We start from the raw sequence: 54310 nt of genomic DNA, 5'->3' as shown, positions 1-54310 counted from the left end.
CCAGACGCTCGCGTTCTTTTCTTAGACGGTATCCAATTCCACTCATTTGAATGCGCAACCCTGTTGACCCCATTCTAACGAATGGTAAAATCCTGACAAAATTAAACTGATTTGAACGGTTTTAAACTATGCCCGTAATCCGCACTGCTGCACAAGCCAAGGCTTGGCTCGATCAACAGGGAAAATCCGTTCAACAATTTGCTCGTGAAAACAACGTGGATGCTGCAACGACCTATCAGGTTTTAGCCGGCCGCAAGAAAGGTCGCCGTGGCGAAGCCCATAAAGTGGCGGTTTTGCTGGGCATGAAGGTCGGGACCATCTCCACGCCGGAGAACCCGCCAGCCTCTGACGTTGTTTGACAGCACTGCTGAGCGGCCAAGGTAAAGAATAGTTCTGTCCACCGTTGCAGGTTTGATCTGAGTGATCAAATCGCCTTTTCTGACAATTCGCGTCGGCACCTCCCCCGATAAAATTCTGCCTCAACCGCTGGTGACTTGCTCCCCCCTAAAAAACCGATTTGACTTGAGCAACGCAATCAATCGCAAGACGGGTAGTTTTTAAAAACTGCCTGAAGTATGCTCGGCAACATTCCACGGAGACATCATATGTCGCTTACCCTCACCCTCCAATGTGTTCGCCCTGCCGGCCTTGAGTGCCAGGTAGCGACGCATGCTGGCGAAAGGGTTTTGGCCAATGCCTGTCTGCCGGTCGATTTTTATTATGGGTATTGGTTTAGCCACAGGCGCTGATACCCCTACATCGGCGCCCTGACTCACGGGACGCCCACCAGAGAATTCTCAACCCCCGGTCGGCTCCCCGACCGGGGGTTTTGTTTTTAAGCACCTTTAACGACGCACAACAGATTTCCAGAGGACACAGCACATGACCCACTTCACCGATTACTGCAACTACGTCTACGCCTGGCGATTTACCAGCCTCCGTTCGGGACAGCCTGCCGCCTCCGTCCGGTCACTGCCTGGTGGCAATTTGTCTATTACACAACCTTGTCGAACACCCCTATAGGGCGTGAGCGGGAAAAAACCGCCGCCCAGGAAGCCAGAACATGAACGCGCCTGCCACTCTGAAAAACACCGAACTGTCGTCCAGCACCGTCACCTGTCTGGACCCTGCATCCCATCCGCAAAGACTGCCGACCACCGTCGAGCTCAAACAGCGCCTGCCGTTGAATGCCTCCCTGACCAGTCAGGTCGCAGCGCATCGACGCGCCATTCGCGCGATTCTCGATGGCAGCGACTCCCGCCTGCTGGTGGTGGTCGGCCCCTGTTCATTACACGACCCACAATCAGCACTTGAATACGCAGCGCGGCTGGCCGAGCTGGCCAGTGAAGTCAGCGACCAAATGCTGCTGGTGATGCGTGCCTACATCGAAAAGCCTCGCACCACCGTCGGCTGGAAAGGCCTGGCCTACGATCCGCATCTGGATGGCAGTGATGACATGGCGAGCGGACTGAGCCTGTCACGGCAACTGATGCGTGACATGCTCGAACTGGGCCTGCCTGTCGCGACTGAAGTACTGCAGCCAATGGCGGCCGGTTACTTCGATGACGTGTTGAGCTGGGTGGCGATCGGCGCCCGTACGACTGAATCGCAGATCCATCGAGAAATGGCCAGCGGCCTGGGCATCCCGGTCGGCTTCAAGAACGGCACCGATGGCGGCGTCGCCGTGGCTTGCGACGCCATGCGTTCGGCGGCTCACCCGCACCGGCATTTCGGCATGGACCGGCACGGACATCCGGCCATTATCGAGACGGCAGGCAACCTCGACACCCATATCGTGCTGCGCGGCGGCCACCACGGCCCCAACTACAGCGCCGAACAGGTCGCCAAGGTCAGTGCCGCGCTTGATAAACAACAGGCCAACCCGCGGATCATGGTCGATTGCAGCCATGCCAACAGCGGCAAAGACCCGGCCCGTCAGCCATTGGTGTTCAACGATGTGCTGGAGCAGCGCCTGCAGGGCAACACCGCGCTGATGGGCATGATGATCGAAAGCCATCTGTTCGACGGCTGCCAGGCTCTGGGGCCTTCATTGAAATACGGGGTATCGGTGACCGATGCATGCTTGGGCTGGTCCGGCACCGAGGCGCTGCTGCGCGGCGCGGTTGAGCGGCTGCGCTACCGCTGAGCCATCACCTCAGCGCGAACATCGGCCTTGGCCGGGACCGCGTCGCTGCGTTCCCCGGCCGAAGCCGGTCTACGCGCTATTGCCGGGCCGGTCAGCGCCGCACGGCATTAGCCAAGGGTCATGAACTTAATCAGGCAGCGCCCTTCACATTACGGTAGGCTTGGTATTTTTCAACAGGAGTACTGTTCCCATGGCAAAAGCCACTGCCCGCCACATCCTGGTTTCCAGCGAAGAGAAGTGCAACGAACTGAAAGCCCAGATCGAAGGCGGCGCTGATTTCGCGGAAATCGCCAAGGCCAATTCAAGCTGCCCGTCGAGCCGTCAGGGCGGTGACCTGGGCTCGTTCGGTCCAGGCCAGATGGTCAAGGAGTTCGACACCGTGGTATTCAGCGCCCCGATCAACGTGGTACAGGGTCCGGTCAAGACCCAGTTCGGCTACCACCTGCTGGAAGTGACCAGCCGTCAGGACTGATCCTGCGCAGTTGATTCTGGTAAACGGCCCATCCTGATGATGGGCCGTTTGCATTCTAACGAGCCGAAACTTGTAGCTTTGGCCCTTGGCGCTGTAGCGCTTTCCCTGTAGAACGACACAACAGTTTCTGGCTTGTGGTTCGCTCATGGGTTTGCTTCGTTTATCACTGTTTGCCGCATCACTGGCCCTACTGAGCACCGTGCAATCAACGTGGGCTGCGCCGCAGCATGCACTGACCGTTTATGGTGAAGCGCCGCGTTACCCAGCGGGCTTCCTGCACTTCGATTACGTTAACCCCGATGCCCCCAAAGGCGGCAGTATGCGACGCTCGGCGCAGGAAATCGGCCAGTTCGATCATTTGATCCCGTATGTCGACAAAGGCATGGGCGTCGAGCAGGTCGACAAGTTGCTGTATGCGCCGCTGGCCGTGCGCTCGCTGGATGAACCCTTCACCGTCTATGGTCTGGTAGCACGACAAATGGAACGCAGTGCCGACGGGCTATCGCTGCGCTTCTATATTGACCCTGATGCCCGCTTCGCCGACGGCACGCCGATCACTGCCAATGACGTGAAGTACACCTTCGAGTTGTTCATGAGCAAAGGCAAGCTCGATTACCGGACCCGCTTTGAGGCGGTCAAGGGGGTGCAAGTCGAGTCACCCGGCCAAGTGCGTTTCGATTTCAGCAACAACGAAAGCCGTACCCTGCCACTGGAACTGGCGTCGCTGCCGGTACTGCCCGAACATTGGTGGAAGACCCGCGACTTTGCTGGCGGCGCCGGCTTTGAAGTGCCGCCCGGCAGTGGGCCGTACAAGATCGGCAAGGTCGATGCAGGGCGCAGCATTACGTTCGAGCGCGACCCGCAGTGGTGGGGACGTGACAAGCCGGTCAGTCGCGGCCTGTACAACTTCGATTCGTTTCGCATCGAGTATTTCGGCGACACCGATGTGGCGCGTCAGGTATTGCTCGGCGGCGGTTACGATTACAACCGTGAATACTCCGCCACCGGCTACACCATTCGCTATAACGGCCAGGCCTTGAGTGAGGGTCGCCTGCAAAAGGCGCATCTGGCCAGCGACGCGATCCAGAACTCCCAGGGGTTTGTTTTCAACCTGGATCGACCGATGTTCCAGGACCGGCGAGTGCGTCAGGCACTGGCCATGCTGTGGGATTTCGAATGGACCAATCGGCAGATGATGCGCAACATGTACATCCGCCAGAGCAGCTACTTTTCCAACTCGCCCCTGGCGGCCACTCAACTGCCCTCGCCTCGCGAGCTGGAAATTCTTGAGCCGTTGCGCGGCCAGGTGCCTGATGAAGTATTCACTCAGGTATTCCAGCCACCGCGCACCGATGGCAGCGGCCTGATCCGCGACAAACAACTGCAGGCCCTGAGTTTGCTCAAGCAGGCGGGCTGGGAGCCGAAGGGCGACCAACTGGTCAATGCCCAGGGCGAGCCGCTGAGTTTCACGTTTCTCAACGCCCAATCAGGGATGGAGCGCCTGCTGCTGCCTTACAAGCGTACCCTGGCGCAGATCGGCATCCGCTTCGAGATCCGCCGCATCGACGCCGCGCAGTACCTGAACCGAGTCATGGCCCGCGACTATGACATGATTGTGATCGGCTATACCGTGAGCAACTCGCCGGGAATGGAGCTGTACAACAGCTTTGGCTCCAAGGTGGCCCGCGATGCTGGCTCCAGCAACTACATGGTGCTGCAGAACCCGGCGGTAGACAGCCTGATCGATGGCCTGGTCAAGGCCACCACCCAGGCTGACATGAGCGCTTATGCCCGCAGCCTGGACCGGGTATTGCAGTGGGGCTACTACTGGATTCCCAACTACTATCCGCCCGGCAGCTCTACAGTGTGGTGGAACCGCTTCGGCATTCCCAAAATCCAGGCGCGTAACAGCGAAGCCATTGAAACCTGGTGGGAAGTCAGCCCTACGGCGCTGACCGACGAGGAATTCGCCGCACGACGTGGTGCTTCGGCGCTGGTCAAGGAGATGCAGTAAATGCCGGGCTATATCCTGCGTCGCCTGCTGCTGATCATCCCGACCCTGCTGTGCATCCTGCTGGTCAATTTTTTCATTGTCCAAGCCGCACCGGGCGGGCCGGTGGAGCAAACCATCGCACGCCTGCAAGGGGTTGGCGGCGGCAGTGTGGGCAGCACCTCGGTCGAATCGGTGCACAGCGGCCAATCCCGCGCCTCCCGGGGGCTGGACCCGAAGCTGATCGAGGAAATCGAGCGCCAGTATGGCTTTGACAAACCGCTGCATGAGCGGCTGTGGCTGATGCTGGGTCACTATGCCCGGCTGGATTTCGGCAACAGCTTCTTTCGCGGAGCCTCAGTCACTGAACTGATCATGCAGAAGTTGCCGGTGTCATTGTCGCTAGGACTGTGGGCGACCCTGCTGACCTATCTAGTGTCGATCCCGCTGGGGATTCGCAAGGCGGTCAGGCACGGCAGCCACTTCGATGTCTGGAGCAGCACGCTGATCATCATCGGCTACGCCCTACCGGCCTTTCTGGTCGCCATGCTGTTGGTGGTGCTGTTCTGCGGCGGCACCGCGCTGCACTGGTTTCCGGTGCGCGGGCTGGTCTCGGAGAACTTCGCCGAGCTATCGCTGACCGGCAAGATCGCCGACTACTTCTGGCACCTGGCGCTGCCGGTCACGTCGCTGGTGATCGGCGGTTTTGCCGCCCTGACCCTGTTGACCAAGAACGCCTTTCTCAACGAAGTCACCCGCCAGTATGTGACCACCGCCAGAGCCAAAGGCATGAGCGAACGGCGCGTGCTGTATGGCCATGTATTTCGCAATGCCATGTTGCTGGTGGTGGCCGGCATCCCGCAGGCGCTGATCACGGTGTTTTTTTCCGGCGCGCTGCTGATCGAAGTCATTTTCTCGCTTGATGGCCTGGGCCGCATGAGCTACGAGGCGGCGGTGGCGCGCGATTATCCGGTGGTGTTCGGCACGCTGTTCATCTTCACCCTGTTTGGCCTGCTGATCAAACTGGCCGGTGATATCTGCTACACCTTGGTCGATCCGCGCATCGACTTCAGTGCGAGGACTGTCTGATGCAGCGCCTGTCCCCTGTGGCCCGACGCCGGCTGGCGCGGTTTCGCGCCAACCGTCGCGGCTGGTGGTCGCTGTGGCTGTTCTGCGGGCTGTTCATGCTGACCCTGGGCGGCGAACTGATTGCCAACGACAAGCCGCTGGTGCTCAGCTATAAAGGCTCGCTGTATTTCCCGGTATTCAAGCGTTATACCGAGCAGGCATTTGGCGGCGAGTTGCCGTTTCAGCCTGATTACCGCAGCCAGTACGTGCAACAACAAATCGCCAAGGGCGACGGCTGGATGCTGTTCCCGCCCATCCCGTTCGGCGCCGACACACCCAATTATGACCTGAGCGTTCCGGCCCCAAGCCCACCGTCAGCGCAGAACTGGCTGGGCACCGATGATCAGTCGCGCGACGTATTGGCCAGGGTGATCTTTGGTGCCCGGATTTCGATCCTGTTCGCCTTGGCGCTGACCCTGATCAGCGCGGTGATTGGCATCGCTGCCGGCGCGCTGCAAGGCTATTACGGGGGCTGGACCGACCTGATAGGCCAGCGTCTGCAGGAGGTCTGGTCAGGCTTGCCGGTGCTTTACCTGCTGATCATTCTGTCCGGTTTCGTCGAGCCGGGCTTCTGGTGGCTGCTGGGAATCATGGCGCTGTTTTCCTGGCTGGCGCTGGTGGATGTGGTGCGGGCCGAGTTCTTGCGTGGGCGCAAGCTGGAATATGTGAAGGCCGCCCGCGCCCTGGGGCTCAGCGACCGGCGAGTGATCGTGCGGCATATCCTGCCCAACGCCATGAGCGCCACCCTGAGTTACCTGCCGTTCATTCTTACCGGCGCCATCACCACCCTCACGGCCCTGGACTTTCTCGGTTTCGGCATGCCGGCCGGCAGTGCATCGCTGGGCGAACTGATTGCCCAGAGCAAAACCAACCTGCAAGCACCCTGGCTGGGGCTGACCGCTTTCTTTGCTCTGGCGCTAATCCTCAGCTTGCTGGTGTTCATTGGCGAAGCGCTACGCGATGCCTTCGACCCGAGGTCTTGATATGCCGGATAATCTGATCGAAATCCGCGACCTGAACATCGCCTTTAACGGCCAGCCAGCGGTGTATAACCTCAGTCTGGATATACGCCCCGGCGAGTGTCTGGCGCTGGTTGGAGAGTCCGGTTCGGGCAAGTCGGTCACTGCCCATTCAATCCTGCAATTGCTGCCGCAAGCCGACACCCAGTGCAGCGGCAGCATTCGCTACCGTGGTCAGCAGTTGCTGGGCGCTGACGCAAAAACCCTGCGCCAGTTGCGCGGCAACCGCATCGCAATGATCTTCCAGGAGCCGATGACATCTCTCAACCCGTTGCACACCGTAGCCAAACAGATTGGCGAAACCCTGCTGCTGCACCGCGGCATCAGCGGACGCGAGGCGCAGCAGAGGATCGTTGAGCTACTGGAACTGGTCGGCATCCGCGAGCCGCAGAAACGCCTCAAGGCCTATCCGCATGAGCTGTCCGGCGGGCAGCGTCAGCGGGTGATGATTGCCATGGCGCTGGCCTGTGAACCGGAGCTGCTGATTGCCGATGAGCCCACCACCGCGCTGGACGTCACTGTCCAGCGCAAGATCCTGCTGCTGCTCAAAGACCTGCAGCAACGCCTGAACATGTCGCTGCTGCTGATCAGCCATGACCTGAACCTGGTCCACAGCGTGGCCCAGCGGGTGTGCGTGATGCAGGCCGGGCAAATTGTCGAACACAATGAATGCCAGAGCCTGTTCAAACAGCCGCAGCACCCTTATAGCCGCCTGTTGCTGGACGCCGAGCCGGCAGGTTTACCCGTCACCCGCCCCGCTCGCGAACCATTGCTGGAGGTCGAAAACCTGCGCGTGTGGTTCTCGCTGGCCGGCGGCTGGTTCGGCCGTCATAAGGAATACCTCAAGGCCGTGGACGACATCAGCCTGAGCGTCGAACGCGGCAAGACCCTGGGCATCGTGGGCGAATCCGGCTCAGGCAAGTCCACCCTCGGCCAGGCTATTTTGCGCCTGCTCGACTCCAGCGGCACGATCCGCTTTCGCGGCCAGGCCCTGGATGGCATGAGCCATAAACAGATGCGGCCGTGGCGCAAGCAAATGCAGGTGGTGTTTCAAGACCCTTACGGCAGCCTCAGCCCGCGCCTGTCAGTGGCGCAGATCATTGCTGAAGGCCTTCAAGCCCACACCCAACTCGACCCTGAGCAGTGCGACCAGCAGGTGATCCGGGCCTTGCAGGAAGTGGGGATCGACCCGGCCAGCCGGCATCGTTACCCTCATGAGTTTTCCGGTGGCCAGCGCCAACGCATCGCCATCGCCCGCGCGTTGGTGCTCAAGCCAGCGTTCATTCTGCTCGACGAGCCGACTTCGGCACTGGATCGCACAGTCCAGAAGCAGGTGGTGAGCCTGTTGCGTGACCTGCAAGAAAAACATGACCTCACCTATCTGTTCATCAGCCACGACCTGAGCGTGGTCCGCGCGCTGGCCCACGACGTGCTGGTGCTCAAAGATGGGCGCGTGGTGGAGTACGGCAGCAGTGAAACGCTGTTCAATGCCCCACAACACCCCTATACCCGCGAGCTACTGGCGGCCGCGCACACCGGATAAGCGGGTCTGGCGATTAACGGGCGGCATGAACCATGAGTAGCTGTCGCAGCCAGCCGTGAGCCTGATCGCCATCCCGGCGTCGATGCCAGATCAACGAGAAGTCAAAGGGCTCGATGCACAGCGGCGGCTCGAAGATGCATAACCGTGGGTCGCGGGCGACGGCGTCCAGGCTGCGCCGGGCCACGGTCAGAATCAGATCGGTGCCGGCAATCAAATCGCTTGCCACGCCCCAATGCGGCAGTTGCACAGCAATCTGCCGCTGATGACCGGCGCGAGCCAGTGCCTGATCGACCTCGTTATCGGCTGTTGATCGCATCGCCAGCATCACGTGAGGTCGAGCCAGCCAGTCAGGCAGGCTCAACGCACTGCATGCCGGCACTGTCGAAGCGTCGGCCAGGCAGGCAAAATGCTCGCGAAACAGTGTGTGGCGATGTACCTCAGAGGGTGCGTGATCAGCGAAGACGCCAAGCGCCATGTCGACCTGGCCCTCCATCACATCAGCCAGCATTGCCTCACGACTGGACTGACTGATCCGTAGCTCGACGCCGGGGGCAGCAGCGCGCAACTCCGGCACCAGCCCAGGCAACACCACCCGCGCACCGTAATCCGACATCGCCAGGCGAAACACCCGCTGGGTACTGGACGGATCGAACTGCGGCGTATCAAGCAACGTGCCGAGCTGGCCCAATGCCTCGGTCAGCGGCTGAAACAGCTCCGCAGCACGGGAGGTCAGTTCCAGCTTGCCACCGCGCCGGACCAGCAACGGGTCATCGAACAACTGGCGCAAGTGAGCCAGAGCATGACTGACCGCAGGCTGGCTCTTGTGCAAGCGTACGGCGGCGCGAGAAATATGCTTCTCGATCAACAGCGCGTGCAGGGTCACCAGCAGGTTCAGATCAATACGTCGCAGATTATTCACCACAAGAATGAACCCTATCCTGAATTCGAATTTCCATTCATCTTACTAATTAATCAAGATTCTGCTCCGACACAAGCTGGATTAACCAGGAGACGAGCATGAATGGTTCGCTGTCATTGACCGCAGCACTGCTGGCCACCACTGCGTTGGCCGCAGGTGCGCTAGTACCCTTTCAGGCTGGCAGCAATGCCGCACTAGGCCGCGCACTGGGCCATCCACTGTGGGCGACGGTCGGGTCTTTATTGATCAGCCTGTTGGTCATCGTGCCAGCGCTGCTCGCCGCGCGACCACCCTTGCCCGCCTTGAGCCAGGCCGCGGCGCTACCACTTTGGGCATGGTTGGGCGGTGTGGCCGGGGTCGTCTACATCACCTGCGCCCTGCTGCTGACACCTCGCCTGGGGGCAACCGGCTTCATTGCCTGCGTGATCGCCGGGCAGATGCTCAGCTCGCTGCTGATCGACCATTTCGGCCTGATGGGCTTAGCCGTCAAGGAGGCGAACGTCGGGCGCCTGGCCGGTATCGTTGTGATGTTTGTCGGTGTGCTGCTGGTGCAGTGGTTCACGGTGTCGGCCCCGCCCGCTGGTTGAAACAGGGCCTTGCTCGCTCAGGACTGAGTCGTGCCGGGTTCGTCGTCATCCTCCACCAGGCCCCACTGAGTCATGCTCGGGCTGGCGACCCCCACCGGCGCCGCTGGTGCTGCGGTCGGCGCGGCAGTCACGCCGCCCTCACCATGCAACTTGAGACGCAAGCGCACATTGTTCTTCGAGTCAGCATGCTTGATGGCTTCTTCTTCGCTGATCGCACCCTCCACCACCAGATTGAACAATGCCGAATCGAAGGTCTGCATGCCCAGGTTGCCGGACTTCTCCATGATGCTTTTCAGCTCGGTCAACTCGTTACGCTGAATCAAGTCGCGGATGGTCGGTGAGCCCATCATCACCTCGACCGCCGCGCGCCGCTTGCCGTCCGGGGTGCGCACCAGACGCTGGGAAACGAACGCTTTGAGGTTATTGCCCAAGTCATGCAGCAGTTGCGCACGGCGCTCTTCAGGGAAAAAGTTGATGATCCGGTCCAGCGCCTGGTTGGCGTTGTTGGCGTGCAAGGTCGAAATGGCCAGATGCCCGGTGTCAGCGAACGCCAGCGCATGCTCCATGGTTTCCCGGTCGCGGATCTCGCCGATCAGGATCACATCCGGTGCCTGGCGCAGGGTGTTCTTCAGCGCGTTATGAAAACTGCGGGTATCGACCCCGACCTCACGCTGGTTGATGATCGACTTCTTGTGCCGGTGAATGAATTCCACCGGGTCTTCGATGGTGATGATATGCCCGCTGGCATTGCGGTTGCGATAATCGATCAGTGCCGCCAAAGACGTCGATTTACCTGAACCGGTGGCACCGACAAATAGCACCAGCCCATGCTTTTCCATCACCACATCAAGCAGCACTGGCGGCAGGTGCAGGTCTTCGAATTTCGGGATATCCAGCTTGATATTGCGCGCCACGATCGACACTTCGTTGCGCTGCTTGAAGATATTGATCCGAAACCGCCCGACCCCGGCCAGGGACACGGCCAGGTTCATTTCCAACTCACGCTCGAAGGCGGTTTTCTGCTCGTCATCCATGATCGCATCAGCGACCTTGGCCACTTCACCGGGCTTGAGCGTTTCAGTACCCAATGGCCGCAACACACCGTTGAACTTGGCGCAGGGTGGCGCGCCAGTAGACAGATAAAGGTCCGAACCGTCCTGAGTGGCCAGCGTCTTGAGTAATGCCTGAAAATCCATAATCGACACCGCAGGGGTAAAAAAGTAAGGCCGCTACACTGCTGAGCGTAGTAGACAGGCATAATGACAGCCTTTTGCGACAGGTAGCAGCGCCTCATGAAAGCCCAAGCCCGCCACATCCTGGTCAAGACCGCCGAAGAAGCCGAGCGCTTGAAACTGCAGTTGGCCAAGGGCGAAGCCTTCGATGTATTGGCCCGCAAACACTCGATCTGCCCCTCTGGCAAACGCGGCGGCGATTTGGGCGAAGTGCGACCCGGCCAGATGGTCGGCGCCATTGACCAGATCATCTTCAAGAAGCCACTGCGCACCGTACACGGGCCGGTGAAAAGCAAGTTCGGCTATCACTTGGTGCAGGTGTTCTACCGCGACTGACTCAAGATTCAGAGGCAGGTGGCGATTGCCGCAGCCCGCAACGCAATCTGGTCGCCGCCCTTGTGTGCGTAAAAACGCACCTCACTGCCACCGCCCTTGCGCAGGACATCGGCAAAGTAACGGGTTTGGGTGGTAAATACCGTAAAGTTGCCGTCACCCTGGCGGTCCAGAAACACATCCGCCGAATCGCCGAACAGCTTGACGTCTTGCCAGGCGGCCTGGATGCACTGGGCCACCTCGGCGCTGGTTTTCTCGCTGGCCAGCGTTTTCAACGGCCCCTCGGAGCGCGCCGAATTCGACGGCGCGGCGCATCCGGCCAGCAGCACGGTCGCCATTATCAGAGTCGCGTATTTCATGACGAGCCCTTATCCCTGAAAAACGCCGAGTCTAACACTGCCAGCCGGTTTCAATCCTCGGCCAATTGCTCTTCAAACTCTTTCACGTATTTACCCGCCAACGCTTCTTTCTGTTTGTCGTCCAACAGTTTGCCGGCCATCTGGAAGAATTTCTGTTCCTCCTCCTTAAGATGGTGATGCACTTTATGGCTGAGCTTTTTCGCCGAGACCAGCCAGCTCGGGCTGGACATGTCGGTGGCGTCCAACTCTTCCATCAGTTCATCCATTTCGTGATGTTCGGCAATCGCATGACGGCTCAGGTCTACGCCATTGTCATGCTGCATCAGCGGCACGTAGAAATGCCGCTCCTCTGCGGTTTCATGCGCCTGCAGTTCATCCTTGAGCAGCCGATAAGCTTCGGCCCGTTCCTCACTGGCACCTTGGGTCTGAATCATGGCATCGGCATAACGGCGTTGACGATCGTGGCTTTCGCGCAGCGCTTCGAAGATATTCAAGGGCAATACTCCTGACCAATGGAAAAGGTAGTCAGTGGCTAGACCGCTGCGGCGTGCGCTCAGTTCAAAGCGAAGCTGCAAGCGGTCACTTCGATCGCTGCATGACGACGAGCGTTTTCGTAGCGCTCGCTCTTGAGTTATAAAGCGAAGTTCTTGAGGACGCCCTCACCCACGACGGGACAGCATTTCGGGACGGCCCGATTCTTTGAACAGGAGAACCGGGCATGGCCTGGATATACCTCGTATTGGCGGGCATTCTGGAAATTGTCTGGGCCTTTACGATGAAACAGTCAGAAGGTTTCAGCAAACTCACCCCTACCCTCATCACCGCAGCGGCCATGATCGCCAGTATCGTGTTGCTATCGATCTCGATGCGCAGCCTGCCGCTGGGCACCGCGTACACCATCTGGACCGGCATCGGCGCGGTAGGCGCGTTCGTGGTTGGCATCACCGTGCTGGGCGAGCCGATGACCTTCCTGCGCATACTGGCGGCGGTACTGATTGTCAGCGGTCTGGTGCTGATGAAATTGTCGTCCAGCTGAATGAACGCAGGCAGGAACAAGGGATGTGATTGAACGGCCAGCGATTTTCTTGCAACTCGGGGCAAAAAAACCGGTCGTGACCGCTGGGCAACTGGCTGCTGATAAAAACTGAATAAGGCGTTTTTGTCTGCGGTCACACTCCTTGTGCAATGAAGCATCTGACAAGGAGACAGCAATGACTATCGAAGCAGATACCCTCGTGCAACTGACCCTGGCTCTGCAGCAGCAAGGTCTGAAACGAATCGCGGATATCACCTTTATTCGCGCGCCTTATCGACATCATCAGCGTTGGATCTGCAGCGTCGAATGAGGACTTGACGGGCAGCGGATCTAAAACCGGTTGCCCGTCTTTATTTCTCAATCAACCCTTATTACGGTTTTTCGCATTGCCCTGGCGTGCCTTGAAACGCGGATTGGACTTGCAGATCACATAGATTCGCCCGCGGCGTTTGACGATCTGGCAGTCGCGGTGACGGGCTTTGGCTTCCTTGAGCGATGACAACACTTTCATAAGATATACCCTCGGCTTTAAATGCAACAACATAACATCACAAACGGGAATCATTATCAACCAAAGGACGACACGATCTCCTGCTTTTACGTCACCGCGCTTTACTTTGCCTGTCCGTTATTCCAAGCTGTGAGCCTTTATTTACGGGGCCTGGCAGCAAAAATCCGACGCCAGAAACGTGTCACGCACAGACGCGACTTCGTGATCTCGCACCACACTTAGCCAGGAATGGACACAAACGGATTTGACGACTTTTGCAGTCGTGAAGATTGGATCGCACCCACAACCAAGGCGCCGAGCAATGCTGGAATCTCTGGATACCATCAAGAGTGATCTTGAACAGACCGCAACGCATCTGGAGAGTCTTTCCATTGCCATGAGCGGGCACCTGATCTTCCTTAATCAGCGTGGCGGACACGTCGACGGGCTGGATGTGCAAGGGCACATCGCAGCCATTGAATCATCTGCCCAGGCACTGCGCAGTGCGGCGTTGCGGATTGATGAAAGCCAGCGGGCCGAGCCCTCTGCGGTTTATCCGCATCCCGAGGTATTGGCTTGATTGGTTAGCGCGGTCGCTCGATGGGCGAGGATCTACTCATCGTCCTCGAACTCGTCGGCGAACGGGTCGTGATCGTATTCATCGTCACCCTCTTGCTCCTCCTCAAATGAATCCGTGGCGAACTCGTGATCGAGCAGGTGATCGTGTTCAGGCTCGTGTTTGTAATCGTCATTGGCGGGCATGGCGGGCTTGCTCAGTTGGTACTCGGGCGGTTTGTATAGCCTTGTGGGGGTGGTGGGTCAACGTTGTTGCGTTAAGTGATCGATAACGAGTTGCCAACTGGGCGATCGAATCTGGCTCTTGATCATCGCCAGCCAAAACCGGCAGAGAATTGAAGTCAGTTCGAGGCACGTTGTTCAATAGTCTTAACAGCCAAACGACGATCTGACTGAGCACAACTTGGCCGAAAACCAGATTCGAGTCTGGGCTATTGGACGCATGAACTGGCCACTCGCCGGCTCGCTACGCAGTAAAAGTAAGCTGCGGCGATCATTCGCTTGATCCCGTTCGCGCGGCTGAATGATCATGCCCCATACGCGTTTCTAAAGGATATTCTCACCCACCTGCCAATGCAGCAGGTTAGTGAGATTAGTTGTAGCTAACGTCGGGCTGATATTTTGACCTCTGCAGCTTTAGTGCCAAAATCCGATATCATTATCGACAGTTCAAAGTACTCAATCAGCGTCCCTTGCTCGCCACGATGCTCAACACTCAATACATAAACATGCTCTTCGTAAGCCAAACCCAGCTTGGATTTCAGCTTATCACCCGCCAATAGAAGATGCCGACTTCCTACTTTCTGCCCACGACATAACACCGCAATATCTTCTGCCGTACCACCATAATTCTCCAGTTCCAACTCAACAGTTATGGTACTTTCACTTCTACTGGAAACGAAACCAAAAAACTTAAACCTTGGTCTTTTTTCGTTATTCCTTCGTTCTCTTTCATACAAGAAACCGTCCAGTTCTGCCTGAAGCTGGTGACCTGCAATTTCGACCATCGCCTGCTGCTGCTCAACTGAGTGTCGAAGCTCTTCGGCTTGCAGCTCAAGTGCTGTTCTACTCTGGCGAAGCTCCTCGCCTTGCTGAAAGTAACCGATTACCAGCCATAGAAACGCAAGGGGCGCAAATGCCCCAGCAAGAAAATCACCCACGGCATTAATTTCCGTTTGGTAATTCCAAAGGCTTGGCAGTCGATTTCATGTCATAAGCAAAATTGCGAATACGTAAAAAAAAGTAATAAGAAACCCAATTCTTTGAAGCTTTTTACTCATTTTTACTACCCTAAATGAAGGCGGTGCCGATGATAGGACGCACCTTCACTCATTTCTACTTCTGCTGCAGCATAAAAAGCTCAATAACTCCCACATGCGAATCGGTAACTCGGTGCCGACCGGCCATTACAGGCCCTTCCACCTGGACTGACGTTGATGCAGGAAAAACCTCTATCCAAGCTGCCAGCACCAAAAATTTAGCTTGGCGCTGAGCGAGACCTGTCCGGCCAGGCTTCGAACAGAATTGGCGGGGCACTGTCCGCCTGGCTACCTCGGCAACCGGGACGCTGGCTGGAAAGTTCTAGCTGGTAAGACATCTCCGTCGCAGAAGCGGCTTGAGGCACAGCTAAATGCAATAAGCTGAAACAGGATTCCGATACAAGTTACAAATGGAAAATGGTTTACAATGTCTCCAGTTGGATACATTCGCGCCGTGACTTATGAAATTCGACAAACCAGATCGTTTGCCCACTGGCATGCATCTTTGCGTGACTTGGGTGCAAGAATCGCTGTTGCACGACGCATTGAAAGAGCCGCAGCAGGCAATCTGGTGATGTGAAAAGCACAGGCGAAGGTATTTCGCAGCTACGTGTACATGTTCACAACACGCAACCAGACACTCATCGTGCTACTGATCGGAGGTAGCAAATCAACCCAGTCTGCCGACATAAAGCAGGCGAAAGCTTTGGCAAAGGAGGTCCTGCCATGACCGATACCCTGTTGCCGTTCGATATGGCGGCACTGCTCGACAGTGATGAGGCAATCACCGAGTACCTGACCCAGGTGTTGGCCGATGGCGACACCGACGAACTCATCAGAGCCGTTTCCCATGTGGCCAAAGCCCGAGGCATGGCGCAAATTGCCAAAGATTCCGGGCTTGGCAGGGCCAGTCTTTACAAGGCCCTCGCTCCTGGAGCCAAACCACGCTTTGACACCATCATGAAAGTGATGCGCGCCCTCGGCATCGAACTTCATGTCAGACCCATGACACATCCTTGAATCAGGTTGCGCACAGCTTCGATTTTGCGACCGGCCCCAAGCAAAACAATGGGTAGCGCTGTGCAAAATGTCATCGAGAGGTGGTTACCCTGAGCGCTCTTACGTGTTCTCGCCCAGCAAGGGCGGGATGTGGATTCAGGAACCAAGTGTTACAATCCGCCACCTAAAACCTGTGCTCCAAGCTCTTGGCATCCGCGAACGTCGCCAATACGACACGCGCCATACCTACGCAACCATGTGCCTGATGTCTGGGATGAATCCTGCATTCATTGCCAGCCAATTGGGCCATAGCGTCGACATGCTGCTTTCCACTTACGCAAAATGGATCAGCTCAACCTCTGACTGGAGGGAGCTGGATAAGCTGGCGGTTCGAGTGTGATTGGCCCAAATTTGGCCCAAGACCGGCAGTGACACAGAAATACTCGCTTGAAACCCTTACAGGACCAGCACTTGATCTCTACAGCAAACATCACCATGCGGTAGAGATCGCTTTCCTTTGCTCACCGCAGACGACCAAAAGCCCCGTTATTGCTGGCCCAAGAACGGCTCAAGTCACCATGAGAAATCAGCAAAAATCATGCTTTGGTATCAGGATTGGTATCAAACCCCGCCCCCGGCGTTCTGCCAAACCAAACCCCTGTAACAGCTCAATTGCATTTCACCGTCCAAAGCTGATCAATCCTGGTTGTGTAGCTCTGACTCATCAGATCCCGTCGCATGGCCCAATCGGGAGCCGCCGGCACGGCAGCTGATCGAACGGTTCCCCTTCCCCACCTACCGTTGATCTCATCCATAACCGACATGATCCGGTCAGTGCTCTGCGACTGCCTGGGCGCAAACAGATCGCCTGTGAACTCCCCAGGCTGGCGCAGATCCAGCAACAGAACCTCAGCCTTGCTGTACCTGAAACCCGACCGGAAGATTCGATTGACCGCTTCGGTACCGGCGCGGGTCAGCAACAACGTGTCGTTGGTCGGGTACGGCAACTCGACCAAGGCACCCTGGGCATACTTCGCCTCTTCGGGATTGAACATGCCTGTGCGGATGCTGACCCGCATACGCTTGCACACAGAGCCTTGGCCACGGAGTTTTTCAGCGGCGCGCTGCACATAACTCGCTACCGCCTCCTTGATCGGCTCAATCTCCGTCAGGCGCTTTCCGAACATCCGGCTGCTGCAGATCTCCTGCTTCGGCGGCTCTTCCTCGCTCAACTCAAGGCACGGCGTGCCCGCCAGCTCTCGCGCTGTTTTCTCGATCACCACGCTGAATCTGGCCCGGAGTGTGGCCGGGTCAGCCTTGGCAAAATCCATGGCAGTAATGATGCCCATCCCTTCGAAATGAGCGGCCATGCGCTTGCCCACGCCCCAAACCTCACCGACCTTGGTATTGCGCAGCGTCCAGTTACGTTCATGCAGTCCACAAAGGTTGACCACGCCACCCGTGTGCTCGATCAAACGCTTGGCGGTGTGGTTGGCAAGCTTGGCCAGCGTCTTGGTGGGGCCGATCCCCACCCCGACCGGAATGCGGGTGCCCTGCAAAATACGGCTACGCAACTCACGACCAAACTGCACCAGGTTGGGTACGCCCGTCAGATCAGCAAATGCCTCGTCGATGCTGTAGACCTCCAAGGCAGGCACGCACGATTCGATGATGGTCATCACCCGTTCGCTCATGTCCCCGTACAGCGCATAGTTGCTGCTGAACGCCGCGATACCGTGACGGCGGAGTTTGTCCTTGATCTGGAAGTACGGCTCGCCCATCTTCACAAAGGGTTTGGCATCGTAGCTGCGGGCGATCACACAGCCGTCGTTGTTCGACAGCACCACCACCGGGGTTTTGGCCAGGTCAGGCCGAAACGCACGCTCACAGCTGGCATAAAAGCAATTACAGTCGATCAGCGCGAAGACAGGGTCAGGCTTTGTCATGATCGCGGATGCTGTACTTCACAACGCCATGAATACGCAGGTCGTCACCTTCCATGATGTAGCGCGCCGGATACCTTGAGTTCTCTGCCTGGAGCATGAGCACACCATCACGCCTGTGCAGCCGCTTGCAAACGTCGTCACAGTTCAGCGAGGCGACCACGATATCGCCGTGCGTCGCTTCAAGGCCGCAATTAACGATCAGCAGGTCGCCCGAATAGATCCCGGCGCCCTGCATGCTGTCACCATTTACTTGGGCCAGGTACACGTGAGGTGCGCGGATATTGAACAAGTCATCGAGACTGATGTGCTTCTCGATATGGTCAGCAGCAGGAGACGGAAAGCCGGCCGGAACGCGTGATGAATACAGCGGCAGCGGTACGCTGCCCAATTCGATGCGCCCGAGAAATCTGATGCTCATGAGACGGCCTTCTTGACATGTTATGTGGATGGAACAGATAAACTGTATGGATATACAGTTAACTATCTGCATCACCCATGGTCAATGTGCCATGTGGGAAAATTCGACAGGAGGACATCATGTGTGGCCGCTACTCGATCTATGAAGACATGGACACCTACCTGCGCCAGCTTGAGCTGGACCTGGTGATCATCAATGGCTACGACCACGAGCCGATCAACCGCTACAACGTGGCGCCCACCACACGGGTTGAGCTGATCAGGCCAGCCGAAGGCGGGTTACGGGTAGACAAGGTGCGCTGGGGCTGGAGCCCGCATTGGGCCAAGGGCAAGCGCCCAGATCCGATCAATGCCCGCGTCGAGACGGTCGCGACAGGCAAGTTCTTCAAGCAGCTCTGGCCATCCGGCCGCGCCGTGGCTCCGGCCAATGGGTGGTTTGAATGGGTTAAGGACGAGAACAATCCGAAGAAGAAGCAGCCTTACTACATCAGGCTCAAGAGTAGAGAGCCGATGTTTTTCGCGGCGCTGGCACAGGTGCATACCGGCATCGAGCCGCATGAGGGGGATGGATTTGTGATTGTCACCGATGCCAGTGATGCTGGGATGGTCGACATTCATGACAGGCGGCCGGTGGTTCTGTCGCCGGGGGACGCGCGCAAGTGGCTGGAGCTGGGCTTGCCAGCCAAGCGGGTCTTGGAGCTTACCACGCATAACCGGCCGGTTGATGATTTCGAATGGTACTGTGTGGGACGCGAAGTCGGCAACGTGAAGAATCAAGGTCCAGGGATTATTGAGCCAATTCAAAGACGGTGATAACGCAACGCGGTACGCGAAGTGCAGGCGCATCACGCGCGTTAAAACTCCATGTTCACCCTGGCCGAAGCATCACTTGTGATTCAATTAGTATAAGAAGCCGGCCTTGAGAATCCCCCTACCGCCCCTCTCTCTTAGTCTACTCGCCCATTATGCCCCACGTATCAATTGGGGCTTTCGTCCTACTCTTCGAACAATCAAATCTACGCGCCACTTTTATTGGACTTACTTTCAATCACGGCCACTAAGCTCGTTCTAATTTTACTAGCCAGCCTCGTGTAGTTTTCACCTCGCCTCGAAGCACCAAATTCCATTAGTTGCCTACCACCAAACTTAATCTCTCGACGCTTTGAAGAAAGTTTTCTGCCCAGCAAAGCGAACAGAGATTTTCCTCGAAGAACCCTTGAATAGTTAGCTCTGATTTCGGCCAAAAAATTATCTGGATAAGACTCTCCACTGCGGAGAGCAGTTTCAGCACCAAAATAACTAACATCATCCAAGATTTTTCCAGGATGAGTACGGAAAGTCGAATGATCTCCTCGCATCGCCCGATCCACCGCTAGGGCGTACCAATGCGTAAACTGCTCAAGCTCTGCCAGAAAACTTTGCTTTTCCTCTAAGTTCAGCAAACTTTCCAAATCACCATCCACATATAGGTCATTCTCAACCGAATAACCAATTGTTGTGATTACACCCTCATTCTTTGGATCTAACCCATAGTGTTCATGAACCCAAAGATCCTTATCTACCACGAATACCACCGGTGCAGATATCGGGGACTCGGATATCTTACGATACAACTCCAATACCGCACCCTTATTGCCGGCGGACAACATATCTACGCCGAAATCTTGAAGATCCTCCTCTACCCGGCGATAGAATATTATGTCATCCTTACCTTCAACCAAAACCGTCGGTAATGCTGAGCGTTTAAGAAGCTGATAAAGCTCATCCGTGGTCAGTAATACTTTATCCGACATATCACTCTCCTTTATCTGCCCCAATCAAAACTTCTTTGTCAGGATACTTTCCATAGATAAAAGGAGAGTGTGTAGCGAACACAAACTGATTCCCAGAGTTTTGAGAATGCAAAATAGGATAGATTTGACGCTGCCAGTCAACATGAAGGCTTAATTCAGGCTCATCAATAAAGATCACACTATCTTTATGAAAAGCATTGTAGCAGATAAAACTCAGCAATTGCTTTTCGCCAGCTGAGAGTGCATCGCTTGCAACTGCCGCTGCGGCATCACCAAAACTCAACCTTTTTTCAAACATGATCCCTGAATGCTGAAAAAGTTTCTCAACCAAAGCTTTGATAGCGTCGAGCGGTTTCATCGTATCCGACCTAAACCCTTCGATTTTTTCGATTTCAGCGCGAGTCTCCGATAGCAGCGCATCTGCATCAGATCGGTCACTCTGAGTTCTCTCATACTGCCTAATCTTATCAATTACATGTCGAGAAACCTCCGCCTGAAAAGAGTTAACATCTTCAGAAAATGATGCATATCGTTTCAACAACAGGCTGGTCACATCATGCGTGGAGATCGCAGTAATAAAAAGATGCTGTTTCTGGCTAAGTTTACGAGACAATGAAGAAAGGCTGTCATCTATTTCCGCATCAACCCTATTGCCAGACCTAGTCCTGCTCGCAGCGCCTGCCGCCATTGAGAATCCACCTTCAATCCTTCGAAAAGTAGGAAAGAATATTGAACCGCCCATATCCCGAAGAATTGAATTAGCTTGATCCTCAGCATATGCTAAAAACGGTTCATCCCCTGCTCCCTCCTCATCCTCAAACGTATATTCACGTCCCCCTACGTCCAAAGTAACTCTACAGTGAGCAGGCCCGGTCCTGTAAACTGTACACTCGTAAATATCAGTGACCACCTTACAAGACTTAAAATTTATCTCCTTGAGTGCGAGCAATATATTCCCACTGATTATAAACCACATAAGCTTCATGATAGTGGTTTTACCAGAACCATTCCGGCCCGTGATAATATTTAAATCAGAATTAAACTCATATATCAACGTTTCGTTCTTACCAAACAGCCCGACAACCTGCACAGATTCTACTTTCAATTCTATTCCCTCAGAAGAAAACCTAGCATTTAAAAAACACATTACAGAAGTTTTCCGACCTTATACCAGTAACAATATTTTTTGTCACTAGCTCTGGTTGTACGAGCATCTCAAATAAAGCGCGCATGAGCCTCCGACTGAAATGGACGACTGTACCACGTGGAATTTTTATGGAGATGCCAGAGGGGCAGACGGAGAAGTGAGCCAAATTAATGGCGTTCAGTAATCTCGCGCTTTGCAAATCGCGCGGCGCGAACCCGCACGATTTCGCCAAATCTTTATCCGTCCCGTGTTTATTCTGCGGCTCAGAGACAAAAGCCCACCCATGGCGACTGGCTCTCAGGTCATGATCACCAGTTCGCCGCTCACGCCAATTTGGCCGTTACGCTGCTTGCCCGTCGTGTAACGGATATCCAACGTCTCAAAGTGAAACCCCTCAAAAACCCGCCGAACATCCGGATGATCATTGATACTCACCATAACCCGCCCCTTACACCGCCGCATGAAATCCGCCATCGCCTCATACTGCTCAAACCCAAACCCTATCCCATACCCTGCGGTCTTCCAGTACGGAGGGTCCATGTAGTGAAACGTATGCGGCCGGTCATACCGTTCAGCACACTCCAGCCACGGCAGGTTTTCTAAATAGGTCCCTGACAGCCGCTGCCAGGCGGCCGACAGGTTTTCTTCGATCCTCAGCAGGTTGACGGCCGGCGCCGTGGTCGCGGTTCCGAAGGTCTGGCCACTGACCTTGCCGCCAAACGCATGCTGCTGCAGGTAGAAAAACCGCGCAGCGCGCTGGATATCGGTCAGTGTCTCGGGGCGGGTCATTTTCTGCCACTCGAAGATCTGGCGAGACGACAGTGCCCACTTGAATTGCCGGATAAATTCCTCAAGGTGGTTCTGCACCACTCGATAGAGGTTCACCAACTCCCCGTTCAGGTCGTTGAGAACCTCGACCTTTGCGGGCTCAGGACGTTTGAAAAAAAGTGCAGCACCGCCCGCGAAGACTTCGACGTAGCAGTCGTGCTTTGGGAAAAGGGGCAGCAGGTGTTTGGCCAGGCGGCGTTTGCCGCCCATCCATGGAACGATGGGATTGGTCATGTGCAAGCCTTTACTGTATGAATAGACAGATGCTAGGCTCGCTTCGCTTTGTGCACGGAGCAGGAGCCTCGGCTGGACTTGCAGGAATGGTCTGCGGGTGTGGTGGCCAGCATGGATGTTGACGCACCCAGGCTGGTCGCTCCTTTTTTGTAGCTACGTGTCAGGGCTACAAACGTCCCTGACGTACTGCTGCAGCGCCTTCAAGGCTGCTTGATCGGCAATAATTCCGGCTCTGATATCAAAAACAGCTCGTCCAGCAACTGGAGCGAGTTCGACGGTGCCTGCATGGCCCACGCTGGTGGTGCCGCTGGTATTGGGCATGTGCCCGGTACTGGCAGAACACGTCCCGGCGATGCGCAACCGACGAGTACCGTCAGCCACAGCGCGGCGCAGAGCTTCATTTTCAGCATTGGCCTGTTCCTTTTCCTGAGTGTGTTTGAGGTCGAGGTCGGTCAGCGCCTGTTGCATGCGCTGTTGCGCCTGCAATGCCTTGCGGGCTTGGGCGGCGCTGGCATTAGCGATGGTGGTCAGGTCGGCCTGAAAGACAGTGGCCTGGCTGGCAAGCTGTGCTCGGTAGGTATTGGCCTGCCACACCCAGGCGACGGCAAAGCCGCTGCCCAGGCCGATCAGTAACGCCGCAACCCTGGGCCGGCCAGCGATAGAGGCGCCGATCATGCCAGCGCCCGCCGGATACCTTCGTCGAACACCTCATCCGGATACCGATAGTTCGCGCATTCGTGGGCGATGATCGAGCCGACCATGATGCGCAGCACACGCGGTTGGCGGACGTCGATGATGTCGTTATCTCTGACACCCAGTTTGCCGGCCACGGCCCTGATGTACGCCTCAGTGTCGTTCTCGTTGCCGGGCGCCCAGCGACTGATGGTTTCGCGCACTGTGTCGATGTTTGGCCCGCCGATGCCGGGCAGGCCGTCTTTGCCGCGATAGTTGAGCAGCAGTTTGCCCAGGGCACGAATGCCATTTTCGGCGCTGTCGAAGCGGGCGAAGCGCGGGTGGAGCACGCCCAGCTCCAGGCCAAGCTGGCCGATCCAAGGGTTACGCGGGGTGTAGTCGATGTTGCCCGGGTTGCAGTTACGGACGCCGCGAGGGACTGTCATGTTCATTTTTTGCGCTCAATAAAAAGCCCGCTCGGGGCGGGCTTCAGGTTCTTCGGGTGGGGTTGGCCAGTCAGGGTCTGGCAGCGTCAGGTCGAGTCGGTTGACCTCAACGACGTAACGTTTCCAGCGCAGCAGCTGGGCCGCTTCGTGGTCGGTTTCCATCTCCAGATCGACCGCGTACTGCAGTGGCGTAATGGACGTATGCGCCTCGCTCATCAGGCGTCTGCGGGTCATATCGTTACGAAACAGGATCTCTTCCGGGGTGATGATGGGTGGCGGGATGACGGGCTCGATGTCGGTCAATGCTCCATCGCAGTACCACAGCAACGTGCTTTGCCGCAGCCAGTCGCTTTCCGATATCACGGCTACATCCATGCCCCAGCCGGGAGCGCCGTAGTTCATTTTGTCCGTGTCTTGCCACTCAAGCACACGGAAGGTTTGCGAGGAATACAGCACACGCTTTGCCATGAGTTACCACCTGATCAGTAAGAATCCGGGCGCGCCATTGCCGCCCCTGCCACCTGGACTGATGTTGATGTAGGCAGAGCCTCCACCTCCACCGCCCGCACCAAATCCTGAAGCCGAGAGCCCCTCAAGCCCATTGGACATTTGGCCTTGGGGAATGCCGCTGCGTTGTCCAAGGCCGCCACCGCCAAATGGCCCGGACGCGCCTGCGCCGCTGAGACCGGTGTGGCTGGCTCTATCAATCGCTGGGGTTCCGTCGGTGCCGCTGCCGCCGTGAGGAAAGCCAACGCCTCCTTTGCCACCAGAATAGGCACCGTTCGGAGCGGTCATGCCACGGGTTCCGCCCTTGCCTCCTGCCAGTGTGAGAATCGATCCGACCAGGGTATCGCCGCCATCCGTACCGTCTCCCGGCTCGGTGCCGCCCGGAATGCCGCGTTCACCACCCAGGCCACCGGTCCCTATCCGAATACTCAGCACCTGCCCTGGTACGACGTTAAGCGGCAAGCCAATCTCGGCTTTGCCCGCGCCGCCACCGCCGCCGGATGGCGCGGCCGCGCCCTGGATATGATTGCCGGTACCGCCAGCCCCGCCGCCACCGCCCCCACAACCGGAGATATAGAGCGTCGTGACCCCTTCAGGCACCGTAAACGAGCCGGAGCTGGTGAAGCGCTTTACGGTCGGGGTCAGGCTGATTGTCCTTACGGACTTCAACACCTGGTCCCTGACGCCTTTAACCGGCTCGATCCCGGCGCCGGCCAGGACGCTCATCAACTCTTCCTGAACATCATTCAGCCAGGCCGCGCTGACCACGGTGGCTTGTACGCCGCCGACCGGGTCTCCTTCGGTGAAGGTGTGGTCGACCGTGGCGCCAGGGCCGTCAATTCTGTGCATGTATCAGTCTCCATAGGCGAACAGGGCAAAGGTGTGTGCCGGTTTCAGTTGGTTGATCTTGCATTCGAGGGTGTCATTGCCCCAGGTACGCAGGCGCTCACCGGCACCGGAGATGCCTGCGCGAAATGAAATGATCGATGTGCGGGGTGCATGAAGGCGCCAGGTGAACATCCACGGGCCATTGGTCAGCACGCCGCCAGCGGGTGAGTGCCCTGCGCGGAATGGCCGGAACTCTTCGATGGTGACGTCATAGCCCAGTACCCGGGCCAGCTCGATGAAGTACGCCCGTGACTGGCCGCCGGTGCTGGACAACTTGGCCAGCAGCGCGTTTTTGCGGCCCTGCAGGGTTTCTTCAAGCGCCCCGGAGCATTTGTCGGGCAGGCCCGCCACCCGCTCCCAGTCGCTAAGCAGTTCGTTGCTGCTGGCCGGGTTGGCTTCAAGCGGCAGCACCTCGCCGCGCGCATCCACGCGGGCCAGCTCGATGGCCATGCCATACAGCAAGTTGTCCAGCGTGGTGCCAGCATCCCTTGGGAAGGCCTGGCCCGGTGGTAGCAGCATGTTCAGTTGTTCGCGGTAGTCCGCCACGGTGGGCATGGCACCTCCTAAAAGCTGGAGAAAGTCAGGGTGCCGGGGATCGCCATGTGTCCGGTGGCATGCATGACGTCCTCGGCCGGCGAGGTAATGGCGTTGTTCGACTCGCCAGCGGCCAGCGACACGGCTTCGCGCAGGCGGCTGATCAGGATCGGCGCGCCGGGTCTGGCGTCGCGCATGATCAGATCGGCCACCTCGGCCCGGACGGCGGCCTGCACAGCGGCGGTGTTGGGGGTGAGTTTGACGGTCATGTCCAGGGCGTCGGCAATCGGGCCTGCGACAAAGGCCTCGGCCGTGACCGGACGATGGGCATCGATATGGGCCTGCACCTCGGCCACCTTTTCCGGGGTCGGGACGATGTCGGGTTCATCGTCACAGACGAACAGCGTCGTCACCGTGCCCAGCCCCATCTGCCTGGGATACACCCAGGCCCGGGTGACGCCGGGCACGGCCAGCGCCCAGAGTTCATAGTCGGCCGCTGCGCCGCCGTGGGGCGGTTGCCTGATCCGCTTCAGCAAGCGGCTCAGCAGTTGCTCGTCGGTTTCGGCATCGAGGCCGCCGACGATAGAGCGCGACACCACCGCCGTGGACTGGACGCCCGCAATGGGCGACAAGAGAAACAGCGGCCGGTCGAGCGGTAGGTTGCCTTCGACACCTGGCTCTACGGCGATCACCGGGACCTCCAGGGTTGCACCGATAAAGCTGCCATCACCCAGGGCTCGATACTGGACGCCGTCCTGTCGCTGCAGGACGGTGCCGGCCGGTACCAGGGCGCCGCTTGATCCGGTCAGCAGCACGGCGCCGCTGGAGAAATCCGCCGTCTTGCGAAAGACCTTCCAGATGGCCGCCCAGCGCTCCAGGTATTCCTTTTCGGCGGTGTCGATGATCGCTTGCTTGGCAGCCCAGTCGAGAAAGCCATAGAGCATGTGCACGGCACCGGCCTCGGCCCGCGCCAGTATGCCCAGCAGGGAGCGGCGCAGCACCGCACTTTCAATGCCGGTCACCCGGCCGCTGATGTCGGTGATGACCCGCTCAATCAGCTCCGGCAACGTAGGTCGAACAAAGGGCATCAGGTCATCCTCTTGCCGGCCTGGGCCGACCATTCATAGTTGTACCGATAGCGCACAGCGGCGCCCGTGGGACGGTAGATGTCGATCAACAGCAGCATCACGCCCCTGGAGTGAAACGACGCCGACACCTCTATGCCGGTGGCCACCCGGTCCTCGATCATCCAGTTCAGCGCCTCGCGGCAGTACTGCTGGGCGCGGCTCAGGGTTTGCGGCTGTTCTTTTTCGCGGGCCAGCAGCCACAGCAGCGACCCGGTCTGGTCATTGGGCGAGGCCTGGGCGATGTCGCCCCAGTAACCGCGCAGGTCATCCTGCGGATACTCCGGCGGGATCTGCTCGGCCGTGGCGCGTCGGTCGGTGAACAGGCTGATGATCACGGCGGTTTCCAGGCCGTCATCACGTTCAAGGTCATAGCCGGACAGCACCAGGTCGCCGCCGAACGCGGTCATTACCATTGCAGCATCAGCCATCAGACGGGCACTCCCCATCCGCCACCGGTGTGCGTGTGTGTACTGCCGACGGACTTGCCATTGTTGGTGAGGGTGCCGGTGGTGCTGACATTGCCCTGCACGTCCAGGTTGCCGATGATCTGCACATCGGGTGCCTGGATCTGCACCTTGGCCACGGCGGTGACCTTGAGCATGTCGCGCAGCAGCTCGACCTTGTTGCCCAGGTCGTCATAGATGGCCACCTCACCCGGCTGGAGTGACAGCCGGTAGCGGCGGTCGTCGACGACCAGGACGATGCCCTGTTCGCGGTTGCCACCGAGAAAGGCCACCGCCGCATCACCGCCCAGCGGGTGACTGGTAAATCCGTAGTTCTGCATATGCTCGACGCCGTCGCGCAGTTCGTCTTTGAGCAGCTCGACCTGGACTTGCTGGCGGCCAGTGGCGTCATTCACGGCGCGCACAACACCGCGGCCAAACATCATCATCACGCGCGCGCTGATGTCACGCAGTGGGTTACCCATTCGTTTTATCCTCCTCACCAATGGCCTCGGCCCAGATGTTGCGGCCGCCTTTCTTGGCCTTGACCGACTTTTTGGAATCAGGAGGCTCCGGCGAATAAGCCTGCGGGCTGACGATGTCCAACCGGGTCGTGGTACCGCCCTCGCCTCGCTCATAGGTGGCCTGGCGGATAATCATCTGGCCGTCCATGCGCAGCCAGGGCGACTTCACCTGCACCAGCATGCCCGGCTCCCACAAGGGGCCACCGGGCCTCTGGCGCCAGCCCTGAACGGTGATGGTTGCCGTGGCGGACTTGCCAATCCGGCTATTGGCCTCCCACACCGCACGCGCCTGGGCACTGGCGCCGGTGCTGCCCGACTCGGCCACGATCAGCAACGGCCGATACCGCCCTATGCCGCTGTCACCGGCCGTACCTGACACGTGCGCCTCGGTCTGACCTTCACTCTCAGGGTTGTAGGCCGCTTGCCCCTTGAGCAGGTAGCTGTGATAACGCTGGCTATGATCGATGCTGCCCGAGGCACTCAGGATGTTTTCACCCTGCACCAGCCCGACAGAGGCTCGCTTGTTCCCGGCACGGGTAATCAACAGGCCACCGGCACCGTCGGGCATCAACAATACCCGGCGCTGGCGGGCATAGCGCTCGATGGCCTCAAACGCGGTTTCGCCTTGCTGCAGCTTGCACACTGAAAAGGGTTCGCCGACCGCCACGTCGGCTGAAACACGCACACCAAAAGGCTGCGCCAGGATCTGGGCAAAGCGCAGCAGCGTGATGTTTTTCCATTCATCCGGCTGATGCACGGCACTGCAATCAATCAGGTCGGAAGTCCGGTCGCGGCCCTGGATATTGATGCTGTGCTCGGTCGCGCTGAACGACGGTTTGAAAATGTCGACATAGCCGATGACCATGGGGATGCCACCCAGCCGCACTTCACAACGATCCCCCGGCAGAATCGGCCAGGGTTCAAGCTGGGCGGCCCTGCCCGCCTGGCCTTCCCAGCGTTCGGTCAAGTCAACCGTGAAGGCGCTGGAGGCCGCATCCACCGCGCGGGTGACGCCGACCGAGGTCCAGCCTGAGTAATTCATGCCGTTGACCAGCAGTTCCAAGTCATCCATCAGCCAGCACCTCAAGTTGTTTACCGCCGGTTAGAAAGCCCGGCCGGCGCGGAGCGTTGCGCATGACGATGTCCTGCTCGCGCGCGGCATCGCCGTAGAGCTGATAGGCGACCAGCAACGACGGCAGGGTCTGCCGAGGGCAATACCGGCTTAGCCTGGGCAGATCCTGTTCGGCGCTGGGCACGGCCTGAACCACGGCGGTGCGCAAACCAGTCAACGCGACATACACCTGGTCGTCAGCCGTGGCTTCGCTTTCTTCATCCAGCCGATCCGCCAGTTCGGTTCGCACCGTCAACGCGGCCTCGTAGCTGTCGTACACCGTCGGCGTCGAGCGGGTGTCGGTGCCACCAATCGTCACTGAGGCCTGGGTCACCACTGCTGCGGTGGCTGCCTGGGCTATGCAGGCATGGCGAATCAGCGCATTGAGCGCCTGGGTGTTGCTGGCCATCTGTTGCCGACTGGGCGTGGCCGTGCGGCCAGGACTGGACGCCTTGTCGTTGTATCGGTCGTAGAGGTCGATCAGCACCTTGAACGCGCGGCCACCGAAGGCGGAACGAATACCGTCGACGGCGCCAACGACCTGGCTGGCCAATTCCAGTGGCTGCTGAACAAAGCCAAACGCCTGGCTACCGATCTGTTTGACCTGGGCGTAAAAGTCCGACGCCGCGCCAGTGTGGCTGGCACCAATCGCCTGCCCGGCACTCAAGTACGCGCTGAACCCTTGAAGCGTGGCTACGGCGGCCTCGGCCACGAAGGCCGGATAGCCCTTGGTGGTAAAGACCGAAACAAAGTTGTGCCGGGCGGCATCGCTGACCTCGCCGCCCTTTTTGCTGATCGCGTTGACGCTGTCGACCTTGGCCGACGGGTAGGACACCTCGCCCGCTTCAAGAAACGTGATCGACAGAGTGCATTTGCCGCCCTCTTCAGTGCTTTCGCTGACCGTCAGCCCTCGGCAAACCACGGTCAGTTCGCCCCGGTATGGGTGAACCAGCACCCCGGCCCCCGCCTGCTCGCAGGCCGCTATCATCGCTTCGCGCTCGACGTCGTAGTCTTTGCCCAACAGATAGCCGGTGATGCTGAACTCGCGCGCCTTGCGGCCCAGGTCCTCGGTGTAGGGCACGTCGCGCTGGGCCGTCTCATGGACAGCCTGACGGCGGCCGTGCGTGCTGTCTGCCGTGGACACGAAAAAGCCCACGCCGCGAAAGGTCGCGGCGCGGTAGTTGTCTCGCCAAGCCATGGAAAGCTCCGGTTAACCTGCTTAACAGGCTGTCAGTGAGCCTGCATTGAATAGCCAATGTCGGTGTCGAACTTCGCCCCCGGGCTGCCCTCGGCTTTTACCTTGGTGCCCGGCGGGACATTGTTCATGTCGACTTTGACCCGCACCTCCTGGGGCGGCTGCGCTTGGGGCTGGGCTGCTGGTCCCAGGCGTGCTGCGCGCTGGCCAAGGTCGGTCATGGGGCGTCCCGGTGTGGGTGCAACACCGGGAGCCGAGGCTTCGGCGGCGACCTCGGTGGCCGGCGTGCCCTGTTCGGGCGGGCTGCTGACCGAGGCGCCGTCGATGCCCAGCAGGTCTTTGACCCAGTCAGGCAAGCCGTTTTTGATCGCGGCCACGGCGTCGGCGATTTTCGCGTCCAGGATCGCCGCGAGATCCCAGCCGGTGAGGTATTTGATCAGGCCGCTGAAGCCTTCCATCATCAGGGTCACCGGGTTGTACTCAAGCCACAGGTTGTATATCCCGTTGACGATACCGTCGGAAAACGCCGCTTTGACGCTCGCCCACTTCTCGCTGAAGTAGTTCACGATGCCATCCCAGTTCTTGTAAATGACGTAGGCCGCCGCGCCAATCGCCACGACGGCGCCAAGGAACCAGCCGACCGGTGTACTGAGCAGGGTGATCCCCAGCCCCTTGAGGGCCACCGCCAGATTCAGCACGCCCATTAGCAACCCGCCGCCGATGTACAGGCCCACGGCGGTAAAGATCAGGTTGGCCGCGCCGAAGGTGTCGGACAGCGATGAGAAAATGGCAATCACCGGTTTCACGCCGTCATACAGGTCGCCCAGAAAGCCGGTGACCTTTTCGATGTTGCCGGGCAGGTTTTCGGCAAAGGCCATGGCGAAGGCTTCTATCTGCGGCCGGTACTTGATGATCACGTCCGTCAGCTTGTTGCCCAGCTCGGTAAGTTTGGGCATCAGTGCGGTCGCCAAGACGTTCTTCACGCCGCTCAGGCTGTACTGCAGGTCGGTCATGGCGTCGATGAATGACTCACCGCCCCGGGCGGCATCTTCGCCAATCACCAGGCCCAGTTCCTTGGCCCGGTCGGTCATTTCCTCCAGACCCTGCGATCCGCCGGCCAGCAAGGTGACCATCTGCGAACCAACCTGGGCGCCGAACAGCTTGGCCGCTGCGGCCGCCCGCAGCGACGGCGACTGGATACGCTGCAGCTTGTCGGCCAGCTCCGGCAGGATCTGCTCGGTGGTGCGTGCAGCGCCCGAGGCATCGCGCAGCCTGATGCCGAATCCGTCCAGCACTTCGAGCGCCGGGCCTTTACCGACCAAGGCCGTGCCGATGTTGGTATTGAGCTTGAGCAGCGCCTTGGAGAACTCTTCATTGCCCACCCCGGCCCGATCCGCCGCGAAGCGCCAGGCCTGAAACTGCTCAACGCCAACGCCCACCCGGTCAGCGGTCTTGGCCGTCAGGTCACCGGCAGCGGCAAACGACGACACCAGCGCCCCGGCAGCCCCGGTCAGCGCCGTGATGCCCGCCGCACCGATGCCAAGGCGGGCCATGCTTTTACCCAGTCCCTCGGCGGCCGCACCGACCTTGCGCATTTGCGCGCCCAGCAACGGCACGCCCGCGCGATCCAGTGCGCCGCGCACCGCCGCACTGGCGTTACGCACTTTGCCGAAGATGCCGCGCAGCGGCGCGGAGACCCGGTCAACCGCCTTGATGACGACATTCAGGGGGTATCCTTTGTTTGCCATTCAACCCATTCCTCGGTGCGCTCAAGCCACCAGTTCAGTTCCTCGAAATCCATGTCCATCACTTCCGAGGGCTGCACGCCCATGACCTTGACGACCACCGTCACTCCGGACGGCCACCCCCGAGGTGCTGCAGCAAAAAATCCCGGGCTTCCTGAATCAGCACTTCCTGATCGTCTTCACACAGCTCCTCAAGCAGCGCGGGCGGCTGGCCGACCATCTTGGCCGCCAGGTCAATCAGCGTGGCAAAGTCCATCTCCACCCCGCCGCTGCCCTTGCCATCGGAGGTGATGCGCAGCGCGTGGCCGCGCAGGTACTTCAGTTTGCGCACCACGGTCAGCTCGCTGCAGGTGTCTTTGCCGAACGTGACAGACTCGGACAGGGTGATGGTTTTCTGCTTGGCCATTACGCGACTTCCTCACACGACATGCCTTCAAACCGGCAAGCGATGTTGCCTTCCTCGGTGTTGCCGGTGCCCTCGCCCGCGTACCAGGCTTCACTCAGGGTGATGACCTTGTTGTTGGCCAGCTCCAGGGTGATGGTGGCGTTATCGAGCGTCACCAGTTCTTCGAGGCTCAGCTCGTTGCGGTCGGTGATCTCGCCCTCGATGAACGGGATCTGCGGCGTTTCCTTGTAGCCGTGGACCACGTCGGCACCCACCACGCCTTCGCGTTTGGGCTTGCCGAGGTTGTAGGTGAAGTTGCCCTTGGCGAAGTAGATGTCGCCGTTGACCTTCAAGCTGATCATGCCGCCAATGCGGTTCTTGCCCATGTTCTGTTGCCTCTGATGCGCCGTTACAGGCGGAACTGAATTTTGTTGGCGACGATGCGCAGCTGGTTGACCAGGTCGGGCGGCAGCACCATGTCCACGCGATTGGGGTCGCTGGGGTTGCGCTCGGCGATCAGGTTGGCCTTGAAATCGGCCATGTTCTCGACCAGCCCCAGGGTTTCCCATTCACGAAACTTGGCGATGGCCTCGGCCTTCATCACCACCGGGGTGACCACGGCCTGGCCGATGCCGTAGCGGGTGCCATCCGCCGCCAGCTTGTGGCGCGGGTACTTGCGCAGGATGTAGTCGCGCCAGTCGTGACGGATGTACATCAGGGTGAACAGCGTTTCGCTGTCCAGGTAACTGATGTCGGGTGCGCCTGCGGTGTTGGTCTTGTAGGTGGTGATCAGCCGCTCGACGAGCATCGTGCCGTCGTTGTTAACCTTGGTGGTCGCAATGCCGTCAAACAGCAGCAGGTTACGTTCCTGATGGGTCAGGCGATTGGCCGCTGCCGGGGCCAGACACCACGCATAGGGCAGGTTCTGGATCGGCCGCGCCGGGTCAATGGCCGCATACATCGCGGCAATGGCCATGGTTTCGGCGGCCTTTTCGTAGGCCGGCATGGGTTCGTCGTTGGCCATGACGATGACCAGGTGCGCGCTGTTATGGCTGTCGCCCAAGGCGCCCAGCGACCCGGAGGTGCCGCGCGCGGCCACGAAGGCATGGGCCTCGATCTCGCGATTCCAGGCGAACCGGCTGTTGAGTTCGGTCTTGATCGTGCTCAGCGTGGCGGCATCGGCATAGGGCACGGCCCAGGTCTGAAACCACTCATCTCCCAGCGCGGCCAAGGCGACACCCAGATCCGGGTTGCCGGTACCGCCGCTGAACGCAGTGACGGTGACGTCCACGCCAACGGGTAGCACCTGGCCGGTGTAGTAGTTCACACGCACGTCGAGACTGTTGCCGCTGTCACCCTTGTGGTGGCTGGTCAAGGTGACCGTGCCCGTGGCGCGTGCCCCGTCGTCCGTCGACGCCACGACCGGCATATCAGCGGCTGCGTTGATGGCGACAACGGCGGCCTTGGCCATCGCGGTCGAGCTGTCACCGCTGAGCACCCCGACCGCCACCCGGCGACCGGCGATCATCAGTTCGATGGTCCCGGAAGCCGTGGCCGGGCCCTCAAAGGTCAGTGTGCCGCTCGCCGCAGCACCGGCCGGGTTGTCGATCAGCGGCAGCACCTGCAGCTCGGTATAGGTGTCGATGGCCATGGCGGCCCGGACCATACCGGCCAGCATGGAACCGGCGCCGAACTCAGTATCGGCTTGGGCCGGGCTGGTGATGCGGATCAGGGTGTTGGCCGCTGCCGTGCCGCTTTCCAGTTTCTGGCCGATCAGCAGGCGCCGGTAATTGACAGCCTGGGGGCCACTGACCGCCTTGCTGTTATCGATTTCGCTGTAGACACCGGGCTTGCGCAGGGTGCCTGCCCCCGGCACGGTGTCGAATCCGATGCTCATGGTTTCTCTCCCTTGGCTTTTACTGGCTGGCTTTCGGGCGAGTCGATGACGACATCACCGGCCAGTAATTTGCGTTGCCAGTAGCTGTTCATTTCGACCGGCGCGCCGTCTGCGGGCAGCGCTTGGTAAGTGTCGGGGTCTCGCACCAGGCGGCCTTCGGCCGGTTTCACACGCACGCGGGTGGTCATGGGTTAAGGTCCTTGATCAGGGTGGTGGCACGGTCGGCGGCATCAGCCTGCTGGTTGTTCAGGCTGTAGTCGGTGGCCAGGGTGTTGAAGTCCGGGAGCGAGGCGTTGAAGCGGTCGTCGGGGTGACGGTCCAGGTACTCGGCGTTGAAGATGATTCGGCAACCGCCGAGCAGCTCGTCGCCGTCGTCGCGCAGAATCATCTTGGTCGAGGCGTAGCGCAGGTCATTAACCGTACCGCCCAGGGTGTCGTCGACCAGCAGCAGGTTTTCGACCTGCCGCGCCAGGCTGTCGAGCGTGTCATCCAGTGCATCGACGGCACTGGCATGAATCTCGACCACCAGTTGCACGGTGCGCAGGTACTCACGGGGCGCGGTGTGCAACAACTCGCCCTGCTCGTCCAGGGTGTAAACGATGATGGCCGGCAGTTCGTTCTGCCAGCCGTTGGTAATCAGCGGCGCGACCCGGCTGGCGAACACATTGGCGCCAACGGATGTTTGCCCCACCAACTGCGCCACCACCTGCTTGCGAATGATTTCCCGGGGATGGGTCATGGTCAGGCCTTTTTAAGAATGATCGTCACCCCGGCGATGCCGTCAGGCTGGACGTCGTGAATGCGGTACAGCTGGCCACGGGCGCGCACCCGGACAGCGGTGGTGGGTTCGCTGGGCAGATCAGCCAGGCACACGCCCAGCACGGGATTGGTGCTGGACACCGGGGCACCCGTTTCGGGGTCGACGCTGATGTGCGCGGTGTCGAACACCGCCTTGGGCAAGGCCGTGCCGGGTTCGCGGCCATCGGTCAGCCAATACACAGCGTCAGCTCCCTCGCTGAAGGTTTTTACGGCGACGCCCAGCATGCGCTGCGCCATGCTGGCCCAGCCCACTTACTTCCCCTCCAGTTGTGCCTCGATCTCGGCCGGCGCGGCGATGCCATTCAGGCGGCAGACTCCGGCGCCTGCCTGATTGGGCGCGGGTTCGGTGGCCATGCCCACCAGCACCAGGCTGGCCAGCGGGGTATTGGTCAGCAGGCGGGTGGCAACATCCATGTAAAGCCGGTCACCCATGGCCCAGCTTTCGGCCGCCAGCTTCGGCAGTTTGAAAACGCCCCCCAGCTTGAGCACGACCAGTGCGCCTGCCGGTTCTGTTGTCGCGGCCACACCGATGATCGCGCCGACCTTGTACAGCTCGCCCGAGCGCGTGCCGCCGGCCGGCGCCGGGACGGTGAGGCAATCGCCGTTCTGAATAAATGTTTGCATGCGGGTCTCCTTCAGAGACTGGAGAAACAATAAAGGCGCCGTGCGGCGCCTTTGAGGGGTGGTGCTGAATCGCGGGCAGTTACGCGCCGGGGTTCTTGTAAGCGCCCCGGTAGTCGATCCAGGCCGCGCCAAACACTAGTCGCGCCTTGATCTCCATACCGTCGACTTCGAAGCCTTCGCGGGTCTCGGTAAACACCCCCTGCTCGCCTTCGAGGTAAGCGTATTCAAAGGTGTCGACGGTGTTCGGCGAGGCATAGAGGTACCACTGGTTACCGGTAATACGGGCGTCAACGATGACCGTCAGTGCGGCATTGCGCACGTCGTTGATGTCGGCATTTTTGGCCGGCACGTAGTTGGAGCTGGTGAACTGGTAAGCCTCCAGTTCCTTGTCCGGTCCCACCACCAGGTACTCAGGGGCCAGGTTGAGGAACTCATCGGCTTTGGTTTTCTGTTTGCGCATCGCCGCGCGGGCCGCCGCCAGACTGGCGATGTTGATCGCGCCAGCCCCAGCGGCCAGGTTGCCGTGGTCGGCATGGAAAATCGGCGTGCCGTCGGTGAAGTTCGGGTTACCCAGCAACAGCGACCACACCACATTCGACTCGGTGCGGGCCGCTGCTGCGCCCAGCGAAGCGGGTATGCGGGTCAAGGCGCCCAGGTCATCGTTGATGATCGACTCCCAGGTGATGGCGATGATCTTGCCGTACTTCACGACCTTGAGCGGCGCGCCATCCTCAGACAGCGAACCGTAGCTGTACTCGCCGTGCTCAGGCACCCGCTCCAGGGCAGAGATATCGCCCAACGCCGCACGGGTGACCGCGCGGAAATCCGGCACAGTGGTTTGCCGCCCCAGCGGCCGCCAGCTCTGCGGCGCCGTGGCGTAGGCATCGCGCAGCGTGCGGGTTACGGTGGAGCCCAGCAGCAACGGGAAATCACTGGAGCTGTGCATGCCAGCGGCGCGCACCGCAGAGCGGTCGCAGCCCAGTGCGGCCTTGGCCAGCTCTTGCGGGGTCAGGCCCCGGGCATTGCCGCCGGCCATTTCGACGCACTCACGGGCCATGTCCACCAAGCGCATGCCGCGAAACTCACGACCGGCCTCTTCCAGCTGGATGGCCGGGTTGCAGCGGGCCAGCAAGGCGTTTTCCATGGCCGAACGTTTGGCGGTCAGCACGGCGAGATCCTGCCCGCCGGTCACTACAGTTTGCTGACTGTTGCGGCTGGCAGGTTGGGTTTGGACCTGACGCTCGGCCAGCTTATCGATGATCGAAGCGCTGGCGTCGGCCACCGACACGCCGCGCTCGATCAGGTCGTCGATAAAGGCGTCATCCCCCAAGTTCACTTTGCGGGCCATGCTGCGGATGCTCAGGCTGCGCATGCGCTCGGCCTCAGCGGATTCACGACGAATCGCTTCTTCGGCCGCACGCTTTTCTTCTTCGGTCATTGCATCTTCCTCTTGGGTCACAGGCACGGCGGCCAGTGGTTCGGCAGGCGCGGGTGCCTGCCGTGTTTCGAAAACAGTGGTGAATCGGGGGCCGCTGTACTCGGCCGGAGTCTTGGCACTGCGGATCTTGGCGCCGTCGTCGAAGCCGATGGGCACCAACGACAGTTCCTGAGGCTCCCAGTCGATAGCGCGGTAGGTCGGCAGCTTGTCGTCTTCAGCCTCGACGACCTGGTAACGGTGAACGGCGTAGCCCACGCTGATGTTGCGCAAGATGCCGTCCTGCACGTCACGAAAGATCGCCTCCACGTCATCGCGCTTACTGAAACGCACCAGCGCCCGCCCCTCGGCGCCGTCAATCCAGGCCTTCTCGACCACGCCAATCACGTCGCCCAGGTCATAGCTGCTGTGGGCATTAAGAAACGGCGCGCCGTTGTTGAGGCGATCAAGACGAACGGCGGCGTCGCTGATTTCCAGCTCTTCCATGTAACTGCCGACATCCCAGGAATAGCGACGGCCTTTGGCGCCGGTGGTCCAGATCAGCTCGACCGTACGCGCCTCGACGTCGACAGAGCCCTCGCGCACGGCAGCGCGCAGGTTGAGCATGGGTGTTTCAAAGGTCTTGTTTGTCGTCTCCTGATGGGGAGCTGGCATCGTCTGGTTTCTCTTCTGTAAGGGGCTGACTGGGCGAGCCGGCGGCCGCGACCCGGCGCGGATCGCAGTCGAGCACCAGGCCAAGGCTGTCGATCAGCGCGTTGGAATCGGCCATGTCCTGGGCATGCTGTTTGGGGTCGGTGACGCCCAGCTCGCGCAGCGCATCGGGCCAGGTAGTCAGGCCGTTGCGGACCCGCTCCTTGACGTTGTCGGTCTCGGTTTTCGGGTCGACCATGTCGCGCCGTGGCGGCACCCACTGGGCCTTGACCTCAGCCTGCGCACCGCCCGGCAGCAGCAGCTGGGCCTCCATGAACCAGCGCCAGACCGGATCACAGAGCTGGGGGATAACCATGCGCCACTGCCAGACGTCGACGCGCCGGGCAAAGTGCAGCCAGCCAAGCCGCCCGCTGGAGAAGTTCACGCCCTTCAGGTCGGCGGTTAGCAATTCATAGGGAATGCCCAGCCCCACCGCCATGGCGTGCAGTTGCTGCCAGGCATAGGTGGTGTAACCATTGAAAGTCGGCGGCGTGCCGAAGCTCACATTCTCACCAAAGCCCAGTTCCTGGATGATCCCCGGCTCTACCCGGTCCAGCAGCGGCGGCGCCTTGTGCGCGGGATTCGAGACCTGTTCGTCCTTGGTGATGAAGGCGGCGAAGCAGGAGGCGATCTTGGCCTGCTCCATCACCGCGTCTTCCATCTCGTCGAAGCTGCGCATACGCTGCATGACCGGCGCGAACCAGGTGTAGCCACGCGCCTGCCCCGGGCGTTTGGGCAGGAAGATGTGGATCACGTCTTCGGCCGGTACGCGCCTGGACTGCATCGAACCCCAGCTGCGGTTCGACCCGGGGTGTTCATCGAACAACCAGAAGGCGACCCGGTGTCCCAGGGCATCGAACTCGATCCCCTGAATGATTCGGTTTTTGCCAACGATCCCGCTCTTTGCTTCGTCGAGAAAGTCAGGCTCCATGATTTGCAACTGGAGCGGGACCGGCAAGCCGTCACTGCTGAAGCGGCGCCGACGCCGAAGCAGGCATTCGCCCGACTCGGCAACGCACTCCATGATCTTGTGCTGCAGGCCGTAGAAATTCTCCAGGCCATCGGCATCACAGAGTGTGGTTTCGGCCCATGCCTGCCACAGTTCGACCAGACGCTTGTTGTCACGGTCTGTGCCCATGGGCCGGGGCACGATTCCCGCGCCGACCACGTTGTCGGCGATGCCGGTCACGGCGCGCTCGGCGTAGGGATTGTTGCGGCGCAGGTCCCGGGCACGGTTGCGCAGCACGGCCAGCGCTGGCGCATTCTCGGCGTTGGCATCGACGCCCGAACTGCGCCACCCTTCATTGCGCCGGCCACCGGCAGCGCCTTCGAAACGGCGCTTGATGAGGTCGAACGCCATGTCGGTGCGCAATTTCTTCAGGCGGCTTTCAGCGCGCTTTGCCGCAAGCCCCGGGAACAGACGGTTGAACACACTCATGTCAGTACCCTTTGGAGAAGGCCGTCAGGCGCCGGCCACCGGCATGACCGGCATTGATGCCCAGCTCAGTGGCCATCAGCTTGAGGATGCGCATCATCTCGTCGAGCGACCGGTAGGTGACGCTTTTGTCGGCATAGCGCACCGACAACGCCCCTTCGGCGATGGCCGCCTGCAGGGCGCTGTATTGCTCAATCGTGTAGGCCATCGGTTTTGTCACCAGTGAGAGGATTTCTTGCGCGGACGCTCGGTGGCGTCCGACGTGTCGGCGCCACCACCGCTGGCGGTGACCAGCAGGTCCAGATCCAGGCCGAAGCGTTGCTGACAAATGCGCAGCGCCGCGAGCGCATACACAAAGCAGTCGAGCGCCTCATTACGGCGCCCGCCGTTGTCCCAGCGCATCACGCGCTTGCCTTTGGAGATGGCGGCTTTTTTCTTTTCCGAGGTCAGTTGCTTGACCTCTGACTCATCGCAGATCGCGTCATTGGCCGGCAGGTGCACCACACCCGGCTGGGAAACACCGGCCTGCGAGGCTGCGGTGTCGACGGGCAGGCCCATGCGGCTGTACAGCAGCTCTTTGGCGTTGTCGGTACCGACCTCGGTCAGAAACACCTTGTGCACCTTGTTCTTGGTGCGCGGAAAGTTCGCGATGGGCTTGCCGTAAAGGGTTGCGCCACGCACGGGCACTACCCAATGCACGCCATGCTTGCGGCTCTCGGCGTAGACCTCATCGGCATAGTGACCACCGGCATCCCACGCCCAGCGCTCGACCTTCATGATCGTGCCGTCTGCACGGGTGAACTGCCGGTGCAGCTCAAGCCCCACCTTGCGGCGCAGCTCTTCACTGGCCGGGTCGCCCATCAGAATGAAGCGATGGACCAGCCAGGCCTCTTCACCGGGGCCAAAGGCCCAGACCCGACCTTCGAAACGGTCATCCTGGGTGTCGATGCCGCCGACCAGCACCAGGCCGAGCAACGGAACCTGGGCAAAGACTTCGCGGCGACCATAGAGCACTTCGTGATCGAGCTTTTCGCCTTGATCGTCGTCCCAGGTTTCGCCCCGGGTGGTGTTGATAAAGGTGATCAGCTTGGAGACATCACCTTTGATCTTCAGCCACTCTTCGGCGAGGCTGAGCCAAGTGCTCCAGGTACTGTAAATCGCCCACACGCTGAAGCTGACCGAGCGCGGCGTGCGGATGATGTCGCCGTCCGGACCAAACCAGTCCATGCCGTCGCGCGTCCAGATGCCGGTGTGGTCACAGATCCAGCGTCCGGTTTTCGAGGCCACAACCATTTCGTTGTGCCAGATCACGCACGCAGTGTGCTCGCACACGTACCAGGCACGCTCGGCCTCGCCCAGCGCGTTTTTCTCCCACTTCAAACCAAACTCGCAATCCTTGCCGCCCCACTTGAGCGTCTGTTCACGTCGGCAGTGCGGGCAATCGATGTAGAACCGCAACAGGTAAGGCGACTCCTTCACGGCCTTGGTGATCTGGCAAGAGTCGGCGCGCTTGGGCGTCGAGCCGCGAATCGACTTGGGGTAGGTGGCACCGTTGAGGCGCTTGTCACCCAGGGTAATGGGCGCGCCCTCGCCTTCGACACTCTCGTCAAAGTTCGACAGCTCGTCGTAGATCACCTCATCTGCCGACTTCTCCCGGTAGTTGCGCGAGGCCTTGCCGCCGCGAATCCAGAGGGTACGGCGGTTGGTGAAAATCTTCTGGTCGAGGGTGTTGTCGCTGTGTTTCTTGCCGAACCACGGGGCCAGCTTGGTCAGCACCGGTACATCGCGGATCAGGCCGTTGACGTGGCTTTTGCTGATGTCCTCGGCATCCGGGTCGGTCGGGCTCCACATCATCACGTTGCGGCGCTTGTGCTGAATCTTGTAACCGATGTTGGCCATCAGCAGCTTGGTGTACCCGATCCGCGCCGACTTGATGAAGTTGACCACGTTGATCAGGTCGTTACCCATGCTGTTCAGGATCGCGACCTGAAACGGGTCGGTCGTCCACTTACCCTCGTTGTAGGAGGACTCGGCCGACATGTAGAAATTGTCGTCCGCCCACTCGACGGCTGTTTTCGGCGGTTCTTTGTAGAGGGCCTGGAGTCCTAGCTTGATCGCTTTGCGCAGATCATTCAGCCAGGGACTCAACATACTCATCTAATAATTCCGGAAGCTGCTCACCAAAACTGGCGGCGATGTTGCGAGTCAGGGCAATCTCTCGCTCCACCGACTCGATGACCCGCACATCGACCTCGGGATGACGCCGCGCAACCGTCTTGCCGACGGTGTCCAGTTTCGAGCCGATCTGTGCGGCGATTTTGACCAGAGCGAAGGTGGCAAACGGCACCGGAACTAACTGCTTGTCGAGCACCAGGTTCTTCTTCTCTTGGGCGACCCGTTGGGCGGCAGTGAGGCCGCGCCGTTCTTCGAGCAGCTTGTATTCCATCAACGGATCGACACCATCGATTTCGGCACCCGTTGGTTGTTGTTTCCGCTGGGCATGCTCAATGCGGTTTTCAACAACATGTTGAACGGTATAGAACGCCTCGCGACCGATGCGCTCGACCGGCGCAACGCCCCATTTGTCAAAGGCTTGAGGCGAAATGCCCAGGCTCGCAGCCATCTCGGATTTGTTCAGCCAGCCGCGCTGTTTAATTGCTTCTTTTTTGGCCATGACTAAACAACAACCAACCTCTGAAAAAAGGTCATACATAGTTGAAAGGCGGGGCCCGAATTACCCGCAAGCCGCCGGGGGGCCGGGAAGGACCCAATGGGGGGCCTCAGCGCCCCTATCGGGCCGTTGCCAGTGCATGTTCCATGGCACTGGTGAACTCGGTCATGTAGTTGGCCTGCACGATGTTGTCGGCGATCTTGAAGAGCGGCATCAGAGTCCGGTACTTCGGCTCGCTGTCGCTGAAAAGGAAAATCGGTTTGATCGCATCACCGAAGGCGGTCTTCTTGCGCTCCCAGATGCCCTCGGTGCCGTCGGCCTCACCGGCAAAGTAGCGCTGGGCATTGCCTTTGCGCTTGCTCCGCTTGCTGCCCGTGGCGTTGGCCTGAAAGCCGCTGGATGTTTCCGCAGCGCCCAGGGCCGAGAGGATTTTCATCATCACCCCACGTGACACGTTGCCGTACTGGTTGGTCGCACCGGGAGACGGGATCGCGTACTGGCTGCTCTTCATCAGGCCCTTGGCGATCAGGGCCTTTTCAAACCGCTTGTGCGGTCGGCGCCCGCCTTTGACGGCCTGCTGCAAATACGTGTCGGCCGGTACACCCGAGGTCCAGGCATCCTTGAAGAAGGCTCTGGCTTCGGGATTGGTTTTCTTGGCGGCCTTCACATACAGGCTATTGAGCGTCGTGGCGGTTGGACGATCCAGCCGCTGGCGCATGACATCCAGCGCACCGGCCTTGACCCGCTTGGCTAACTTGGTCGCCGTGAGTGCCAAGGCGAACGGCAGTTGCTTTTGATCCAGCAACCGCATTGCCCGCGACAGGCTTTCGATATCGGGATGCGCATCGATCCTGATCATGGCTGGCCTCTGCTGGGTTAAGGATTGGGATCGCCCGGCAATCTGGCTTGGGCGATGCGTTCCACCCAACCGGCGACCTTGCGTACACCGAAATATCCAATCCATACGCCTGCCGCGAGGGCCAGGTTGTGCGGTAATTCGAAGTGCTCAAGGATCGGGATCAGGCCCAGGGTCATCAGCATGCACATAGGTGCCTCAAGCAACGCTTGGCAGATCGTGCCGCCGCGACGCATTACGCCGAGGAAGGCCATGATGAGCGTGACCAGGGCGGCATAGACCACTGGGGCGTGGTCGTGCAGCCAAGCGAGCAAAAGCGCCCAAGTGTAGGGTTTTTCAGGCATATGAATATCCGCGAGCTCCTCTTTTGGGAGCTGTAATGAAGATAGCCTGCCGGTGTTGCCAGGCTTAGGAATAGATGTTGTACCCAAGAGCCACATGCGCTTGCGGAGAAATGTTCCACCACAATAAATGAGCTGACGAGAAAAGCTTTAAGCCAACTATTTGGTTTACCAGTTCAGTGTCTAGTCACATAAAATTTCAAATGACTTAGCAATGTCAATTGGCTACCATAACCCTTCACTATTCAGATTGGGATGGGCCACATGACTGAAAAGCACGAACACGCATTGGCAGACATCAAAACACTATTCGACGGCATAAAAAACTTAGGACTTTGTGTTGCCTTTGCTCTGGGGTTGCAATGGTTTCAGGCCCCTTTGGATAGCTTCGGTTTCAGCAGAGATGCTCGAGCACTCATCAACCTTATGGGGCTTGTCTCATCATGTGCGCTTACTGCTTTGGCGATCACATGGCTGTGCTTTAGCTTCAAGCAAGAGCCCAAGTCTAAAGTTTTTTACAGGTTTAGTTTGTTCATACTGGGCGCGACAACGTTGGTTGTGATGGCTGTCATCATCGAGGCTGCATGGACATCAATCCCCCACACTTTAAGACCCTGAGAAACCTATAAAGCACCGGATGGACCAGATTTTTTGTTACGCTTCGCGCTGAAAAAAGACCCCTTCATCATCCAATAACGAGAAGCCCAGCATAGTCGCCGGGCTCAATCTCGGCGTTTTCATGTGTCGCCAAGATAGTCATGCCCAGCCCACGTTAGATTGAACACTCGACTCTGCGGATCACTCCAGCCTTCGCCCGAAGCTCTGACACACACGAGACCGGCTGTCTGCATTAGATGTAAATGGTAGCTGCAGCTATCTCGAAGATGATCTGCCACGGCTGGATCCCCACTTTCCTTAGAGGATAAGAAAACAGATTCGATGAAAGACTCTTCTAAACCAATGCCTTGCGGGTTGCGGTCCCTAAGGATCATCAGAAGTTCTTTCACGTAGTGTAGGTGTCTCAGCATGGTCTTTCCTTTGCTGGATTCGTTGCTTACAGCTGGGAGAATAATGCAAGGCCGTAATACAAAAAAGCCCGACTCAATAGCGGGCTCTGAATTTGTGGTGTCGCGCTGACACAGCTGAACACCGTGCTATAAAAACAGCCTTATTCCGCGCGTACAACTATTTTTATGCAGCCTCCCTAAATCGCTCCAGAGCACAGTCGACCCACCCTACCCCGGTCTTGATCAACTGCCTGGCACTGGCCTCGCTCATGCCGTGCTTGGTCCCGATCCGCTTGGCTGGCCACTTTGCGGCGTAGTACAGCCAGACGAAATCACCCATCTGGGGATCTCGACGGCACAGCTTGCCCATCACGGCATCGACGGCCATGGCCAGCTCATCCGTGATGCAGTAGGACTTCGTGGTGCAAGGCATCACGTCACGCATGACAGCCCAGGCCGGCGAGACGTAGTTCGGCACGCCCATGCCGTCCATGCGCCAGTGGCCCCACTGCTCAAGCATGTACTCGGTGTCGCCCAGCGGCAGGCGACCAGGTTTGCGTGTGTTCATGCAGTTCTCCGGGGCATAGGGTCACGGTATTGGGTGACGTTATTCATGGGCCTCTCCCGGCGCGGATTTGCTGTTAAACATCCTCCCTTGGGATGGACGCCGGATTTCGCTGGAAGCCACGTCTTTCATGGCGTGCACGCTATCAGTAGTCATTTTCTGTCTCGCATATGTCGCGCTGTGCAGTGAGGCAAATCCGTGTGCGTCGAGGTGGTTGTGCCAGGCCTCCAGGGCTTGGCGTTTGAGGACTTCTGCCGTGGTGTGGATGTAGGTCGCGTCCAGATCCTTCATGGCGTGGTTGAGCAGCATCTCGCCGACCATGTAATCCACGCCCAGGTCGGCCCAAGCGGTGCGGGCGACTTTGCGCAGGTCGTGGCTGGACCATTCGCCCTTGGAAAGCCCGGCAAACAGCTTGCTGGCCTTGCTGGCACTGAGGGCACCAGCGGACCGGCCCGGGAACATGAATGGGCCGGTGTACCCGGCGGTCTGCTGCTGAGCCCGGTACCGCTCGATCAGCGCGCAGGCTTGGGCGGTCAGTGGCAGGGTGTGTTCGGTCTTGGTCTTGGTATCCGGCGCCGGAATGAACCACTGCCGGGTGCTGAGGTTGACGTTTTTCCAGCGCGCCTGCCGCGTCTCGCCCAGGCGGGTACCGTGACAGAGCATCATCAGGGCCAACGTGCACTCCAGAGGCGCCGCGTCGAACCGTTGGGTCAGGTCTGCCAGAATGCCCGCCACATCATCCCCACGCAGCCGTGCAGGTTTCGGCCTGATCCGGGTGCGTACGAAGTCGGTGTATTTGAGGTCTGCCATGGGATTGGTATCGAGCAGGGCCAGCCGCATGGCCTGCCGGAAGGCCACCGCAAGCACACCGTACACCGAGCGCACGAACGACAGCTCGAACTGCTCCTGCATCGGCCACATCAGCAACCGGTCCAGGGTGGCTCGGTTCAGTTCGCCCAGCTCCAGGTGCTGCAGCTTGGGTACCAGATGGCAACGCAGCGCGGACAATGCACTGGCCTTGCGGCGCTCCGACAGGCCACGGTCGCGACTCATGCGGTCGATGTGCCAGGTCAGCAGGTCGCCCACCGTGGTCCAACTGGTGGTGGTCGAGGCGGCAGCAGGATCTGCACTGCGTCGGGCAATGATCGCCGGTAGCGTGGACTGCATCAGCTTCGCGCCGATATCCGGGTAGTTGCCGGCTTTGCCCCACTTGCCGCGAATCACCACATGCCATGAGCCTTTGCGGCGGTCGCTGGTGGAATAGCGGAAATGCAAGGCGGGATGGCGAGCGTCCCGCAACGCACGAACATGCAGGCGTTCGGCGTGTCGGCGGATCTCGGCATCGCTCATCAGCACGGTGAGGGTTTTGACCAGGTCATTCATGCAGCAGCCCTCCCCTTGCCGTACTGACGACCGGCGAACGGGCGCCCCATCTCGACCTCTTCGTCAGAGGGCATGTAGCCGATCAGGTCGACAAACCGGTGGTAAGCACCCTGATGCTGGACCCGGCAGAAACCGGTCTTGCCATGACGGTTCTTGTCCACGATCAGCTCGGTCACTCCTGCCTGGCCAGCCTCCGATTCACCATCGCGATGCACCAGCACTACCACGTCGGCATCGGCTTCAAGCTGGCCGGATTCACGCAGGTCGCTCTTGGTCGGGCGCTTGTTGGCGCGCTGTTTCGGCCCGCGATTGAGCTGGGCCAGCACCAGGATCGGCACGCCCAGCTCCTTGGCCAGCCGCTTGATACCCTTGCTGATTTCGGCGACCTGCTCATGCCGTGGCGTAGCTCTGCCCTCGCCTTTGATCAGGCCGACGTAATCCACGGCGATCAAGCCCAGGCCATGCTCGCGCTTGACGGTGCGGGCAATCTGCCGAATGTCGCGCAGGGTCAGCGAGGCGTCGTCGCAGATCACCAGCGGCGCGCCGTCCAGTCTGCTCACCGCAGTGGCCAAACCCGGCCAGTCGCCGTCGGTCATCGAATGGCCTTCGCTAATGTGCTGAAGCTGCACACCACCCACTGAGGCCAGCGAACGGTTGACCAGCTCCACGTCGGTCATTTCGATGCTGAACACCAGCGCCGTGGCCTTGCTGTGCAGCGCGACCCGCTCGGCGATGTTCAGGCCGAGGGTGGTTTTGCCGCTACCCGGCTCGCCCGCAATCACCACCATGTGCCCAGGGCAAATACCCGGAATGAAGCCATCCAGATCGCGCAGGCCGGTGTCAAAGCCCAGCGCCACCTCACGGTTGAAGCGCTTGTCGATCCCGTCGATGGCCTCGGGCAGGATGTCACGCACCAGCCGGTACCGGCGGCTGACGTCCAGGCCTTCAGCCTCCAGCGCCACCCAGGCTTGCTGACCTTGCGCCAGCACCTGCTCCAGTGGCGCGCCATCCTCCAGGGCCTGACTCATCACGTGGGCAGCGGCGATGACTTTGCGGGCCACCGAACGCTGTTTCACGATCCGCGCATAGGCGGCGAAGTTGGCCGCACTGGGCGTGCTCTGCACGAGCTGCGCCGCCACGGCCAGGGTACTTTGACCATCCGCCAACCGGGCGCGGACATCCGAGAGCGTCACGACGTCGATTTCCAAGCCCTTGGCGCGCATCGCCCGCAACACCTCGTACAGCTCACCGCACGCCGGATGATGAAAGTCGCTGACCTCCAGGCGAGACCCGGTGTCATCGATCAGATCAGGCTGGTGGATCATGCAGCCGATCAAGGCGTACTCGGCGTCATGGCTGTGCAGGCACGACGGTGCAGGCTCGTCCAGGTAGTCATCGTGATTCATGCCTCACCCCCGACCCGCGCCGAACTCCACGTGAACGGCGCCAGCAGGCCGCCCTTCTCGCGCAACCGGTCCAGTGCGCGCGGGCCGATGAAGTCGGGCAACCGCTCCCGGCCCTGATTGCTGATCAGGATAGTTGGCAGCACCAGTTGATAACGGCGGTCGATCACCTCGTGCAACAGGCTGGGCATGAAGTCGCGGCCGGGCCGCGGTGTGTGCATGCCCACCTCATCGATGACCAACAGGTCCACCGCCGCCAGTTCGGTCAGCAGCTCGGATTTCGACGGGCCGGCGTTGCTCCGGAAGCTGTCGGTCACCGCCTGCATGATCGCCTCGGCAGTCACGATCAAACCGCTGGCGCCCTCAACGCGGACGATGTGCTGCAGGATCGCGCAGGCCAGGTGTGTTTTGCCGTTGCCGATCTCGCCCAACAGCATCAGGGCCCGACCGTCGCGGTAGTGATCAGCAAAGCCCTCGGCGTACTGGCGGCAGATGTTCAAGGCGCGCTGCTTGTCGGGGTTGTCGCCCACCTGGAAAGACTCAAACGTGCAGGCGCGAAACCGAGGTGTGATACCAGTGGCAAACAGCGCCGCGTTCAGCTTGTCGGCCTGCTCAGCCTCACGGGCAACGGTGCGCAGCAGATCGCTGGTCTGGGTATTGAGCGCCGTCCAGCGGCAGGCCGGGCAACTGGTCGACAAGGCACCGCCCTCGAACTGCTCGACCACGCTGATTTCAAACTGGCCGTGACCAGGTTCCTTGCACTCGACCGTCCGTGTCTCTGTCAGCCGTGGGGCTGGGGCGAATTTAAATACGGTCATCGGGGTACATGTCCTGGGTGTGGGTCGGAACGTGGAGGACGGCGGATGGCTGCCCCAGGATTGCCGGGCGAGCGCCAGCACCCGGCAAAACCTTCTCAGGGAAGATTCCGGTCCAACCGTTGGAAATTGAAGTGGCCAACACCCTGTCCGGGTCGCTGTGGCCGGCCAGCGCTTTGGCCTGCTGCTCGCAAGACTTGGCTGTGAGAGGCTTGTGGATTTCCTTGCGGTGTTGGCACCAGTCGGCCCAGACCTGTGCGGTGACGTTCGGCGGCTTGGCGGTGAACGGGTCGAACGTTGCGGATTTCTGTTTCGACCGAGCACGGGCAGGCTTGCCCGCGCCCTTGTTAATCTCATGAGTAGTCTTTGTAGTAATCTCTGTATGAAGAACAGGGCAACCTGCCCCCGTGGATGAGTGCAAATTGCCCTGTTCAGAACAGTGCAATTTGCACTCTTCGAACAGGGCATTGCTCTGGTAGTTGATTGCGTAGTGATTCGTCCGGTCGTGCTTCGACTTGGCCAACTGCTCAGCCAGGATGATTCCTTGTGCCTGAAGCGACTTTAACGCCCGTTTGACGGTGTCCACCGACCAAAACGGGAACTGCTTTTGCCACTGCTCAAGGGTGTTGTAGACCCAGCGACGACCCTCGTGCTCAACGCCTGCATCTGTCTCGCTCAGCCAGTACTTGAGCTGCTGCAGAACGATTGCCTCGTTGAGGCCAATGCGCTCGGCAAGCTGCGGATTGATCACCAAGGGACGGAAGTCAAAGAGGAGACTCATGGGTAAGCCCTGCCACGTGTATCTCGGCGATAGACGCGCCGACTGTGACGGGCTCGCTCAATTAGAGTTGGAGAGGTACGGGGCCCCACGTACGCCGTAAGCTGGTCGGTGAAAAGCATGGCCTCGGGCACCCAGGCATACTGGCCGCCAGGCAAAGATCGATACACGCGTTGCGGCCGAGGCACATGCTGATCCAGAAGAACCATCGCCTCAGCGACCTGTTCCTGGAGGAGCTTGCCATTTTCGCTAAGAGGCACAGGCTCGCCAGGCCTGACCTGCGACCATGCATAACGATCAGCCAAGACCTCATTGACCGCCCTGATCGTCGACCGACACTTTTCCAGCGCCTCAACATCCTTGATACGGTGAAGGTCGAAAACGCCGTAGTTATCGACTCGGTGCCCAATTTCGTGGGCCACTATGAAGTCAAAAATCTCGTGATCTTCCAGAGCGCCCCAGTCAATTTCCGGTCGAGTGACAGCCCTGAGCGCCCCGGCCTCTACTGTCGCAGACAGCTGAATCACAATTTGTTCGGAAAGATCGGGGTGATCAGTAGTGGCGTCAGCATGCACCGTCTGAACAAAGGGGCTGAATAACCCCCAGCAACCCATATTCCAATAGCTCGATACGGCCAGACAACAACCAACCAGCTTTGCCTGCTCTGCCAGTTTGCGATACTTGATGCGCCCAAGGCGCAGGGTGGAATTGGTCTTCATACAGCTTCCTCTGAACTAGAGGGGTATTGCGTGCAGCGATTACCGATGTTAATTTCGACGTCCATTTTGACTTTCTCATGGCAAAGTGAATCCCCGCCTCCTGCTGGTAACAGGTAGCGACTAATAAGCTCAGCAATTGCTGGGCTTTTTTGTGCGCGGTCGAAAACCTTCAGCCGCTTAGCAAAAGCCCTGGGAAGACAGCATTGCACCGCCCGTTTTTTTCAGTAGTAGGAGAAGTTTCAGCGCTGTGAAAGGTACCGTTCAAGAATCGTTGAGGTAATTTCGGGCGATTGGTATGTAAGACCGGTCCTACGTTACTTACTCTGCGATCCCTATTCGATGATCGAGTTGTGACGGTGATCCGCATCAAAAATCCGTTAACACTCAACTCACTTTTCATATGACGCGCTGGATAAGCCACAGCGTCCAAACAATTAGCGAACCACTGAAAAGAGCGGCGCACGTAAGGGTTTTGGTATCGCGGAGCAGCGCCTAAGCAGGTCAGATTGCTATGACGTTTGTGTTCGATGGTCTGCGTGATCATCCAGAGGCCTGCGAGGTACTGGATAGATTCACAGAGGGTGTGTCCGGCTGCCGAGCACTCGACGCATCGGATATCGTTTGCTTCAAGGTCAGGCAATTAGCTGCACTGGATTGAATGGTGGTCTGACTCAGCACGCGCCTAGCGAACTGAAGAAGATCTGGCCGCACAAAAGCAATGGCAAGCTCACCGTCAGACGCTGCCTCCAGGCGTTCGGCTAGCTCCGCCGACGCTCTGCGGTGGCCACCGGCCAGTTGCCGTAAGTGCCCTACCGTGGTTCCAGCAGCAAGCGCCACGCGCTCACGCTCATCAACAGCGGTCTTTGCAAACCACTTTCGCCAGTGGTCGTTCATAAGATGTTCTCCCCAATGCACGCAGGGGAATTTAGCTTGAAGCTAATTCGCAGGCAAGAAAAATTTAGCTATGAGCACATTTAGCACTGAGCTAAAGAGTGCGATCCTTGGAGACATGGATATTTACGAAATTCGAAAGCGAAATCTCATCGAACTCATTGGGAATCGGCGCAAAAATGCATGCGCTGAACAATGGGGGATGAGCCCTGCGCACCTGAGTCAAATTCTGTCCGACAAGACGGCGAAAAATCTTGGTGACGAAGTCGCTCGAAGAATTGAGTCGACTGAAGGCTTGCCGCTAGGCTGGTTTGACTCTCAAAGGTCGCCGGGAGTTGGTTCATACGAAGTTTGCGATAATCAAAGCGAGTATCGAGTTACGCGCAAAGCACCAGAATCTGCAGCCGACCTCGTCACGCAGATGCTTGCCAAACACGGCAAGAATCTTTCAGACGATATACGTCAAAAGATCGCTGAAGTGGTGCGCGATACAGCTGACGAGATCAGCTCAAGCAAGGTGGTCCAGTCGGAGTTCTCAAGCATCACCGCCCGCCCAGGCGAGATCCTGATACGTCAGTACGACGTGCACGCCTCAATGGGCCTCGGGCACATTCCAGGTGAATACAACGAGGTGATTCGCAATCTGATCATCCGAGAAGACGTACTGCGCGAGAAAGGCGTGACCTACACCTCGGCTGAGTCCCTAGCGATGATCACGGGCTGGGGCCAGTCGATGGAAGGAACTATTAACGACAAAGATCCGGTCATTGTTGACCGGGGCGTTAATGAGTTCGTGGGAGATGGGATCTATGTGATTACCTGGCACGACATGCTTTACATCAAGCGTCTACAGGTAATTGATGCTGAAAGATTCCTGCTCGTGTCGGACAACTTAAATATTAGGGATCAGGAGGCGCGAATCGAGGATGTAACAGTGCATGCGAAAGTGCTGCTGATATGGAATTCGAGAAGGGCTTAACGTATGTTCCGACAGCAGGAACTGCAGCCTGAATGGACAGTAGCGCTCGTTTGCCAACTGACAGAGCGCACAACACAACTAATGGATTGATCATGAGCCTGCTCTTACAGACAAACCTTAAAGGTAGACTTAGAAACACCTCCCTCCCACGCACACATGGATTGCTACCAGTATTTGAGGCCGTAGTAAACTCTATTCACTCTATCGAGGAGTCTGGAAATTTATCGGACGGGGTAATTTATCTAGAGGTTGAGCGAGCTCCGCAGACAGACTTAGAGCTAGGAGGCGGAGTCGGAGAGATAGTCGGATTCACGATCATCGATAATGGATGCGGATTTGACGAAACAAACTTCAACTCTTTCCAGACACTAGATTCTGACCATAAAATAGATAAAGGTTGTCGCGGTGTTGGGCGACTCGTATGGTTAAAAGCCTTTGATAGAGCGGAAATTCATAGCACATATACTGACGGTGAATTCTCAATAAGCCGAGCGTTCACGTTTGATGAAAAAAACGGCGTATCTGGCTTGAAAGAAAACCGTTCCGAGGCCCTTCCTTCAGGCTCAAAAGTGAGTTTAAGAGGTTTCCATAGCAGTTATCAAAAATACACTCCAAAAACGGTAACAGCAATAGCAAACCAACTTCTGGAGCATTGCCTCTGGTACTTTGTCAGAGCTGACGGGGCACCAAGAATTATCGTGAGAGACAAAGACACGTCAGAGGATATCTACGATCTATACGATAAGAATATGATGTCAGAGGCATCACATCAGAAAATCAGAATCTTAGATCACGACTTTGAGCTAACTCATATCAAGTTCAGGTACTCCACAACTCGAAAACACCAAATTGCTTTATGCGCCGCAAACCGACTAGCAAAAGAAGAAGGAATCCAGGGAAAAATACCCGGCCTCGGCGGAAAACTTTCTGACAGCAGTGGCGACTTTATATATAACTGCTATGTATCGTCCTCTTACCTTGACGAAAACGTTCGAAGCGAAAGAACATCATTTAATATCGCCGAAGATTTCAACGGGATTTTCGAGCAAACTGAAATCAGTTTAAAAATGATTCGCGAACGGATCCTAGACTGCGCTAAAACCTATCTACAAGACTACTTATCGGCAAGTATCGAGGCTGGAAGGGCGAGAATAAATAGCTTCATAGAAAATCAGGCACCTCGTTACAGGTTCATCACGAGCCACGTTCCCGCTGATTCTCTAATAATCCCACCAGACATCACAGATAGGGAGCTAGAGCTGCACCTACACTCCCTGTGGTACGAGGTAGAGCGACAACTTGTAAAAGATGGCCATCAGATTATGGCTCCTGGCAAAAATGAAGACCTGGATGAGTACAAGGAGCGACTGTCCGAATACGTTACAAAAGCTCAAGACTTAAAAAAGTCAGACCTTGCAAACTACGTAATGCATCGAAAGGTAATTCTCGACATATTGCAAAAATCCATAGAGCGCCTTGATAACGGCAAATACGCCAGAGAGGATACAATCCACGAGCTTATTTTCCCCATGGGTAAAGACTCCGACTCGGTAATGCCCGATGGAAGCAACCTCTGGATAATCGATGAGCGGCTGTCTTTTCACTCGTACCTAGCGTCAGACAAAACTCTTAGATCCATGCCTGTTACTGACAGTGGGTCTACTAAAGAACCAGACCTTTTCAGCCTAAGAGTATTTGACCAACCAATCCTAGTGAACGATGGCGCAAACTTCCCACTAGCCTCATTGACTATTGTTGAAATCAAACGACCGATGCGAGACGATATGAAAGAGGGTGAGGACAAGGACCCCATTGATCAATCGCTCGGTTATCTCGAGCGAATTCGGGAAGGAGGTGTAACAACCAAGTCGGGACGCCCTATTCCCGGAAGCAAGGACATTCCTGGTTACTGCTATATAATCTGCGATCTTACTCCTACCATGCACAAGCGCAGTCGCCGAGCCAACCTCAGAATAACTTCGGATGGTATGGGATACTTCGGCTACAACGAGCCTGCCCACGCATATGTCGAGGTAATCTCCTTTGATCAGCTTGTAAAAGCTGCCAAAGAAAGAAACAGAGCTTTTTTTGATAAGCTCGGCCTTCCTATAGTATAAATCAGCGCACACCACTGACCTATCTAATGATAGGTCAGCAGACACGAACCTCATACAAAGTTATCACCACCTCACCCATCTCAGTTAATTCCAGAGCCCGACTTTCATCAATAGTCACATGAACCCCTAGATATGTCCACAGCCAAGCTCTTGGAACAAGAGTTGCCTTAACATTTTCTGGCTCAAGCTTTGACTGTCCAGTGGTGGTGCACAACCTATGCCAGTCACATATTTCGACTGCTAAAGATTCGAGATTGAGGCCTATATTATCAGTCATCTATTCCTCCCATACCATTTTCCAGATTTGCTGATGGAGAGCAGGTCATAACCAAACGACCTCCTGGTAAGGAGACCGTCTCCAACAGCTGTATGCAGGAACGCTCTCTTCAACCTAATCTCATTCTCGGTCCTGTAGGGCCCTGCTCCTCATCAGACAGCATCTCCTCTCGATCTATCAGTTGAACGCAGATGATCCTGTGCCGTCAGGCTGAAGCCTTAGGCCTCGTCCAGCATCCTGACGATCTACCACCTCCAATCCCGCTCAAATGACCAGAAGCAGAATGACGCTCACTAACTGCGGTGAGTGTTGATCCCCCCCCGAAGTTCTGATGACTGGGCCATCTGGGGATAGCAGTTCTCAGATTTACATAGGCACGTGAGACCACCCAATAACTGTATATATATACAGAACAAATGTCTTTCCCTAGAGCTATTTTTCCAGCCTCAAAGCAGAAATAGTGCCCCCATCATTATTTAGCTCAAAGCTATTGCAATAAATTTAGCCTGAAGCTAAATTTAGCTCATTGACTGACATTGGCCAGCACGGAGCACCAACCATGAATGCAATCACCTTAG

At 58.5% G+C, this 54310-nt stretch carries 65 protein-coding genes and 2 pseudogenes (2 of these 67 running past the window's edge); 21 read left to right on the top strand and 46 right to left on the bottom strand.

Annotation, left to right across the window (positions count from 1 at the left end; genetic code table 11):
* Window positions 1-46, bottom strand: partial view of a helix-turn-helix domain-containing protein gene (locus tag NRB16_RS07745; RefSeq protein WP_045494646.1) — the 5' portion only. It extends 350 nt beyond the left edge of the window; 46 of the gene's 396 nt are visible here — the first part of the coding sequence; it begins with the start codon at window positions 44-46; its stop codon lies beyond the left edge, outside the window.
* Window positions 47-128: 82 nt separating this feature from the next.
* Between NRB16_RS07745 and NRB16_RS07740 the strand changes: the two genes are divergently transcribed.
* The 7 genes from NRB16_RS07740 to NRB16_RS07710 all read left to right on the top strand — a co-directional run bounded on the left by NRB16_RS07740 (window position 129) and on the right by NRB16_RS07710 (window position 8298).
* Window positions 129-359 (top strand): DNA-binding protein, encoded by a 231-nt coding sequence (locus NRB16_RS07740; protein WP_084710044.1) that lies wholly within the window; start codon window positions 129-131, stop codon window positions 357-359.
* Window positions 360-1063: 704 nt separating this feature from the next.
* Window positions 1064-2146, top strand: coding sequence for a 3-deoxy-7-phosphoheptulonate synthase (locus tag NRB16_RS07735; protein ID WP_257105872.1), 1083 nt, complete (start codon window positions 1064-1066; stop codon window positions 2144-2146).
* A 190-nt stretch (window positions 2147-2336) separates the two neighbouring features.
* Window positions 2337-2618: a peptidylprolyl isomerase gene (locus NRB16_RS07730; RefSeq protein ID WP_039589523.1), complete on the top strand. Its 282-nt coding sequence runs from the start codon at window positions 2337-2339 to the stop codon at window positions 2616-2618.
* Between the two features lie 145 nt (window positions 2619-2763).
* Window positions 2764-4632 carry an extracellular solute-binding protein gene (locus NRB16_RS07725; protein WP_253139789.1) on the top strand — a complete coding sequence of 623 codons (1869 nt, stop codon included), beginning with the start codon at window positions 2764-2766 and terminating at the stop codon, window positions 4630-4632.
* Entirely contained in the window at window positions 4633-5697 is a 1065-nt protein-coding gene (locus NRB16_RS07720; protein ID WP_045490517.1) for a microcin C ABC transporter permease YejB, read from the top strand.
* The gene (locus NRB16_RS07715; RefSeq protein ID WP_045490516.1) at window positions 5697-6719 is read left to right on the top strand and encodes an ABC transporter permease; all 1023 of its coding nucleotides are present in this window, start codon (window positions 5697-5699) and stop codon (window positions 6717-6719) included. Before NRB16_RS07720 ends, NRB16_RS07715 begins: the two co-directional genes overlap by 1 nt.
* Window position 6720: 1 nt before the next feature.
* Window positions 6721-8298, top strand: coding sequence for an ABC transporter ATP-binding protein (locus tag NRB16_RS07710; protein ID WP_045490514.1), 1578 nt, complete (start codon window positions 6721-6723; stop codon window positions 8296-8298).
* A gap of 13 nt (window positions 8299-8311) precedes the next feature.
* Here NRB16_RS07710 and NRB16_RS07705 read toward each other — a convergent pair whose 3' ends face one another.
* Window positions 8312-9217, bottom strand: coding sequence for a LysR family transcriptional regulator (locus NRB16_RS07705; protein ID WP_257105871.1), 906 nt, complete (start codon window positions 9215-9217; stop codon window positions 8312-8314).
* A 98-nt stretch (window positions 9218-9315) separates the two neighbouring features.
* Here NRB16_RS07705 and NRB16_RS07700 point away from each other — a divergent pair, with 98 nt between their 5' ends.
* Window positions 9316-9804, top strand: coding sequence for a DMT family transporter (locus NRB16_RS07700; protein ID WP_257105870.1), 489 nt, complete (start codon window positions 9316-9318; stop codon window positions 9802-9804).
* Between the two features lie 17 nt (window positions 9805-9821).
* Here the strand turns inward: NRB16_RS07700 and NRB16_RS07695 are convergent, their stop codons facing one another.
* Window positions 9822-11000 (bottom strand): PilT/PilU family type 4a pilus ATPase, encoded by a 1179-nt coding sequence (locus tag NRB16_RS07695; protein ID WP_045490511.1) that lies wholly within the window; start codon window positions 10998-11000, stop codon window positions 9822-9824.
* Window positions 11001-11096: 96 nt separating this feature from the next.
* Between NRB16_RS07695 and NRB16_RS07690 the strand changes: the two genes are divergently transcribed.
* Window positions 11097-11372 (top strand): peptidylprolyl isomerase, encoded by a 276-nt coding sequence (locus tag NRB16_RS07690; RefSeq protein WP_045490510.1) that lies wholly within the window; start codon window positions 11097-11099, stop codon window positions 11370-11372.
* Between the two features lie 8 nt (window positions 11373-11380).
* Here the strand turns inward: NRB16_RS07690 and NRB16_RS07685 are convergent, their stop codons facing one another.
* Window positions 11381-11728 (bottom strand): 2-oxoacid ferredoxin oxidoreductase, encoded by a 348-nt coding sequence (locus tag NRB16_RS07685; protein WP_257105869.1) that lies wholly within the window; start codon window positions 11726-11728, stop codon window positions 11381-11383.
* Between the two features lie 50 nt (window positions 11729-11778).
* The gene (locus tag NRB16_RS07680) at window positions 11779-12222 is read right to left on the bottom strand and encodes a hemerythrin domain-containing protein (RefSeq protein WP_253111092.1); all 444 of its coding nucleotides are present in this window, start codon (window positions 12220-12222) and stop codon (window positions 11779-11781) included.
* 224 nt (window positions 12223-12446) lie between these two features.
* Here NRB16_RS07680 and NRB16_RS07675 point away from each other — a divergent pair, with 224 nt between their 5' ends.
* Complete coding sequence (locus tag NRB16_RS07675) at window positions 12447-12764, top strand: multidrug efflux SMR transporter (RefSeq protein ID WP_045490504.1); 318 nt, start codon at window positions 12447-12449, stop codon at window positions 12762-12764.
* Between the two features lie 175 nt (window positions 12765-12939).
* On the top strand, window positions 12940-13074 hold the full coding sequence (locus tag NRB16_RS07670; protein WP_257105868.1) for a hypothetical protein: 135 nt from the start codon (window positions 12940-12942) through the stop codon (window positions 13072-13074).
* 51 nt (window positions 13075-13125) lie between these two features.
* Here the strand turns inward: NRB16_RS07670 and ykgO are convergent, their stop codons facing one another.
* Window positions 13126-13275 carry a type B 50S ribosomal protein L36 gene (gene ykgO / locus NRB16_RS07665; protein WP_045490502.1) on the bottom strand — a complete coding sequence of 50 codons (150 nt, stop codon included), beginning with the start codon at window positions 13273-13275 and terminating at the stop codon, window positions 13126-13128.
* Between the two features lie 301 nt (window positions 13276-13576).
* On the opposite strand from ykgO, the gene NRB16_RS07660 reads away from it, so the two are divergent.
* Complete coding sequence (locus NRB16_RS07660; RefSeq protein WP_052483445.1) at window positions 13577-13834, top strand: hypothetical protein; 258 nt, start codon at window positions 13577-13579, stop codon at window positions 13832-13834.
* Window positions 13835-13866: 32 nt separating this feature from the next.
* Here NRB16_RS07660 and NRB16_RS07655 read toward each other — a convergent pair whose 3' ends face one another.
* Complete coding sequence (locus NRB16_RS07655; protein ID WP_173426693.1) at window positions 13867-14016, bottom strand: hypothetical protein; 150 nt, start codon at window positions 14014-14016, stop codon at window positions 13867-13869.
* Between the two features lie 208 nt (window positions 14017-14224).
* Between NRB16_RS07655 and NRB16_RS07650 the strand changes: the two are divergent.
* Window positions 14225-14436: pseudogene (locus NRB16_RS07650) on the top strand (IS66 family transposase); the annotation flags it as partial.
* Here NRB16_RS07650 and NRB16_RS07645 read toward each other — a convergent pair.
* A complete protein-coding gene (locus NRB16_RS07645; protein ID WP_257105867.1) occupies window positions 14433-14990 on the bottom strand; it encodes a hypothetical protein in 558 nt (185 codons plus the stop codon). The pseudogene NRB16_RS07650 and the gene NRB16_RS07645 overlap by 4 nt on opposite strands.
* A gap of 553 nt (window positions 14991-15543) precedes the next feature.
* On the opposite strand from NRB16_RS07645, the pseudogene NRB16_RS29600 reads away from it, so the two are divergent.
* The 3 genes and pseudogenes from NRB16_RS29600 to NRB16_RS29445 all read left to right on the top strand — a co-directional run bounded on the left by NRB16_RS29600 (window position 15544) and on the right by NRB16_RS29445 (window position 16488).
* Window positions 15544-15819: pseudogene (locus NRB16_RS29600) on the top strand (type II toxin-antitoxin system RelE/ParE family toxin).
* The gene (locus tag NRB16_RS07640; protein WP_045490500.1) at window positions 15816-16109 is read left to right on the top strand and encodes an addiction module antidote protein; all 294 of its coding nucleotides are present in this window, start codon (window positions 15816-15818) and stop codon (window positions 16107-16109) included. The pseudogene NRB16_RS29600 and the gene NRB16_RS07640 overlap by 4 nt, the downstream one beginning before the upstream one ends.
* A gap of 67 nt (window positions 16110-16176) precedes the next feature.
* A complete protein-coding gene (locus tag NRB16_RS29445) occupies window positions 16177-16488 on the top strand; it encodes an integrase (protein WP_306456386.1) in 312 nt (103 codons plus the stop codon).
* 268 nt (window positions 16489-16756) lie between these two features.
* Here NRB16_RS29445 and umuC read toward each other — a convergent pair whose 3' ends face one another.
* Both umuC and NRB16_RS07630 read right to left on the bottom strand, forming a co-directional pair.
* Window positions 16757-18034 (bottom strand): translesion error-prone DNA polymerase V subunit UmuC, encoded by a 1278-nt coding sequence (umuC, locus tag NRB16_RS07635; protein ID WP_257105866.1) that lies wholly within the window; start codon window positions 18032-18034, stop codon window positions 16757-16759.
* A complete protein-coding gene (locus NRB16_RS07630; RefSeq protein WP_257105865.1) occupies window positions 18021-18452 on the bottom strand; it encodes a LexA family transcriptional regulator in 432 nt (143 codons plus the stop codon). The genes umuC and NRB16_RS07630 overlap by 14 nt, the downstream gene beginning before the upstream one ends.
* A gap of 119 nt (window positions 18453-18571) precedes the next feature.
* Between NRB16_RS07630 and NRB16_RS07625 the strand changes: the two genes are divergently transcribed.
* Window positions 18572-19264, top strand: a complete 693-nt coding sequence (locus NRB16_RS07625; protein ID WP_257105864.1) for an SOS response-associated peptidase — start codon at window positions 18572-18574, stop codon at window positions 19262-19264.
* A 203-nt stretch (window positions 19265-19467) separates the two neighbouring features.
* Here the strand turns inward: NRB16_RS07625 and NRB16_RS07620 are convergent, their stop codons facing one another.
* The 29 genes from NRB16_RS07620 to NRB16_RS07480 form a co-directional block, all read right to left on the bottom strand.
* Window positions 19468-20244, bottom strand: a complete 777-nt coding sequence (locus NRB16_RS07620) for a DUF4435 domain-containing protein (protein WP_257105863.1) — start codon at window positions 20242-20244, stop codon at window positions 19468-19470.
* A gap of 1 nt (window position 20245) precedes the next feature.
* Window positions 20246-21349 (bottom strand): AAA family ATPase, encoded by a 1104-nt coding sequence (locus tag NRB16_RS07615; protein WP_257105862.1) that lies wholly within the window; start codon window positions 21347-21349, stop codon window positions 20246-20248.
* Window positions 21350-21688: 339 nt separating this feature from the next.
* Complete coding sequence (locus NRB16_RS07610; protein WP_257105861.1) at window positions 21689-22453, bottom strand: DNA adenine methylase; 765 nt, start codon at window positions 22451-22453, stop codon at window positions 21689-21691.
* Window positions 22454-22606: 153 nt separating this feature from the next.
* A complete protein-coding gene (locus NRB16_RS07605) occupies window positions 22607-23128 on the bottom strand; it encodes a lysis protein (RefSeq protein ID WP_257105860.1) in 522 nt (173 codons plus the stop codon).
* Window positions 23125-23571 carry a structural protein P5 gene (locus tag NRB16_RS07600; RefSeq protein WP_257105951.1) on the bottom strand — a complete coding sequence of 149 codons (447 nt, stop codon included), beginning with the start codon at window positions 23569-23571 and terminating at the stop codon, window positions 23125-23127. The genes NRB16_RS07605 and NRB16_RS07600 overlap by 4 nt, the downstream gene beginning before the upstream one ends.
* Before the next feature lie 15 nt (window positions 23572-23586).
* Window positions 23587-24039: a tail fiber assembly protein gene (locus NRB16_RS07595; RefSeq protein WP_257105859.1), complete on the bottom strand. Its 453-nt coding sequence runs from the start codon at window positions 24037-24039 to the stop codon at window positions 23587-23589.
* Window positions 24040-24042: 3 nt separating this feature from the next.
* A complete protein-coding gene (locus tag NRB16_RS07590) occupies window positions 24043-24927 on the bottom strand; it encodes a hypothetical protein (protein ID WP_257105858.1) in 885 nt (294 codons plus the stop codon).
* 3 nt (window positions 24928-24930) lie between these two features.
* Window positions 24931-25521 carry a YmfQ family protein gene (locus tag NRB16_RS07585; protein WP_257105857.1) on the bottom strand — a complete coding sequence of 197 codons (591 nt, stop codon included), beginning with the start codon at window positions 25519-25521 and terminating at the stop codon, window positions 24931-24933.
* An 8-nt stretch (window positions 25522-25529) separates the two neighbouring features.
* Entirely contained in the window at window positions 25530-26588 is a 1059-nt protein-coding gene (locus NRB16_RS07580; RefSeq protein ID WP_257105856.1) for a baseplate J/gp47 family protein, read from the bottom strand.
* The gene (locus NRB16_RS07575) at window positions 26588-27055 is read right to left on the bottom strand and encodes a phage GP46 family protein (RefSeq protein WP_257105855.1); all 468 of its coding nucleotides are present in this window, start codon (window positions 27053-27055) and stop codon (window positions 26588-26590) included. The genes NRB16_RS07580 and NRB16_RS07575 overlap by 1 nt, the downstream gene beginning before the upstream one ends.
* Entirely contained in the window at window positions 27055-27555 is a 501-nt protein-coding gene (locus NRB16_RS07570; protein WP_257105854.1) for a phage baseplate assembly protein V, read from the bottom strand. The genes NRB16_RS07575 and NRB16_RS07570 overlap by 1 nt, the downstream gene beginning before the upstream one ends.
* The gene (locus NRB16_RS07565) at window positions 27548-28666 is read right to left on the bottom strand and encodes a phage baseplate assembly protein (protein ID WP_257105853.1); all 1119 of its coding nucleotides are present in this window, start codon (window positions 28664-28666) and stop codon (window positions 27548-27550) included. The genes NRB16_RS07570 and NRB16_RS07565 overlap by 8 nt, the downstream gene beginning before the upstream one ends.
* Window positions 28659-29903: a DNA circularization protein gene (locus NRB16_RS07560; protein WP_257105852.1), complete on the bottom strand. Its 1245-nt coding sequence runs from the start codon at window positions 29901-29903 to the stop codon at window positions 28659-28661. Before NRB16_RS07560 ends, NRB16_RS07565 begins: the two co-directional genes overlap by 8 nt.
* 32 nt (window positions 29904-29935) lie before the next feature.
* Entirely contained in the window at window positions 29936-31648 is a 1713-nt protein-coding gene (locus NRB16_RS07555; RefSeq protein WP_257105851.1) for a hypothetical protein, read from the bottom strand.
* Window positions 31624-31746: a hypothetical protein gene (locus tag NRB16_RS07550; RefSeq protein ID WP_257105850.1), complete on the bottom strand. Its 123-nt coding sequence runs from the start codon at window positions 31744-31746 to the stop codon at window positions 31624-31626. Before NRB16_RS07550 ends, NRB16_RS07555 begins: the two co-directional genes overlap by 25 nt.
* A 2-nt stretch (window positions 31747-31748) precedes the next feature.
* Window positions 31749-32051 (bottom strand): hypothetical protein, encoded by a 303-nt coding sequence (locus NRB16_RS07545; protein ID WP_257105849.1) that lies wholly within the window; start codon window positions 32049-32051, stop codon window positions 31749-31751.
* Complete coding sequence (locus NRB16_RS07540; RefSeq protein WP_257105848.1) at window positions 32051-32416, bottom strand: phage tail tube protein; 366 nt, start codon at window positions 32414-32416, stop codon at window positions 32051-32053. Before NRB16_RS07540 ends, NRB16_RS07545 begins: the two co-directional genes overlap by 1 nt.
* Before the next feature lie 23 nt (window positions 32417-32439).
* Window positions 32440-33927 carry a phage tail sheath subtilisin-like domain-containing protein gene (locus NRB16_RS07535; RefSeq protein ID WP_257105847.1) on the bottom strand — a complete coding sequence of 496 codons (1488 nt, stop codon included), beginning with the start codon at window positions 33925-33927 and terminating at the stop codon, window positions 32440-32442.
* Window positions 33924-34115 (bottom strand): DUF2635 domain-containing protein, encoded by a 192-nt coding sequence (locus NRB16_RS07530; RefSeq protein WP_257105846.1) that lies wholly within the window; start codon window positions 34113-34115, stop codon window positions 33924-33926. Before NRB16_RS07530 ends, NRB16_RS07535 begins: the two co-directional genes overlap by 4 nt.
* Window positions 34112-34666: a hypothetical protein gene (locus NRB16_RS07525; protein WP_257105845.1), complete on the bottom strand. Its 555-nt coding sequence runs from the start codon at window positions 34664-34666 to the stop codon at window positions 34112-34114. The genes NRB16_RS07530 and NRB16_RS07525 overlap by 4 nt, the downstream gene beginning before the upstream one ends.
* A gap of 2 nt (window positions 34667-34668) precedes the next feature.
* Complete coding sequence (locus NRB16_RS07520) at window positions 34669-34998, bottom strand: hypothetical protein (protein ID WP_257105844.1); 330 nt, start codon at window positions 34996-34998, stop codon at window positions 34669-34671.
* Window positions 34999-35370: a DUF2190 family protein gene (locus NRB16_RS07515; RefSeq protein ID WP_257105843.1), complete on the bottom strand. Its 372-nt coding sequence runs from the start codon at window positions 35368-35370 to the stop codon at window positions 34999-35001. It abuts the gene before it with no gap.
* A gap of 79 nt (window positions 35371-35449) precedes the next feature.
* Entirely contained in the window at window positions 35450-37411 is a 1962-nt protein-coding gene (locus NRB16_RS07510) for a prohead protease/major capsid protein fusion protein (RefSeq protein WP_257105842.1), read from the bottom strand.
* Between the two features lie 7 nt (window positions 37412-37418).
* Window positions 37419-38933, bottom strand: a complete 1515-nt coding sequence (locus NRB16_RS07505) for a phage portal protein (protein WP_257105841.1) — start codon at window positions 38931-38933, stop codon at window positions 37419-37421.
* 1 nt (window position 38934) lies between these two features.
* Window positions 38935-39138 (bottom strand): phage head-tail joining protein, encoded by a 204-nt coding sequence (locus NRB16_RS07500; RefSeq protein WP_257105840.1) that lies wholly within the window; start codon window positions 39136-39138, stop codon window positions 38935-38937.
* Window positions 39139-39146: 8 nt separating this feature from the next.
* The gene (locus NRB16_RS07495; protein WP_257105839.1) at window positions 39147-41087 is read right to left on the bottom strand and encodes a phage terminase large subunit family protein; all 1941 of its coding nucleotides are present in this window, start codon (window positions 41085-41087) and stop codon (window positions 39147-39149) included.
* Entirely contained in the window at window positions 41059-41604 is a 546-nt protein-coding gene (locus NRB16_RS07490) for a terminase small subunit (protein ID WP_257105838.1), read from the bottom strand. The genes NRB16_RS07495 and NRB16_RS07490 overlap by 29 nt, the downstream gene beginning before the upstream one ends.
* Window positions 41605-41719: 115 nt before the next feature.
* Window positions 41720-42460, bottom strand: a complete 741-nt coding sequence (locus tag NRB16_RS07485; protein WP_257105837.1) for a hypothetical protein — start codon at window positions 42458-42460, stop codon at window positions 41720-41722.
* A gap of 17 nt (window positions 42461-42477) precedes the next feature.
* Window positions 42478-42801, bottom strand: coding sequence for a phage holin, lambda family (locus NRB16_RS07480; protein WP_257105836.1), 324 nt, complete (start codon window positions 42799-42801; stop codon window positions 42478-42480).
* 261 nt (window positions 42802-43062) lie between these two features.
* Between NRB16_RS07480 and NRB16_RS07475 the strand changes: the two genes are divergently transcribed.
* Window positions 43063-43416 carry a hypothetical protein gene (locus tag NRB16_RS07475; RefSeq protein WP_257105835.1) on the top strand — a complete coding sequence of 118 codons (354 nt, stop codon included), beginning with the start codon at window positions 43063-43065 and terminating at the stop codon, window positions 43414-43416.
* Window positions 43417-43535: 119 nt separating this feature from the next.
* On the opposite strand, the gene NRB16_RS29595 is transcribed toward NRB16_RS07475, so the two are convergent.
* The 7 genes from NRB16_RS29595 to NRB16_RS07445 all read right to left on the bottom strand — a co-directional run bounded on the left by NRB16_RS29595 (window position 43536) and on the right by NRB16_RS07445 (window position 49468).
* A complete protein-coding gene (locus tag NRB16_RS29595; protein WP_373568442.1) occupies window positions 43536-43790 on the bottom strand; it encodes a DUF2513 domain-containing protein in 255 nt (84 codons plus the stop codon).
* A 199-nt stretch (window positions 43791-43989) separates the two neighbouring features.
* Complete coding sequence (locus NRB16_RS07470) at window positions 43990-44373, bottom strand: antiterminator Q family protein (RefSeq protein WP_257105834.1); 384 nt, start codon at window positions 44371-44373, stop codon at window positions 43990-43992.
* Between the two features lie 39 nt (window positions 44374-44412).
* Window positions 44413-45753, bottom strand: a complete 1341-nt coding sequence (locus NRB16_RS07465) for a site-specific integrase (RefSeq protein ID WP_257105833.1) — start codon at window positions 45751-45753, stop codon at window positions 44413-44415.
* Window positions 45750-47159 carry a replicative DNA helicase gene (locus NRB16_RS07460; RefSeq protein WP_257105832.1) on the bottom strand — a complete coding sequence of 470 codons (1410 nt, stop codon included), beginning with the start codon at window positions 47157-47159 and terminating at the stop codon, window positions 45750-45752. Before NRB16_RS07460 ends, NRB16_RS07465 begins: the two co-directional genes overlap by 4 nt.
* Window positions 47156-47974 carry an ATP-binding protein gene (locus NRB16_RS07455; RefSeq protein ID WP_257105831.1) on the bottom strand — a complete coding sequence of 273 codons (819 nt, stop codon included), beginning with the start codon at window positions 47972-47974 and terminating at the stop codon, window positions 47156-47158. Before NRB16_RS07455 ends, NRB16_RS07460 begins: the two co-directional genes overlap by 4 nt.
* Complete coding sequence (locus NRB16_RS07450) at window positions 47961-48752, bottom strand: hypothetical protein (protein WP_257105830.1); 792 nt, start codon at window positions 48750-48752, stop codon at window positions 47961-47963. The genes NRB16_RS07455 and NRB16_RS07450 overlap by 14 nt, the downstream gene beginning before the upstream one ends.
* Entirely contained in the window at window positions 48749-49468 is a 720-nt protein-coding gene (locus tag NRB16_RS07445; protein ID WP_257105829.1) for a hypothetical protein, read from the bottom strand. The genes NRB16_RS07450 and NRB16_RS07445 overlap by 4 nt, the downstream gene beginning before the upstream one ends.
* A 1009-nt stretch (window positions 49469-50477) precedes the next feature.
* Between NRB16_RS07445 and NRB16_RS07440 the strand changes: the two genes are divergently transcribed.
* The 3 genes from NRB16_RS07440 to NRB16_RS07430 all read left to right on the top strand — a co-directional run.
* Complete coding sequence (locus NRB16_RS07440) at window positions 50478-51338, top strand: S24 family peptidase (protein ID WP_257105828.1); 861 nt, start codon at window positions 50478-50480, stop codon at window positions 51336-51338.
* Window positions 51339-51430: 92 nt separating this feature from the next.
* On the top strand, window positions 51431-53455 hold the full coding sequence (locus tag NRB16_RS07435; RefSeq protein WP_257105827.1) for an ATP-binding protein: 2025 nt from the start codon (window positions 51431-51433) through the stop codon (window positions 53453-53455).
* A gap of 836 nt (window positions 53456-54291) precedes the next feature.
* On the top strand, window positions 54292-54310 hold the beginning of the coding sequence (locus tag NRB16_RS07430; protein WP_257105826.1) for a response regulator transcription factor. The gene runs 362 nt beyond the window's last position; 19 of the gene's 381 nt are visible here — the first part of the coding sequence; it begins with the start codon at window positions 54292-54294; the stop codon falls past the right edge of the window.

The organism is Pseudomonas sp. LJDD11, from assembly GCF_024584215.1.
GTDB lineage: Bacteria > Pseudomonadota > Gammaproteobacteria > Pseudomonadales > Pseudomonadaceae > Aquipseudomonas.
The sequence above is the reverse complement of the archived record's forward strand: the minus strand, read 5'-3'. Positions and strand labels throughout refer to the sequence as shown.

Excerpts from the sequence above, each read along its gene's own strand:
- NRB16_RS07740 (WP_084710044.1), top strand. The coding sequence starts at position 129 with ATGCCCGTAATCCGCACTGCTGCACAAGCCAAGGCTTGGCTCGATCAA.
- NRB16_RS07735 (WP_257105872.1), top strand. The coding sequence starts at position 1,064 with ATGAACGCGCCTGCCACTCTGAAAAACACCGAACTGTCGTCCAGCACC.
- NRB16_RS07730 (WP_039589523.1), top strand. The coding sequence starts at position 2,337 with ATGGCAAAAGCCACTGCCCGCCACATCCTGGTTTCCAGCGAAGAGAAG.
- NRB16_RS07725 (WP_253139789.1), top strand. The coding sequence starts at position 2,764 with ATGGGTTTGCTTCGTTTATCACTGTTTGCCGCATCACTGGCCCTACTG.
- NRB16_RS07720 (WP_045490517.1), top strand. The coding sequence starts at position 4,633 with ATGCCGGGCTATATCCTGCGTCGCCTGCTGCTGATCATCCCGACCCTG.
- NRB16_RS07715 (WP_045490516.1), top strand. The coding sequence starts at position 5,697 with ATGCAGCGCCTGTCCCCTGTGGCCCGACGCCGGCTGGCGCGGTTTCGC.
- NRB16_RS07710 (WP_045490514.1), top strand. The coding sequence starts at position 6,721 with ATGCCGGATAATCTGATCGAAATCCGCGACCTGAACATCGCCTTTAAC.
- NRB16_RS07700 (WP_257105870.1), top strand. The coding sequence starts at position 9,316 with ATGAATGGTTCGCTGTCATTGACCGCAGCACTGCTGGCCACCACTGCG.
- NRB16_RS07695 (WP_045490511.1), bottom strand. The coding sequence starts at position 11,000 with ATGGATTTTCAGGCATTACTCAAGACGCTGGCCACTCAGGACGGTTCG.
- NRB16_RS07690 (WP_045490510.1), top strand. The coding sequence starts at position 11,097 with ATGAAAGCCCAAGCCCGCCACATCCTGGTCAAGACCGCCGAAGAAGCC.
- NRB16_RS07685 (WP_257105869.1), bottom strand. The coding sequence starts at position 11,728 with ATGAAATACGCGACTCTGATAATGGCGACCGTGCTGCTGGCCGGATGC.
- NRB16_RS07675 (WP_045490504.1), top strand. The coding sequence starts at position 12,447 with ATGGCCTGGATATACCTCGTATTGGCGGGCATTCTGGAAATTGTCTGG.
- NRB16_RS07670 (WP_257105868.1), top strand. The coding sequence starts at position 12,940 with ATGACTATCGAAGCAGATACCCTCGTGCAACTGACCCTGGCTCTGCAG.
- ykgO (WP_045490502.1), bottom strand. The coding sequence starts at position 13,275 with ATGAAAGTGTTGTCATCGCTCAAGGAAGCCAAAGCCCGTCACCGCGAC.
- NRB16_RS07660 (WP_052483445.1), top strand. The coding sequence starts at position 13,577 with ATGCTGGAATCTCTGGATACCATCAAGAGTGATCTTGAACAGACCGCA.
- NRB16_RS07655 (WP_173426693.1), bottom strand. The coding sequence starts at position 14,016 with ATGCCCGCCAATGACGATTACAAACACGAGCCTGAACACGATCACCTG.
- NRB16_RS07640 (WP_045490500.1), top strand. The coding sequence starts at position 15,816 with ATGACCGATACCCTGTTGCCGTTCGATATGGCGGCACTGCTCGACAGT.
- NRB16_RS29445 (WP_306456386.1), top strand. The coding sequence starts at position 16,177 with ATGTCATCGAGAGGTGGTTACCCTGAGCGCTCTTACGTGTTCTCGCCC.
- umuC (WP_257105866.1), bottom strand. The coding sequence starts at position 18,034 with ATGACAAAGCCTGACCCTGTCTTCGCGCTGATCGACTGTAATTGCTTT.
- NRB16_RS07630 (WP_257105865.1), bottom strand. The coding sequence starts at position 18,452 with ATGAGCATCAGATTTCTCGGGCGCATCGAATTGGGCAGCGTACCGCTG.
- NRB16_RS07625 (WP_257105864.1), top strand. The coding sequence starts at position 18,572 with ATGTGTGGCCGCTACTCGATCTATGAAGACATGGACACCTACCTGCGC.
- NRB16_RS07620 (WP_257105863.1), bottom strand. The coding sequence starts at position 20,244 with ATGTCGGATAAAGTATTACTGACCACGGATGAGCTTTATCAGCTTCTT.
- NRB16_RS07610 (WP_257105861.1), bottom strand. The coding sequence starts at position 22,453 with ATGACCAATCCCATCGTTCCATGGATGGGCGGCAAACGCCGCCTGGCC.
- NRB16_RS07605 (WP_257105860.1), bottom strand. The coding sequence starts at position 23,128 with ATGATCGGCGCCTCTATCGCTGGCCGGCCCAGGGTTGCGGCGTTACTG.
- NRB16_RS07600 (WP_257105951.1), bottom strand. The coding sequence starts at position 23,571 with ATGACAGTCCCTCGCGGCGTCCGTAACTGCAACCCGGGCAACATCGAC.
- NRB16_RS07595 (WP_257105859.1), bottom strand. The coding sequence starts at position 24,039 with ATGGCAAAGCGTGTGCTGTATTCCTCGCAAACCTTCCGTGTGCTTGAG.
- NRB16_RS07590 (WP_257105858.1), bottom strand. The coding sequence starts at position 24,927 with ATGCACAGAATTGACGGCCCTGGCGCCACGGTCGACCACACCTTCACC.
- NRB16_RS07585 (WP_257105857.1), bottom strand. The coding sequence starts at position 25,521 with ATGCCCACCGTGGCGGACTACCGCGAACAACTGAACATGCTGCTACCA.
- NRB16_RS07580 (WP_257105856.1), bottom strand. The coding sequence starts at position 26,588 with ATGCCCTTTGTTCGACCTACGTTGCCGGAGCTGATTGAGCGGGTCATC.
- NRB16_RS07575 (WP_257105855.1), bottom strand. The coding sequence starts at position 27,055 with ATGGCTGATGCTGCAATGGTAATGACCGCGTTCGGCGGCGACCTGGTG.
- NRB16_RS07570 (WP_257105854.1), bottom strand. The coding sequence starts at position 27,555 with ATGGGTAACCCACTGCGTGACATCAGCGCGCGCGTGATGATGATGTTT.
- NRB16_RS07565 (WP_257105853.1), bottom strand. The coding sequence starts at position 28,666 with ATGGATGACTTGGAACTGCTGGTCAACGGCATGAATTACTCAGGCTGG.
- NRB16_RS07560 (WP_257105852.1), bottom strand. The coding sequence starts at position 29,903 with ATGGCTTGGCGAGACAACTACCGCGCCGCGACCTTTCGCGGCGTGGGC.
- NRB16_RS07555 (WP_257105851.1), bottom strand. The coding sequence starts at position 31,648 with ATGGCAAACAAAGGATACCCCCTGAATGTCGTCATCAAGGCGGTTGAC.
- NRB16_RS07545 (WP_257105849.1), bottom strand. The coding sequence starts at position 32,051 with ATGGCCAAGCAGAAAACCATCACCCTGTCCGAGTCTGTCACGTTCGGC.
- NRB16_RS07540 (WP_257105848.1), bottom strand. The coding sequence starts at position 32,416 with ATGGGCAAGAACCGCATTGGCGGCATGATCAGCTTGAAGGTCAACGGC.
- NRB16_RS07535 (WP_257105847.1), bottom strand. The coding sequence starts at position 33,927 with ATGAGCATCGGATTCGACACCGTGCCGGGGGCAGGCACCCTGCGCAAG.
- NRB16_RS07530 (WP_257105846.1), bottom strand. The coding sequence starts at position 34,115 with ATGACCACCCGCGTGCGTGTGAAACCGGCCGAAGGCCGCCTGGTGCGA.
- NRB16_RS07525 (WP_257105845.1), bottom strand. The coding sequence starts at position 34,666 with ATGACCCATCCCCGGGAAATCATTCGCAAGCAGGTGGTGGCGCAGTTG.
- NRB16_RS07515 (WP_257105843.1), bottom strand. The coding sequence starts at position 35,370 with ATGCAAACATTTATTCAGAACGGCGATTGCCTCACCGTCCCGGCGCCG.
- NRB16_RS07510 (WP_257105842.1), bottom strand. The coding sequence starts at position 37,411 with ATGCTCAACCTGCGCGCTGCCGTGCGCGAGGGCTCTGTCGACGTCGAG.
- NRB16_RS07505 (WP_257105841.1), bottom strand. The coding sequence starts at position 38,933 with ATGAGTGTGTTCAACCGTCTGTTCCCGGGGCTTGCGGCAAAGCGCGCT.
- NRB16_RS07500 (WP_257105840.1), bottom strand. The coding sequence starts at position 39,138 with ATGGCCTACACGATTGAGCAATACAGCGCCCTGCAGGCGGCCATCGCC.
- NRB16_RS07495 (WP_257105839.1), bottom strand. The coding sequence starts at position 41,087 with ATGAGTATGTTGAGTCCCTGGCTGAATGATCTGCGCAAAGCGATCAAG.
- NRB16_RS07490 (WP_257105838.1), bottom strand. The coding sequence starts at position 41,604 with ATGGCCAAAAAAGAAGCAATTAAACAGCGCGGCTGGCTGAACAAATCC.
- NRB16_RS07485 (WP_257105837.1), bottom strand. The coding sequence starts at position 42,460 with ATGATCAGGATCGATGCGCATCCCGATATCGAAAGCCTGTCGCGGGCA.
- NRB16_RS07480 (WP_257105836.1), bottom strand. The coding sequence starts at position 42,801 with ATGCCTGAAAAACCCTACACTTGGGCGCTTTTGCTCGCTTGGCTGCAC.
- NRB16_RS07475 (WP_257105835.1), top strand. The coding sequence starts at position 43,063 with ATGACTGAAAAGCACGAACACGCATTGGCAGACATCAAAACACTATTC.
- NRB16_RS29595 (WP_373568442.1), bottom strand. The coding sequence starts at position 43,790 with ATGATCCTTAGGGACCGCAACCCGCAAGGCATTGGTTTAGAAGAGTCT.
- NRB16_RS07470 (WP_257105834.1), bottom strand. The coding sequence starts at position 44,373 with ATGAACACACGCAAACCTGGTCGCCTGCCGCTGGGCGACACCGAGTAC.
- NRB16_RS07465 (WP_257105833.1), bottom strand. The coding sequence starts at position 45,753 with ATGAATGACCTGGTCAAAACCCTCACCGTGCTGATGAGCGATGCCGAG.
- NRB16_RS07460 (WP_257105832.1), bottom strand. The coding sequence starts at position 47,159 with ATGAATCACGATGACTACCTGGACGAGCCTGCACCGTCGTGCCTGCAC.
- NRB16_RS07455 (WP_257105831.1), bottom strand. The coding sequence starts at position 47,974 with ATGACCGTATTTAAATTCGCCCCAGCCCCACGGCTGACAGAGACACGG.
- NRB16_RS07450 (WP_257105830.1), bottom strand. The coding sequence starts at position 48,752 with ATGAGTCTCCTCTTTGACTTCCGTCCCTTGGTGATCAATCCGCAGCTT.
- NRB16_RS07445 (WP_257105829.1), bottom strand. The coding sequence starts at position 49,468 with ATGAAGACCAATTCCACCCTGCGCCTTGGGCGCATCAAGTATCGCAAA.
- NRB16_RS07440 (WP_257105828.1), top strand. The coding sequence starts at position 50,478 with ATGGATATTTACGAAATTCGAAAGCGAAATCTCATCGAACTCATTGGG.
- NRB16_RS07435 (WP_257105827.1), top strand. The coding sequence starts at position 51,431 with ATGAGCCTGCTCTTACAGACAAACCTTAAAGGTAGACTTAGAAACACC.